The 41,868-nt window shown below is 64.0% G+C and carries 39 protein-coding genes; 22 read left to right on the forward strand and 17 right to left on the reverse strand.

Annotated features, from left to right (window positions below):
• From ABZE94_RS04150 to ABZE94_RS04190, 9 genes are all read left to right on the forward strand, one after another.
• On the forward strand, nucleotides 1-207 hold a 207-nt coding region (locus ABZE94_RS04150; protein ID WP_372874265.1), incomplete at its 5' end, for a FimV/HubP family polar landmark protein.
• Between the two features lie 3 nt (nucleotides 208-210).
• Entirely contained in the window at nucleotides 211-1,077 is an 867-nt protein-coding gene (truA, locus tag ABZE94_RS04155; RefSeq protein ID WP_372874266.1) for a tRNA pseudouridine(38-40) synthase TruA, read from the forward strand.
• A gap of 130 nt (nucleotides 1,078-1,207) precedes the next feature.
• Entirely contained in the window at nucleotides 1,208-1,828 is a 621-nt protein-coding gene (locus ABZE94_RS04160; RefSeq protein WP_372874267.1) for a phosphoribosylanthranilate isomerase, read from the forward strand.
• A 218-nt stretch (nucleotides 1,829-2,046) separates the two neighbouring features.
• Nucleotides 2,047-2,937 (forward strand): acetyl-CoA carboxylase, carboxyltransferase subunit beta, encoded by an 891-nt coding sequence (gene accD, locus ABZE94_RS04165; protein WP_372874268.1) that lies wholly within the window; start codon nucleotides 2,047-2,049, stop codon nucleotides 2,935-2,937.
• Nucleotides 2,934-4,241 carry a bifunctional tetrahydrofolate synthase/dihydrofolate synthase gene (gene folC / locus ABZE94_RS04170; RefSeq protein WP_372874269.1) on the forward strand — a complete coding sequence of 436 codons (1,308 nt, stop codon included), beginning with the start codon at nucleotides 2,934-2,936 and terminating at the stop codon, nucleotides 4,239-4,241. Before accD ends, folC begins: the two co-directional genes overlap by 4 nt.
• Nucleotides 4,225-4,836 carry an SPOR domain-containing protein gene (locus ABZE94_RS04175; RefSeq protein WP_372874270.1) on the forward strand — a complete coding sequence of 204 codons (612 nt, stop codon included), beginning with the start codon at nucleotides 4,225-4,227 and terminating at the stop codon, nucleotides 4,834-4,836. Before folC ends, ABZE94_RS04175 begins: the two co-directional genes overlap by 17 nt.
• A 271-nt stretch (nucleotides 4,837-5,107) precedes the next feature.
• Nucleotides 5,108-5,662, forward strand: coding sequence for a CvpA family protein (locus tag ABZE94_RS04180; protein WP_372874271.1), 555 nt, complete (start codon nucleotides 5,108-5,110; stop codon nucleotides 5,660-5,662).
• A 46-nt stretch (nucleotides 5,663-5,708) separates the two neighbouring features.
• Nucleotides 5,709-7,214, forward strand: a complete 1,506-nt coding sequence (gene purF, locus ABZE94_RS04185; RefSeq protein ID WP_372874272.1) for an amidophosphoribosyltransferase — start codon at nucleotides 5,709-5,711, stop codon at nucleotides 7,212-7,214.
• Nucleotides 7,215-7,283: 69 nt separating this feature from the next.
• On the forward strand, nucleotides 7,284-8,495 hold the full coding sequence (locus ABZE94_RS04190; RefSeq protein WP_372874273.1) for an O-succinylhomoserine sulfhydrylase: 1,212 nt from the start codon (nucleotides 7,284-7,286) through the stop codon (nucleotides 8,493-8,495).
• A 267-nt stretch (nucleotides 8,496-8,762) separates the two neighbouring features.
• On the opposite strand, the gene ABZE94_RS04195 is transcribed toward ABZE94_RS04190, so the two are convergent.
• The 6 genes from ABZE94_RS04195 to ABZE94_RS04220 all read right to left on the reverse strand — a co-directional run bounded on the left by ABZE94_RS04195 (nucleotide 8,763) and on the right by ABZE94_RS04220 (nucleotide 14,087).
• Nucleotides 8,763-9,416 (reverse strand): HAD family hydrolase, encoded by a 654-nt coding sequence (locus ABZE94_RS04195; RefSeq protein WP_372874274.1) that lies wholly within the window; start codon nucleotides 9,414-9,416, stop codon nucleotides 8,763-8,765.
• Nucleotides 9,416-10,414, reverse strand: coding sequence for an ABC transporter ATP-binding protein (locus tag ABZE94_RS04200; protein ID WP_372874275.1), 999 nt, complete (start codon nucleotides 10,412-10,414; stop codon nucleotides 9,416-9,418). The genes ABZE94_RS04195 and ABZE94_RS04200 overlap by 1 nt, the downstream gene beginning before the upstream one ends.
• Nucleotides 10,411-11,208 carry an ABC transporter permease gene (locus tag ABZE94_RS04205; protein ID WP_372874276.1) on the reverse strand — a complete coding sequence of 266 codons (798 nt, stop codon included), beginning with the start codon at nucleotides 11,206-11,208 and terminating at the stop codon, nucleotides 10,411-10,413. Before ABZE94_RS04205 ends, ABZE94_RS04200 begins: the two co-directional genes overlap by 4 nt.
• A complete protein-coding gene (locus tag ABZE94_RS04210; RefSeq protein ID WP_372874277.1) occupies nucleotides 11,195-12,109 on the reverse strand; it encodes an ABC transporter permease in 915 nt (304 codons plus the stop codon). Before ABZE94_RS04210 ends, ABZE94_RS04205 begins: the two co-directional genes overlap by 14 nt.
• Nucleotides 12,106-12,909: an alkaline phosphatase family protein gene (locus ABZE94_RS04215; RefSeq protein WP_372874278.1), complete on the reverse strand. Its 804-nt coding sequence runs from the start codon at nucleotides 12,907-12,909 to the stop codon at nucleotides 12,106-12,108. Before ABZE94_RS04215 ends, ABZE94_RS04210 begins: the two co-directional genes overlap by 4 nt.
• A 119-nt stretch (nucleotides 12,910-13,028) precedes the next feature.
• Complete coding sequence (locus tag ABZE94_RS04220) at nucleotides 13,029-14,087, reverse strand: ABC transporter substrate-binding protein (RefSeq protein ID WP_372874279.1); 1,059 nt, start codon at nucleotides 14,085-14,087, stop codon at nucleotides 13,029-13,031.
• A 307-nt stretch (nucleotides 14,088-14,394) separates the two neighbouring features.
• On the opposite strand from ABZE94_RS04220, the gene ABZE94_RS04225 reads away from it, so the two are divergent.
• Complete coding sequence (locus ABZE94_RS04225) at nucleotides 14,395-15,111, forward strand: UTRA domain-containing protein (RefSeq protein WP_372874280.1); 717 nt, start codon at nucleotides 14,395-14,397, stop codon at nucleotides 15,109-15,111.
• A 5-nt stretch (nucleotides 15,112-15,116) separates the two neighbouring features.
• Here the strand turns inward: ABZE94_RS04225 and ABZE94_RS04230 are convergent, their stop codons facing one another.
• Complete coding sequence (locus ABZE94_RS04230) at nucleotides 15,117-15,902, reverse strand: MBL fold metallo-hydrolase (protein ID WP_372874281.1); 786 nt, start codon at nucleotides 15,900-15,902, stop codon at nucleotides 15,117-15,119.
• An 84-nt stretch (nucleotides 15,903-15,986) separates the two neighbouring features.
• Here ABZE94_RS04230 and ABZE94_RS04235 point away from each other — a divergent pair, with 84 nt between their 5' ends.
• Complete coding sequence (locus tag ABZE94_RS04235; protein WP_372874282.1) at nucleotides 15,987-16,949, forward strand: GlxA family transcriptional regulator; 963 nt, start codon at nucleotides 15,987-15,989, stop codon at nucleotides 16,947-16,949.
• A 20-nt stretch (nucleotides 16,950-16,969) separates the two neighbouring features.
• Here ABZE94_RS04235 and ABZE94_RS04240 read toward each other — a convergent pair whose 3' ends face one another.
• The 9 genes from ABZE94_RS04240 to ABZE94_RS04280 form a co-directional block, all read right to left on the reverse strand.
• Nucleotides 16,970-18,142 (reverse strand): DUF3322 domain-containing protein, encoded by a 1,173-nt coding sequence (locus ABZE94_RS04240; protein WP_372874283.1) that lies wholly within the window; start codon nucleotides 18,140-18,142, stop codon nucleotides 16,970-16,972.
• 123 nt (nucleotides 18,143-18,265) lie between these two features.
• Nucleotides 18,266-21,655 (reverse strand): ATP-binding protein, encoded by a 3,390-nt coding sequence (locus ABZE94_RS04245; RefSeq protein WP_372874284.1) that lies wholly within the window; start codon nucleotides 21,653-21,655, stop codon nucleotides 18,266-18,268.
• Complete coding sequence (locus ABZE94_RS04250) at nucleotides 21,652-22,284, reverse strand: DUF4194 domain-containing protein (RefSeq protein WP_372874285.1); 633 nt, start codon at nucleotides 22,282-22,284, stop codon at nucleotides 21,652-21,654. Before ABZE94_RS04250 ends, ABZE94_RS04245 begins: the two co-directional genes overlap by 4 nt.
• 76 nt (nucleotides 22,285-22,360) lie before the next feature.
• Nucleotides 22,361-23,422 carry a YhcG family protein gene (locus ABZE94_RS04255; RefSeq protein ID WP_372874286.1) on the reverse strand — a complete coding sequence of 354 codons (1,062 nt, stop codon included), beginning with the start codon at nucleotides 23,420-23,422 and terminating at the stop codon, nucleotides 22,361-22,363.
• A 58-nt stretch (nucleotides 23,423-23,480) separates the two neighbouring features.
• On the reverse strand, nucleotides 23,481-24,917 hold the full coding sequence (locus ABZE94_RS04260; RefSeq protein WP_372874287.1) for a DUF3375 domain-containing protein: 1,437 nt from the start codon (nucleotides 24,915-24,917) through the stop codon (nucleotides 23,481-23,483).
• On the reverse strand, nucleotides 24,917-26,206 hold the full coding sequence (locus ABZE94_RS04265; protein WP_372874288.1) for a M18 family aminopeptidase: 1,290 nt from the start codon (nucleotides 26,204-26,206) through the stop codon (nucleotides 24,917-24,919). The genes ABZE94_RS04260 and ABZE94_RS04265 overlap by 1 nt, the downstream gene beginning before the upstream one ends.
• Before the next feature lie 73 nt (nucleotides 26,207-26,279).
• Nucleotides 26,280-26,990 carry a 4'-phosphopantetheinyl transferase gene (locus ABZE94_RS04270; RefSeq protein WP_372874289.1) on the reverse strand — a complete coding sequence of 237 codons (711 nt, stop codon included), beginning with the start codon at nucleotides 26,988-26,990 and terminating at the stop codon, nucleotides 26,280-26,282.
• A gap of 436 nt (nucleotides 26,991-27,426) precedes the next feature.
• Nucleotides 27,427-28,464, reverse strand: a complete 1,038-nt coding sequence (locus tag ABZE94_RS04275) for an AraC family transcriptional regulator (RefSeq protein WP_372874291.1) — start codon at nucleotides 28,462-28,464, stop codon at nucleotides 27,427-27,429.
• Nucleotides 28,461-29,405, reverse strand: coding sequence for a hydrolase (locus tag ABZE94_RS04280; protein ID WP_372874292.1), 945 nt, complete (start codon nucleotides 29,403-29,405; stop codon nucleotides 28,461-28,463). The genes ABZE94_RS04275 and ABZE94_RS04280 overlap by 4 nt, the downstream gene beginning before the upstream one ends.
• 343 nt (nucleotides 29,406-29,748) lie before the next feature.
• Between ABZE94_RS04280 and ABZE94_RS04285 the strand changes: the two genes are divergently transcribed.
• The 5 genes from ABZE94_RS04285 (at nucleotide 29,749) to ABZE94_RS04305 (ending at nucleotide 35,960) form a co-directional block, all read left to right on the forward strand.
• A complete protein-coding gene (locus ABZE94_RS04285) occupies nucleotides 29,749-31,782 on the forward strand; it encodes an FAD-dependent oxidoreductase (protein ID WP_372874293.1) in 2,034 nt (677 codons plus the stop codon).
• 74 nt (nucleotides 31,783-31,856) lie between these two features.
• Nucleotides 31,857-32,228: a nuclear transport factor 2 family protein gene (locus tag ABZE94_RS04290; protein ID WP_372874304.1), complete on the forward strand. Its 372-nt coding sequence runs from the start codon at nucleotides 31,857-31,859 to the stop codon at nucleotides 32,226-32,228.
• 265 nt (nucleotides 32,229-32,493) lie between these two features.
• The gene (locus ABZE94_RS04295; RefSeq protein WP_372874294.1) at nucleotides 32,494-33,864 is read left to right on the forward strand and encodes a chromosome partitioning protein ParA; all 1,371 of its coding nucleotides are present in this window, start codon (nucleotides 32,494-32,496) and stop codon (nucleotides 33,862-33,864) included.
• A gap of 3 nt (nucleotides 33,865-33,867) precedes the next feature.
• Nucleotides 33,868-34,830, forward strand: coding sequence for a 1-aminocyclopropane-1-carboxylate deaminase/D-cysteine desulfhydrase (locus ABZE94_RS04300; RefSeq protein WP_372874295.1), 963 nt, complete (start codon nucleotides 33,868-33,870; stop codon nucleotides 34,828-34,830).
• Nucleotides 34,831-34,850: 20 nt separating this feature from the next.
• Nucleotides 34,851-35,960, forward strand: coding sequence for a cyclic nucleotide-binding domain-containing protein (locus ABZE94_RS04305; protein WP_372874296.1), 1,110 nt, complete (start codon nucleotides 34,851-34,853; stop codon nucleotides 35,958-35,960).
• 15 nt (nucleotides 35,961-35,975) lie between these two features.
• Here the strand turns inward: ABZE94_RS04305 and ABZE94_RS04310 are convergent, their stop codons facing one another.
• Nucleotides 35,976-36,935, reverse strand: coding sequence for a DUF1853 family protein (locus tag ABZE94_RS04310; protein ID WP_372874297.1), 960 nt, complete (start codon nucleotides 36,933-36,935; stop codon nucleotides 35,976-35,978).
• Between the two features lie 143 nt (nucleotides 36,936-37,078).
• On the opposite strand from ABZE94_RS04310, the gene ABZE94_RS04315 reads away from it, so the two are divergent.
• From ABZE94_RS04315 to ABZE94_RS04340, 6 genes are all read left to right on the forward strand, one after another.
• Complete coding sequence (locus ABZE94_RS04315) at nucleotides 37,079-37,969, forward strand: NAD(+) kinase (RefSeq protein WP_372874298.1); 891 nt, start codon at nucleotides 37,079-37,081, stop codon at nucleotides 37,967-37,969.
• Nucleotides 37,970-38,944 carry a metallophosphoesterase gene (locus ABZE94_RS04320; RefSeq protein ID WP_372874299.1) on the forward strand — a complete coding sequence of 325 codons (975 nt, stop codon included), beginning with the start codon at nucleotides 37,970-37,972 and terminating at the stop codon, nucleotides 38,942-38,944.
• Entirely contained in the window at nucleotides 38,941-39,801 is an 861-nt protein-coding gene (locus tag ABZE94_RS04325) for a rhomboid family intramembrane serine protease (protein ID WP_372874300.1), read from the forward strand. Before ABZE94_RS04320 ends, ABZE94_RS04325 begins: the two co-directional genes overlap by 4 nt.
• 76 nt (nucleotides 39,802-39,877) lie before the next feature.
• Nucleotides 39,878-40,150 carry a YeaC family protein gene (locus tag ABZE94_RS04330; RefSeq protein WP_372874301.1) on the forward strand — a complete coding sequence of 91 codons (273 nt, stop codon included), beginning with the start codon at nucleotides 39,878-39,880 and terminating at the stop codon, nucleotides 40,148-40,150.
• Entirely contained in the window at nucleotides 40,150-40,986 is an 837-nt protein-coding gene (locus ABZE94_RS04335; protein ID WP_372874302.1) for a DUF2797 domain-containing protein, read from the forward strand. The genes ABZE94_RS04330 and ABZE94_RS04335 overlap by 1 nt, the downstream gene beginning before the upstream one ends.
• Before the next feature lie 54 nt (nucleotides 40,987-41,040).
• Nucleotides 41,041-41,868 (forward strand): M1 family aminopeptidase (locus ABZE94_RS04340; protein ID WP_372874303.1); only part of this gene is annotated, 828 nt, incomplete at its 3' end.

Below are 41,868 nucleotides of genomic sequence, written 5' to 3' on the forward strand. Positions count from 1 at the left end.
ACGCCGCAAGGGGCGGATCTGGATGGCGACGATGATTTCGACTTCCTTGCTGGGACCGATGAATCCGCGACCAAGCTTGATTTGGCACGCGCCTATATCGATATGGGCGATACAGAGGGGGCGCGTGACATCCTCGATGAAGTGATCGCCGAAGGTAACGATGGTCAGCAACAGGAAGCGCGTGAGCTGATCGCTAACTTGGTTTGATACATGTCTGATGTATTACCCACAACGGCAGCCGACTCGGCTGCCGTTGGCATTTACAGAATCGCCCTCGGTGTCGAATACCAAGGCTCGCGTTACCACGGCTTTCAGCGTCAGCGTGGCGGCGTGCCGACCATCCAGGGATCCCTGGAAAAAGCCCTGTCGAAAGTCGCGGGTGGCGCGCCGGTCACCTTGAGCTGTGCCGGGCGTACCGATGCGCTGGTGCACGCCAGCGCTCAGGTGGTGCATTTCGATACGCCGGTCGAGCGCTCGATGCTCGCCTGGGTCATGGGGGCCAACCGGAACCTGCCGACCGACATCAGTGTGGTATGGGCCAAGCTGATGCCGGCGCACTTCGATGCGCGCTTCTGTGCCATGGCCAGGCGGTATCGCTATGTGATCTACAATGATCAGATTCGTCCGGCGCACATGGCCAAGGAAGTGACCTGGAATCATCGGCCGCTGGATGTCGAGCGCATGCGCGAAGCGGCGCAAGCCTTTGTCGGCACGCACGATTTCAGTGCCTTTCGGGCGCGCCAATGCCAGGCCAAGTCGCCGATCAAGACGGTGCATCACCTGAAGTTGATCGAACATGGCCGCTTCATCGTTCTGGATATTCGTGCCAATGCGTTCCTCCACCATATGGTGCGTAACATTGCCGGGGTGCTGATGACCATTGGCGCTGGCGAGCAACCGGTGGAGTGGGCGCGTGTGGTGCTGGAAACCGGGGTGCGGCGCACGGGAGGGGTGACTGCGCACCCCTACGGCTTGTACCTGGTGCAGGTCGACTACCCGCAGGAATTCGATTTGCCCACACGTTATCTCGGGCCGCACTTTCTCTCGGGATTGCCGGATGTGGCGGCAGACGCCTAGCAGGTGGTGGAAAACTAACTGCGTTGCCGATTTGTCGTTGAAACAGGCTCGGCTGCCTCGCCTACGTTTTTTAGCGGCCTGGTAGGCATTCCTTTGCTACCATCGGCCCTTTACTGGAGGTGCCTGCCCGTTGTCAGTCGTTCGTAGCAAGATTTGTGGAATTACCCGCCTGGAAGACGCATTGGCTGCTGTTGACGCCGGTGCCGATGCGATTGGTCTGGTGTTTTATGCCAAGAGTCCGCGCGCCGTAACCGTGCAGCAGGCGCAGGCAATTGTGGCGGCGTTGCCGCCGTTCGTGACCACTGTGGGGCTTTTCGTCGATTGCCAGCGCAGCGAGTTGAACGCCATCCTCGATGCCGTGCCACTCGATCTGCTGCAGTTCCATGGCGATGAGTCTCCGGCTGCCTGTGAGGGCTTTCACCGGCCTTATATCAAAGCCTTGCGGGTCAGGCCTGGCGACGATATCGCCGCCCGGATCGGCTTGTATGGCTCCGCCGCCGGCGTACTGCTGGATACCTTTGTGCCGGGCGTGCCGGGGGGGACCGGCGAGGCATTCGACTGGTCGTTGGTGCCGCAGGGCTTGACTGTGCCTATCATCCTGGCCGGAGGCTTGACGCCCGAGAATGTGCGCGCCGCTATCGAGCAGGTGCGACCCTATGCCGTGGATGTCAGCGGTGGCGTCGAGGCCAGCAAGGGCGTGAAGGACAGTGACAAGATTCATGCGTTCGTGCGTGCGGTGAGGCGTGCTTGAGTCAATGGTCGGGCGATGTGACGGCGCTGCAGGCTTGGCCGTCCATAACCCTGATGCAGTGCAGTGACCGCCTTTGGCAGTCGAGGTCGAGGTGGCGGGCTTTCTGGCGTGCCGATGCCGGCCCCTATTGAGACTGCCCTCGTGAATTTGCTTGGATGCGCCGACAAGGCCCTGTGCCAGACGCTTGTTCGAGCCCACAGTTTTGGAGAATCAAGAGCATGAGCAACTGGTTGGTAGACAAACTGATCCCATCGATCATGCGGTCCGAAGTCAAGAAGAGTTCGGTGCCCGAAGGCCTCTGGCACAAATGCCCGTCCTGCGATGCGGTGCTGTACAAGCCCGAGCTGGAGAAGACGCTGGATGTCTGCCCCAAGTGCAACCACCACATGCGCATCAACGCACGTGCGCGCCTGGACATCTTCCTCGATGCCGAAGGCCGCGAAGAAATCGGCGCGGAGCTGGAGCCGGTCGATCGCCTGAAATTCCGCGACAGCAAGAAGTACAAGGACCGCCTGATTGGTGCGCAGAAGCAGACCGGCGAGAAAGACGCGCTGATCGCCATGCGCGGCACGCTTGAGTCGATGCCGGTGGTGGCGTGCGCGTTCGAGTTCTCCTTCATGGGGGGGTCGATGGGGGCGATCGTTGGCGAGCGTTTCGTGCGTGCGGCCAACGTGGCACTGGAGCAGCGTTGTCCGTTCGTGTGCTTCTCCGCTTCGGGCGGTGCGCGTATGCAGGAAGCGCTGATTTCCCTGATGCAGATGGCCAAGACGTCTGCGGTGCTGGCGCGTCTGCGCGAAGAAGGTATCCCGTTTGTCTCGGTGTTGACCGATCCGGTTTACGGCGGCGTTTCCGCCAGCCTGGCCATGCTCGGCGATGTCATCGTCGCCGAGCCCAAGGCGCTGATCGGTTTTGCCGGTCCGCGGGTAATCGAGCAAACGGTACGTGAAAAACTGCCGGAAGGGTTCCAGCGCAGCGAGTTCCTGATCGAGCACGGTGCCATCGATATGATCATTCATCGCGAAGAGTTGCGTGCCCGTCTGGCCAGGCTGCTGGCTCAGTTCATGGGGCTGCCGTCGCCTGTTGTCGCTGCGTTGCCGGTCACGGCATGACCGAACGCTCCCTGGCCGACTGGCTGGCGTACCTGGAGCAATTGCATCCCAGCGCCATTGAAATGGGCCTGGAACGCTCCAGGGCCGTGGCGCAGCGCCTGGGCTTGTCCAGGCCTGCGCCACGGGTGATCACGGTCACCGGCACCAATGGCAAGGGCTCGACCTGTGCGTTTCTCGCCGCCTTGCTGCAAGAGCAGGGCCTCAAGGTCGGGGTGTACAGCTCGCCCCACCTGTCGCGTTACAACGAGCGTGTGCAGATTGCCGGTGTCGAGGCCTGCGATGCCGAGCTTTGCCTGGCGTTCGCCGCGGTAGAGGCCGCGCGTGGCGAGATTTCCCTGACGTATTTCGAGATGGGCACCCTGGCGGCCTTCTGGCTGTTTCAGCGCGCCGCGCTGGACGCGGTGGTGCTGGAGGTCGGGCTGGGTGGGCGGCTGGATGCGGTCAATCTGATCGACGCCGACCTGGCCCTGGTGACCAGTATCGGCATCGATCACGCGGAATGGCTGGGCGATAACCGTGAGTCGGTGGCCTTCGAGAAGGCCGGTATCTTTCGCGCGGGCAAGCCGGCGTTGTGCGGAGATCTCGACCCGCCGCAGACGTTGCTGCAACAGGTGGCTCTGCTGGATACGCCGTTTTTTCTGCGCGGCCGCGATTACGACCTGAGTATCGAAGGGCAGAGCTGGTCCTGGTTCGGCTTGAATGGCGAGGGCGAGGTCATGCGTCTGCAGCGCTTGCCGTTGCTCGACCTGCCGATGGAGAATGCCGCGCTGGCCTTGCAGGCTTATGCGTTGCTCGATCTGCCCTGGCAGCCCGAGCGAATCGCCAGCGCCTTGTCGCGCACCCGGGTCACCGGTCGCCTGGATCGGCGGATGCTCAATTGGCAGGGCAAGCCACTCACGTTACTGCTGGATGTTGGGCATAATCCCCACGCGGCCGAGTACTTGGCGCAGCGTTTGTCCGGCAGGCCGTTGTCGGGCAAGCGCTTCGCGGTGTTCGGCCTGCTCGCCGACAAGGACTTGGAAGGAGTGGTAGCGCCCTTGCTCGATGAGGTCGGGGATTGGGCCGTGGCGCCGCTACCGACCAGTCGCACGCGTCCCGCCGGCGAGTTGCAGGCGTATCTGCACAATCGTGGGGCGCAGGTGACGGCCCATGTCGATGTGCAGACGGCGTTGCAGGCGCAATGTGCGCGGGCGGCGGCTGGTGATGAAATACTGCTGTTCGGGTCTTTTTACTGCGTGGCCGAGGCCTTGGACTGGCTGGCCCGCCAAGCCAAGGGGGATGTGCAGGATGGCTTTGCTGGATAAAGGATTGAAGCAGCGCATTGTCGGCGCATTGGTGTTGCTGGCCTTGGCGGTGATTTTTCTGCCCATGCTGCTGTCGCGTCAAGACGAGTTGCAGCCTGTGCGGGTCGATGCTCCGGCGATGCCGCGGACGCCGGCCATGCCGCAGATTGAAGTGCAGCCGGTGAGCGTGCCTGAACCGGTGATCGTGGCGGAACCTCAGTCGTTGCCCGAGGAGTTGCAGGCCATTGCCGAGGCCCCGCCCACGCTGGAAGTTGTGCCCGCGCCCGCCCCAGAAGAACCTGAGCCGGTGGTAGCGGCCCCTGCGCCAGACAGTGCCCCGACACAGGCTCCCGTCAGTCGTCTGGATGCCAACAGCTTGCCGATCAGTTGGTCGGTGCAGTTGGCCAGTCTGTCCAGCCGCGCGGGGGCGCAGACGCTGCAGAAAACCCTGCGCAGTCAGGGTTACAACGCCTATATCCGTCACGTGGACGGGATGAATCGAGTGTTCGTCGGTCCGGTGATCGAGCGAGCCGAAGCCAATCGTTTGCGTGAGCAGTTGAACCGTCAGCACAAGCTCAGCGGCTTTGTCGTGCGCTTTCAGCCGGAGCGTAGTTAGCCGCTTGTCGCGGCATCCTGCGACCCGCGTCGTGCGCAGGGCGCCCCGCGCACGCGCTGAAAACGGTCGACGCCGTCGTGGTAAGCGGGATCATCCCGCGCGCGCTCGGAGGTTATGAAAATATCGAGCGGCGCGGTGAGAGTTTTTTCACAAGCTCTTAGCCCTGGCGTCAGTGCACAGGGTAATTTTCCGGCGGCCTGGTAATCCTTTGCTTACCCCATGCGGGGGGCTCTGTTAAAATGCAGCGCCTTTTCCGTCGGTAACCTGCATCGTGGCATTCACTTGGGTCGATTGGGCGATTATCGCCATCATCGCCGTATCGAGCTTGATCAGTTTGAGCCGTGGCTTCGTCAAGGAAGCCTTGTCCTTGCTCACCTGGATCATTGCCGGTGTGGTTGCCTGGCTGTTCGGTGGCGCGCTGTCCGAGCACCTCAGCGGCTGGATCGAAACCCCTTCGGCGCGGGTGATAGCAGCCTGCACCTTACTCTTCATCGTCACCTTGCTGGTTGGCGCGCTGGTCAATTACCTGATCGGTGAGCTGATCCGGGTCACCGGGCTTTCCGGCACCGATCGTTTGCTCGGTATGGTTTTCGGTGCCGCCCGTGGTGGCTTGCTGGTCGTGGTGCTGGTCGGGCTGCTCAGCCTGGCGCCGGTGCAGCAGGATCCGTGGTGGCGGCAGTCGACGCTGTTGCCGCATTTTTTAATGGTTGCCGACTGGTCGAAGAACCTCATTCTGGGGGTGTCCAGCCAGTGGCTTGCCAGCGGCATCAGCGCACCTGCTGAGTTGCCGTTCAAAGACGCGCTGATGCAGCATAAACTGCCTTAAACGCATTCAGAATTAGCCTGTTTCACTTCAGTAGGGGTTGCGTCACATGTGTGGCATTGTCGGTATCGTCGGTAAATCGAACGTCAATCAGGCGCTGTATGACGGCTTGACCGTCCTCCAGCACCGCGGCCAGGATGCTGCCGGTATTGTAACCAGTCACGATGGGCGGCTGTTTCTGCGCAAGGACAATGGCCTGGTGCGCGATGTCTTCCATCAGCGCCACATGCAGCGCCTGGTCGGCCATATGGGCATCGGTCATGTGCGCTATCCCACCGCTGGCAGTTCCAGTTCGGCCGAGGCGCAACCCTTCTACGTCAACTCGCCCTACGGCATCACCCTGGCGCACAACGGCAACCTGACCAACGTCGAACAGTTGGCCAAGGAAATCTACGAATCCGACCTGCGTCACGTCAACACCAACTCCGACTCGGAAGTGTTGCTCAACGTCTTCGCCCATGAACTGGCCCAGCGCGGCAAGTTGCAGCCGACCGAGGAAGACGTCTTCGCCGCGGTCAGCCAGGTGCATGAGCGCTGCATCGGCGGTTACGCGGTGGTGGCGATGATCACCGGTTACGGCATCGTCGGTTTTCGCGATCCCAATGGCATTCGTCCGATCGTCTTCGGCCAGCGTCACACCGATGAAGGCGTGGAATACATGATCGCCTCGGAAAGCGTGTCGCTGGACGTACTCGGCTTCACCCTGATTCGCGATCTGGCGCCGGGCGAGGCGGTGTACATCACCGAGGACGGCAAGTTGTCGACCCGCCAGTGCGCGAGCAATCCGCATCTCTCGCCGTGCATCTTCGAACATGTCTACCTGGCGCGTCCGGATTCGATCATGGACGGTGTCTCGGTGTACAAAGCGCGTTTGCGCATGGGCGAGAAGCTGGCCGACAAGATCCTCCGTGAGCGGCCGAACCACGATATCGACGTGGTCATTCCGATTCCCGATACCAGCCGCACCTCGGCGCTGGAGCTGGCCAATCACCTGGGCGTGAAGTTCCGCGAAGGCTTCGTCAAGAACCGCTACATCGGTCGTACCTTCATCATGCCGGGCCAGGCGGCACGCAAGAAATCGGTACGGCAGAAGCTCAACGCCATCGAGCTGGAGTTCCGCGGCAAGAACGTGATGCTGGTGGACGATTCCATCGTGCGCGGCACCACCTGCAAGCAGATCATCCAGATGGCGCGCGAAGCCGGGGCGAAGAACGTCTATTTCTGCTCGGCCGCGCCCGCAGTGCGTTTCCCCAACGTCTACGGCATCGACATGCCGAGCGCCCACGAGCTGATCGCGCATAACCGCAGCACCGAGGAGGTCGCCGAGCTGATCGGCGCCGATTGGCTGGTGTACCAGGAGCTCTCCGATCTGATCGAGGCGGTTGGTGGCGGCAAGATCAAGATCGAGCACTTCGACTGCGCGGTATTCGACGGCCAGTACATCACCGGCGATGTCGACGAGGTTTACCTGAACAAGATCGAGCAGGCGCGCAATGATGGCACCAAGGTCAAGTCCCAGGTTGGGAGCGCGATCATCGACCTGTATAACAATTGAGCTGCAAGTCACAAGCTGCAAGCGAGCAATCCGGATGTCATCCGGGCTACGGACGCGACGAGGTAGGGTATGAGCAAAGAGTGGGAAGCAGGGCGCCTGGATAGCGACCTCGATGGGGTCGGTTTCGACACCCTGGCGGTGCGCGCCGGTCAGCACCGCTCGCCTGAGGGCGAGCACAGCGAGGCGATTTACCCGACCTCCAGCTATGTGTTCCGCACCGCTGCCGATGCCGCCGCACGCTTTGCCGGTGAAGTGCCGGGGAACGTCTATTCGCGCTACACCAACCCGACGGTGCGTGCCTTCGAGGAACGCATCGCGGCGCTGGAAGGTGCCGAGCAAGCCGTCGCGACTTCGTCCGGCATGTCGGCGATCCTGGCCATGGTCATGAGCCTGTGCAGTGGCGGCGACCATGTACTGGTATCGCGCAGCGTGTTCGGCTCGACCATCAGCCTGTTCGAGAAGTACCTCAAGCGTTTCGGCGTGCAGGTCGATTATGTGCCGCTGGCCGATCTACAGGCCTGGAGCGCTGCGTTCAAGCCCAACACCAAGCTGCTGTTCGTCGAGTCGCCGTCCAATCCGCTGGCCGAACTGGTGGACATCGCGGCGCTGGCGGAAATAGCCCACGGTAAAGGCGCGCTGCTGGCGGTGGATAACTGTTTCTGCACGCCAGCACTGCAACAGCCGCTCAAGCTGGGGGCGGATATCGTCATGCATTCGGCGACCAAGTACATCGACGGTCAGGGTCGCAGCATGGGCGGGGTGGTCGCCGGCAAGGCGGAGCTGATGAAGGAGGTGGTCGGTTTTCTGCGTACCGCCGGACCGACCCTCAGTCCGTTCAATGCCTGGATCTTCCTCAAGGGCCTGGAAACCCTGCGTGTGCGCATGCAGGCGCATTGCGCCAGTTCCCAGCAGTTGGCCGAGTGGCTGGAGCAGCAGCCGGGTATCGAGCATGTCTACTATTCGGGGCTGCCCAGCCACCCGCAGCATGCGTTGGCCAAGCGTCAGCAGAGCGGCTTCGGCGCGGTGGTCAGTTTCGAAGTCAAGGGCGGCAAGGACGCGGCCTGGCGCTTTATCGACGCGACCCGGGTGATTTCGATCACCACCAACCTGGGCGATACCAAAACCACCATCGCTCATCCCGCGACCACGTCCCACGGTCGATTGACGCCGGCCGAGCGCGCCAGCGCCGGTATCCGCGACAATCTGATTCGGGTGGCCGTGGGCCTGGAGGACATCGTCGACCTCAAGGCCGATCTGGCGCGCGGGTTGGCGGCGCTCTGACAGACCGCTGCAAAAGCCGCTTTTAGCTCGTTGCCCAACCCAATGGCGCCTTCTGGCGCCATTGGGTTATCGCATTATCCGGTTGCGCCTCCGAGGTTGTCGATTTACCGCAGTTATTTATGATGGATATCGCTGCGCTCAAGCCTACGCGGCCCGCACCATCCTGCAAAAACGCTGCGGTCACCAACCCGTAGATGGCGTTGAGCGAAGCGATACCCATCAGTTTGCTGTGTTGGGAACGGCTTGGTCGCCGGCCACGGCAGGTCGTCAGCGCCAGCTGAGAATCGGCCAGCCGGCCTGTTCGGCATGCCGGCGCAGCACCGGGTCGGGGTTGACGGCATGGGGTTTGCTGACCAGTTGCAGCAGCGGCAGGTCGTTGCGCGAGTCGGAGTAGAAGTAGGCGCCATCGAGACTTTCGCCCTGTTCTTCGAGCCAGGCCTGCAGGCGCGTGACCTTGCCTTCGCGGTAGGTCAGCACACCTTGGGTGCGGCCGCTGTAAGTGCCGTGTTGCTCTTCGATGTCGATGGCCAGTACATCTTCGACTTTCAGGCGCGCGGCGATGGCGCTGACCAGGAAATGCGCCGAGGCGGAGATGATCAGAATGCGGTCGCCGGCGGCGCGGTGGTTGGCCAGGCAGCGGATGGCGTCGCTGTAGAGCAACGGCTCGATTACATCCTCGACATAGGGCTCGACAACGAAGGCGACTTCCTCGGCGCTGCGCCCGACCAGCGGCGAGAGGCTGAAGGTCATATAGTCCTCCATGGCCAGTTTGCCCTCGGCGTAGAGCGCCATCAGCTCCTGGTCTTTCTCGATAAAGCTTTCGCCGTCGACCCAGCCGAGCTTGGCCATTTCCTCGCTCCACAGGCTGGCGCAGTCGCCGTGGATCAGGGTTTCGTCGAGGTCGAAAATTGCCAGGGCCATCACGCCACCTCGCGGATCGCGGCGGCATCGATGGTCAGCGCAATGCGCTGGCCACTGCCGTGCATGTCGGTCGCCGAGCGGTTCAGTACGTCGACCAGCAACTCGACGCCGCGGGCTTCGACGCGGTAGCGGATGACGTTGCCGAGCAGGCTGTGGCTGCGGATTTGCCCCTCTATTCCGTTTGCGCCGCTTTCGCCGCCGAGTTGGATGGCCTCGGGGCGAATGGCGATGCGGCTGCCGATCGGCCGGCCGAGCAGGCGGCTGGCGGTGTCGGCGTCGAGCAGGTTGTAGTTGCCGATGAAACCGGCGGCGAAGGCATCGACAGGCGCGGTGTAGAGGGTCTCGGCGTCGCCGCTCTGGACGATCCTGCCGGCGTTCATCAGGAAGATGCGGTCGGACATCACCAGGGCTTCTTCCTGATCGTGGGTGACGAAGATGGTGGTCAGGCCGAGGTCTTGCTGGATGCTGCGGATCTGCTCGCGCAGGTGCTTGCGAATCCGTGCATCCAGCGCCGACAGCGGTTCGTCGAGCAGCAGCAGGCGTGGGCGGGTGACCAGTGAGCGGGCCAGGGCCACGCGCTGGCATTGGCCGCCGGAAAGCTGGTGCGGGTAGCGCGCGGCGAAGTCGCCGAGTTCGACCATGGCCAGGGCTTCGCACACACGTTCGGCGCTCTCTTCCTTGGCGACCTTCTGCATGCGCAGGCCGAAGGCGACGTTCTGTTGCACGGTCATATTCGGGAACAGCGCGTAGCTCTGGAACACCATGCCGATGCCACGCTTTTGCGGCGCCTGCGGCACCAGGTCTTCGCCGTCCAGCAAAATTTGCCCACCGCCCACTTCGGTCAGCCCGGCGATGCAGCGCAGCAGCGTGGATTTGCCGCAGCCCGAGGGGCCGAGCAGGGTGACGAATTCGCCTTTGCCGATCTCGCAGTGGATATCGCTGAAGATCGAGGTGGCGCCGTAGCTCTTGTGCAGGCCGCGGATGCTCAGATAACTCATGACTTGTCCTTGTTCAGGCGGTTGGCGGCCCAGGTGAAGACCAGCACGAAGAAGAAGTAGGAAATCACCAGGGCGCTGTTGAAGTGGCCGCTGCTGTTTTTCATGTTGTTGAGGTAGACCTGCAGGGTCTCGTAACGGGTGCCGACCAGCATGTTGGCGAACACGAACTCGCCGAACAGGAAGCTGAAGGAGAGGAACAGCGACACCATCAGGCCCTTGCGCAGGTTCGGCAGCACCACCAGAAACGCCGCCTTCCAGGTGCTGGCACCGAGCAGGTGGGCGGCGTCCATCAGATCGGGCAGGTTAATCGCCTGCAGGTTGTTGGTGATGGCGCGGTACATGAAGGGCAGGGCGATGGTGAAGTAGCAGCCGATCAGAATCCACGGCGTGCCGGTCATCGCCAGCGGCCCCGAGCCATACAGCTGCAACAGACCCACCGAGGACACCACCGGCGGCACGGCGAACGGCAGCAGGATCAGGATGTTCATCAGCCCGTCGAGCCTGGGGAAATGGTAATGCACGACGAACAGCAGCGGCAGGATCAACACTACCGACAGCGCCAGGGCGCCGAAGCACACCAGCAGCGACTGGCCGAAGGCATTGAGGAAGCGCTGATCGCTCCATAGCGCCAGGTACCACTTGAGGGTCAGACCGTCCGGCAGGATGCTCGCCGACCAGCTGGTCGACAGCGAATAGAGCAGGGTGCCGGCCAGCGGCGTCAGCAATATCAGAAACAGCAGCCAGACCACGATGCGGTGGTACAGCGCTGCCGGTACGCGGTCAGCGTGAGACATGGTTGCCCCTCTTCAGCAGCAGTTGATGGGCCACGGTGATCACCGCCATCAGGCCGACCAGGATCATCGCCAGGGCGCTGGCCAGGTTCGGGTCGAGGGAAATATCGCCCGAGACCAGCCCGGCGATGCGGATCGGCATCACGTTGAAGTTGCCGGTGGTCAGGTAGTACACGGTGGCGTAGGCACCGAGGGCGTTGGCCAGGAGGATGACGAAGGTGCCGAGCAGCGCCGGGGTCAGCACCGGCAGGCCGATATGCCGCCAGAAGTCCCAGGTATTGGCGCCGAGCAACGCGGCGGATTCGCGCCAATCCTCACGCAGGGCGTCGAAGGCCGGGTAGAGCAGCAGCACGCCGAGGGGGATCTGGAAGTAGGTGTAGAGCACGATCAGGCCGTTTTTCGAATAGAGGTTGAAACTCTCGATCAGGCCGACCTTGATCAGCAGCAGGGTCAGCGCGCCGTTGAAACCGAGCAGGATGATAAAGGCGAAGGCCAGCGGCACCCCGGCGAAGTTGCTGGTCATGTTGGAGAAGGCCATGACGAAATCGCGCAGTTTGGAATCGACCTGATGCAGCGAATAGCTGCCGAGAATCGCGATGCTCATGCCGAACAGGCTCGACCAGAAGGCAATCTGCAGGCTGTGCTTGATCGCCTGCAGGTAGAACTTGGAGCCGAATATCTTGGCGAAATTGGCCAGGCCCCAACCCTCGGCGCTGTTCAGGCTGTTGATCGCCACCCACACCAGCGGCGCGATCTGGAACAGCACGAAGAACAGGGCGAAGGGCAGCAGGCACAGCGCCGCCAGCCATTTACCCTTGAGCTGCGGCGACAGCCGTGCCCGTGGCGTGGCTATCGGTTGCGCGTCGCCGGGTAGCTTGGCGCTTTGTTCGAGTGGCGCGCTCATTTCAGTAGTTCTCTGCAAACGGGTTTGTCGTGGGGCACGCCGAGCAACTCGCAGACGGTGCCGCACAGCTCGGTCTGCCTGGGCTGGGCATCACCGCTCAGGCTGAAGGCCGAGCCCAGCACGAACAGCGGCACTTCACGCTCCTCACGCAGCAGGCCGTTGTGCGAGCGGTCGTTGTTCATGCCGTGGTCGGCGGTGACCAGCACCTGGTAGCCGGCATCCAGCCAGCCTTGCAGGTAGTCGGCGAGCAGCACGTCGGCACCACGCGCGCTGTTGCGATATTGCGCGCTGTCGAGGCCGTGCTTGTGGCCGGCGTCGTCGATGTTCATCGGGTGAACCAGCAGGAAATTCGGGCTGTGGCGCAGGCGCAGACTTTCCGCGTCGGCGAACAGGTGGGAGTCGGGGTAGTGATCGGCGTAGTAGAAATGCCCATGCTGGATCGGCAGTTCGCGGTCATCGGTATGGCGGTCGCGGGCGGCCTCGAAAGGCGCGCGGTTATACAGCTCGCTGACCCAGTGATAGGCTGCGGCGGCAGTGCAGAGGCCGGCGTCGCGGGCGTAATGAAAGATGCTGCGCTGGTTGGACAGGCGCACCACCTGGTTATGCACCACACCGCTGTCTATGGGCCGGGTGCCGGTGAGGATGCATTCGTACAGCGGACGGGACAGCGACGGCAGCTCGCATTCGAGCTTGTACAGCGCCGCGCGCTCGGCGCCGCAGTAGGCCTGCAGATGCCCCAGCGCATGCCGGGCCACCTCGTAGTTCAGGCCATCCAGTACCACCAGGATGACGTTGTGCATGCGCTACATGTTCCTTGCATTGCGAAATAGCGGGGGGTAGCCCGGATAAGCCTTGGCGCAATCCGGGAAGGCTGCAAGAGCCCCCCGGATTGCATCCAGGCTACGGGTGGATCTCGCTGTTACTCCATATTGATGATGACGTTCTCCTGCCATTGCTGCGGCAGGGCCTTGGAGGTGGCTTCCCAGGCGGCGGCGTCCTTGATCGGCTGGACCTTGGCGTACTGCGCGTTGGGCAGCAGCTTGGCCTGCACCTCGGCCGGCAGGGTCAGGTGCTCGGCGCGGATCGGTCGGGCGTTGCCCTTGGCCAGGTTGATCTGTCCGGCGTCGCTGAAGATGTACTCGCGCGCCAGTTTGGCGGCGTTGGGGTTCTTCGCGTACTTGTTGATGATGGTGGTGTAGCCGGAGATCACCGAACCGTCGGAGGGGATCAGCACTTCGAAGCGGTTCGGATCGATCTGGTCGCGGTAGCTGAGGCCGTTGAAGTCCCAGACCACGCCGACTTCCACTTCGCCTTTTTCCAGGGTCTGGATGGTCGGGTTGGCCAGCGACAGGCGGCCCTGTTCGGCGATAGCGGCGAAGTAGTCCAGGCCCGGCTGGATATTCGTCTCGTCGCCGCCGTTGGCGATGGCCGCCGCCAGTACGCCGTTGACCGCCTGCGCCGCGGCGCTGACATCGCCGATGGCGACGCGGTACTTGCCGGTTTTCAGGTCGGCCCAGCTTTTGGGCACATCCTTGACCAGCTGCTTGTTGACAATAAAGGCGATGGAGCCGGTGTAGGCGAGCATCCAGTGGCCGTCGGCGTCCTTGGCCCAACTCGGGATCTGCTCCCAGGTGCTTGGTTTGTAGGCCTGGGTCACACCCTGCTGCACGGCGATAGGGCCGAAGGCGGCGCCGACGTCACCGATATCGGCGCTGGCATTGTCTTTCTCGGCGGCGAATTTGGCGATTTCCTGGGCCGAGCTCATGTCGGTGTCCATGTGCTTGAGGTCGTAGAGCTTCTCCAGATCGACCCAGGTGTCCTTCCAGTTGGCCCAGCTGTCCGGCATGCCCACGCTGTTCACCGCGCCTTCGGCCCGCGCGGCTTTTTCCAGCGCCGTTAAATCCATTGCGCCCGCCATGGCGGAAGCCGCCAGGGCGATGGTCGAACCTATCAATGAAGCCAGCAGTCGTCTTTTCATCGAAAACTCCGTTACGGTGAGGGTTGGTCTAGATCAGCAAGAGCCCGACCAATCTAAGCCATCGGCATGACGTTTTTATGTCGTCTCGCGCCTGCGCCTCGCTTTTGCGCCCGGGCAGACTGAACATACCCAGCGTAGACTACGGTTAGCGCCAAGCAACGCCGGAAAGGCCATGAAGCCAGTGGCTGCCTGTCGAGAACTGTCATCTGTCGGTCATCCAGATTGCTTAGGATCGCCACAAAGCGCGTGCTAGCGGCCTCGGTTGAGCATATTCATCAATGTGGACTAGTCCAGTAGAGGGTCACCAATGGGCGACACAGCGCCTCGGGCGGTAACTGCCATTTGCCGAGCTTTGCAAGAACAGATCGAGCACGGCTTATTGCCATCGGGCAGCCAACTGCCCGCCGAGCGCAAGCTCAGCGAAGTCTTCGATACCACCCGCATCACGTTGCGCGAGGCCCTCGGTCAGCTGGAGGCCCAGGGGCTGATCTACCGCGAGGAGCGCCGCGGCTGGTTCGTCTCACCGGCGCGGATCACCTACAACCCGCTGGTGCGCTCGCACTTCCATGCGATGGTCGGTGAACAGGGGCGGGTGCCGGCGACCGAAGTATTGAGCGCGCGGCTGATGCCGGCCAGCGCGGAAATCTGCCAGATACTGTCGCTGCCGGCGTTATCGAGCGTTTACCAGATCCGCCGTGCGCGACGCATCGACGGGCGCCTGGTGTTGTACGTCGAGCATTACCTGAATCCTGCCTACTTTCCCGGCATCCTCGATTTCGACCTGACCCTGTCGCTGACCGAGCTGTATGCCAGCGAATACGCCATCCATTACGGCCGCGTACGTTTCGATATGGTGCCTACCGCGCTGCACAACGAAGCGGCAGCGGCCCTGAAAGTCGCGGTCGGTAGCCCGGCGCTGCGCATCGTGCGGGTCAACCGCGACCAGCACGGCCGCATCATCGATTGTGACCTGGAGTTCTGGCGCCACGACGCCCTGCACGTCAGCGTCGAGGTGCCGGAGTGATCCGGTTATACCGCAACCCGCTGTTGCACCTGCACCGAGAACTCCAGGGTCTGCCCATCCAGCGGCACCCGTAACTGCTTGCCAAGGCCCTGTTTCTCGGCCGCTTGCAACAGCCCGGCGCGGGTTGTCGGGCAATGGTCGAGGGCTTCCAGGTGGTTGGCGATGACGATGCCCTTGCTCAGTTGCAGCGCCGCGAGGATGTCCGCCTGGCCCATGATGATCTCGCCGCCGAGATCAAAACACGCCCCGCCTGCCGGCAGCACGCTGACCGCCGGTGCCAGTTCGGTCAGGCATTGGCGCACCTTGGCGGTGAGCAGGGTGTCGCCGGCCAGATAGAGGCTGGGTTCCCCGGGGATCTGGATGAAGTAACCGTATCCGTGGGCCATCAGACGGCCGATCCAGCCCTCGCCATGCAGGCAGGGGATCGCCTGGATGCTGCCGTTGAAGAAGGCGCCAGGCAGTACCTGCACATTCAGCCGGCGTTTGCGCAGGTAGTCCGCATCCTCGGCCATGCACAGCACGGGGATATCGCCGGCACGTAGCCAGTGAATGGCGGCGCGGTCGAGGTGGTCGAAATGGCCTTTCTGACAATGGGTGATCAGGCAGTGGGTCACGCCTTGCAGGTGTTCGTTGCTATTGTCCGGCAGTTCGACCAGCGGGTTGCGCCGACGCCGGGCGAGGTACTTGAGCGTTGGCAGTTGGCCCTTGGCGGCCAGCATGGGGTCGACCAGCAGGCGCACCTCGCCGAACTCGATGATCAGGGTGGCATTACGCAGTTGAGTGATTTTCATGGTGACCTCCGGCATAGGAGTGGCCATTGTAAAAATCGCGGCGCGAGATAAAGATGGCGAGGATTGCCATAAAGCGGACATTTCATGCCTATTCAGAAGATCGGCCTGTTGCTGTACCCCGGTTGCATGCCTGCGGGCCTGTTCGCCTTCGCCGACCTGCTGGTGGCCGCCAATCGGCGCGTTGGCCAGACGCGTTTTCAACTGTGCTGGGTGGGGCTCGATAGCCAGCCGGTGGATTGCGCCCAGGGCATGCGCTTGCAGCCGCAAAGCAACCTGGCAGAGGCGGCTTGCTCTGCGGTACTGATCCCCGGGCTCTGGGCGGATTCGCAGGCCAGGATCGTGCGGACGCTGGAAGCCAATAGCGGCTTGATTCGCGCCCTCGCTCAGTTACCGCGCACCACACAACTGTGGAGCTACTGCACCGGCGTATGCCTGTTGGCGCAAAGCGGGCGCTTGAATGGCGAACCCGCGACTGCCACCTGGTGGCTAGCGCCGAGCCTGCAACAGCAGTTTCCCAAAGTGGCGTGGCAGTTCGAGCGGTCCCAGGTCGTCAATCGCCTGAGCATCACGGCATCCGGCGTCAGCGGTTACTTGCCGATTGCCCGCGCGCTGATAGAGCAGCAGATGGGCGAGGCGATCTATCGCGATATCGCCAGGCTGATGGTGTTGCCGCGCCCCGAGCCCGCCACCTCGGTGTTGCGCAGCGTCGATTTGATGGAGAACGCCGACCCCTTGTTACGCCGGTTGCACCTGTTGGTGGAGCGCTTGCCGGCGCAGCAGCTGAGCGTGCAGCGGCTCGCCGACGAACTCACGGTTTCCGCACGCACGCTGGCGCGCAAAGTCCAGACGCTGACGGGCAATGCGGTGTCGGATCAGGTGCGCCTGATCAAGCTTAATCAGGCTGGGGAGCGGCTGATCGTGACGAGCGAGTCGATCAGCCGCATCAGCGATGAACTGGGCTACAGCGATGAATCCAGTTTCCGCCGGACCTTCAAACAGGTCACCGGGATGACCCCGGCGGCCTATCGGCAGCAGTTCAAACACTAGGCGCAGGCGGGTCTACAAATTCAGAGCCTGTTCAGCGCCTGCCGCAGCCAGCCGAAGCGTACATGTTCCTGCTCGAGGCGCAGGCGTTCGCCGAGGCGGTCTTCGCGCAGTTCGCGGTAGAGCGCCTGCTCGGCATCGGTCAGGCGGCCGAGGTTGGCGTTACAGCGCTTGTCGGCCGGTTCCTGGCCCCAGAGCGTCTGGTGTTCCAGCAGGGTGTCGCGATCCATCAACAGCGAGTTGGCCTGCGGCAGGTGCGCGCGCAGGCGGTCGAGGATGGCGAAACCGTGGGTGTCGATATCGCCCCAGTAATGCAGCGGCTGCTGGTGCAGCCAGGGGATTTCGCCGAGGCGTTCCAGGGCGTAGCCCTGACCGAGAATCACCAGCGCCCGTTCGTGGGCGGGAAAGGCCAGGGCGTTGGTTTCGTTCTCGGTGACGAACACCCGCGCAAGATCCAGCTCGAGCCAGGCGATCTGCTCGACCGGCGCGCTGAGATCCTGCAGGCCGCTGATTGCAAGACCCGGATCGAGAATGCGCAGGCGCACCAGCAGCGGCTTGTCGCGCAGCCCGTAGCGCCGGGAAAAACCGCGCACGCCGCGGGCCTCGGCATCCAGCACCTCGGCCTGCAATACCATGTCGAGCAACTCGCCGAGCAGACCGCGGCGCTGCTCGATAAATTTGCTGTCCACCCCGGCGATATCCAGCTGGCGCAGGTAAATACCGGAATGCGGATGCGCGCGGAACCAGTCCAGCACCGCTAGCACCTTGGCCCAGTGCTCGGCCTGTTCCAGGGCGCGCAGCGGATAGCGCGCCAGCCAGTCGTGCAGCTCGGGGAAACCGGCCAGGGTCTGCCGGCTCAACTGGGCGAAGCGCTCGGCCTCGCGGCGCTTGCCGAGCAGCGCCAGGGCGGCGTCCAGGCTATCGAGGTGGGCACCGCCGGGCACCTGGTTGCGACCGAGCTGGCGATGGTTGATTTCCAGCCAATCCAGACGGTAATGGCCTTCGCCCTCCTGCAACTGACGAATCCACTGGCGCACCTCGTCGAAACGCTCGGCCAGCGCCTTGCTGTCCGGGCGCTTGAAGCGCAGGGCCAGGGGGAACAGCGGCTCGCCGACCAGTTGCGCGCGCAGCAGCACGCCCTGATCCCACAGGCGTTGCACTTGGGCACGGAGGTCGGCGGGGCTGGTCCAGGTCATGGCTGCAGGCGGCATCCGCTATTTGTAGGAGCCAGCTTGCTGCGGTTCGGCGTCCCGGCGATCGGTGGATCAAAAACATCGCCAGCAAGGACTAGGCGTCCCCCATGGCTCCTACAGGGCGACTCACTGTCCAGTTTCATTGCTGCGCTGCTCCTTCTCCCGCCGATATTCCTCGATGCTCAGGCAGCGCAGCATGGATTCGCGGCCCTGATCGTTGTGCACGAAGCCGACGCTGGCGACATAGGGTTCGATGATGTGGATCTTCTGCAACGGGGTGACGATCAGCAGTTGCAGGTTGAGCTTCTTGAACAGTTCCAGGCCGTAGCGGGCGGATTCGTCGGAGCCGCGGCCGAAGGCTTCGTCGATGACCACGAAGCGGAACGAGCGCGAGCGGGTGGCGCCCCATTCCAGGCCGAACTGGTAGGCCAGGCTGGCGGCCAGTACGGTGTAGGCGAGTTTTTCCTTCTGCCCGCCGGATTTGCCGCCCGAGTCGCTGTAGTGCTCGTGCTCGCTGTTGTCCTCGCGCCAGCGCTCGGATGCGGAGAAAACGAACCAGTTGCGTACATCGCAAACCTTGGCGGTCCAGCGTTTGTCCAAGTCGCTTGAGCCCTCGCGGCCACGGAAGCGTTCGATGATGCGGCGTACTTCGAGAAACTTGCTCTCGGCGTACTGCTCGTCCTCGCTGCCGCTCAAGCTGCCCTCGGTGCAGGCGCGCAGGCTGGTGCGGAATTCGTTGATCTCGGGGTCGCCGTTGTTTTCCGCTTCCAACTGGATCAGCCGGCCGGGGTTGTAGTCGATCTCGCGCAGGGACAGGTTGATGCTGTCGATGCGCTCGCGGATGTCGTGCTGTTCGCGGCCCAGCTGGTTCTGGAAGTTGGCCACCTCGCGGATGGTGTTCTCGTTGAGCAGGGCCTTGAAGCGTTGTTCATACTGCGGCAGGCCGTCCTGCTCGAGGCTGTCGAGCATGGCCCGGTAGTCGTTAGCGGCGGCCACGCTGGCGTCGACTTCGCGGGTTTCCAGGGGGTAGGCGTTGCGGTAGTCGCTCATCGCCTGGGTGATCTTCTCGACCAGACGCTTGAGTTTTTTGTCTTCGGCGTCGAAGCGTGCCTGCAGCCACTTGCGCATCTCTGTTTCGCGGTTGTCGCAGGCTTCCACCGTCAGGCTGTGTTCGCCCAGGGCCTCGTCGCGCAGCTCGGACAATTGCGCGAACAAGGCGAGCTGGCCGGGTTCGGCGGCGTCCAGACGCTGGCGGCATTCGTCGAGCTGGGTCTGGGCGGTTTCGCGTTTCTGCTCGCAGCGGGCCAGTTCGCGATTCTTCTCGTCGTACTGTTCCAGCCATTGCCGCAGTTCGCTTTCCAGGGCGCGCAACTGTTGTTGCAGGGTGCGCAGGGTATCGGATTCGGCCTCGAGCTGGCGGCGCTCCTGCTCCAGACGTTCGATCTCCAGCAGCAGCGGGCGCCAGTCGAGTTCCTGGAAGTGCTGGAAGGTGGAGAGCTTGTCGAGGTTGCCGATGCGGCCATCCAGAACCTTTTGCTGGCCCTGCAGGCGGGCGATTTCGGCACCTATGTCCTGCAGGCGGCTCTGTAGATCGCTGGCCTGCTTGTCCAGGGCGGCGATCTTCTCCTGGTTGCTCCAGCCGAGCACGTAGCGGCTGCGGTCGTCGAGGCGAGTGCGGTCGTCCTTTTCGTGGCGTTCCTGGCCGGCCTTGATCTGGCCGTTGCGGCTAACGGCTTTTTCTTCGCGGCGGAATTGCTCCAGGGAGTCACAGCAGGCGTAGTCGAAGCGCCGCGCCAGCTCGCCTTCGAGCCAGTCGTAGAACGGCGAGTCAGGGCGTAGCGAGAGCTTGCGCACCAGCGAATCGGGGTGCAGTTCGGGCAGGTCCTGGGCGCGCCGCTGGCGCACGCGGAAATACACCAGGCGCTGGCCCAGATGGGTGTCTTCCACCCATTGCGCGACCTGGGCGTAGTGGCTGTCGGGCACCAGCAGCGACAGGCCGAAGTTGTGCAGCAGGCGTTCGGCCACGCCCTGCCAGTCGCGTGCGTCTTCGTGAACCTGGATCAGCTCGCCGGCGAACGGCAGCTCGTCCTCGTCCAGGTGCAGCGCCGCGCACAGGCGCTGGCGGATTTCCAGGATGCGCGCCGGGATGTTCGAGCGGCGGCCGCGCAGCGAGGCCAGTTCCTCGTGCAGTTCCTGGTGCTGCTGGCGCAGGCGGTGGAACTGCACCGAACTTTCGGTCTCGCCGTTCTTCGCCTGGTCGCGCGCTTGCAGGCTGTCTTCGCGGGCGCCAGGCAGAGCCTGCAGGTTAGCCAGAAAGGGCTCGGCCGACAGCGCCTGCGGCATCTCCAGGGCACGGGCCAATTGGTCGTACTGCTCGGCGCGGCTCTGCCGGCGTTGTTGCTCGGCGCTCTTGGTGTGGATCTCGGTCTTGATCGCGGCCAGGCGGTCGCCGCCGTTCTGGGCAATGGCGCGGTTCAGCTCGTCGCGCCGCGCCTGGCCCTGTTCGCGGCGCTCGCTGAGGGCGCGGCGTTGCTCGCCGAGGCGGGCGCCGTCCTGCTCCAGGTTGCTCAGGCGCTTGCCGAGCAACTCGCCCTTGAGCTGGGCGAACCAGGGCGACAGCGCCTCGCGACAGGCGGTGAAGTGCTCGGCCTCGGCAACGATCGTGGCGTGGCGCTTGCAGTCCTCGTGCAGCGGGCGTAGCCGGGCGATCTGATCCTTGGCCTTGAGCACCGCCTCGTGGGCGCGGTTGAGGTCGTCGAAGTGGTTGATCAGCGCGCCGATGCGCGCCTGCATCGGCAGCTCTTCGAGCATGTGCTCGCGGACGAAATCGGTCAGGTTGCCCACCGATTTCATCGACACGGTCTGGCTGAACAGCTCCAGGGCCTGCTCGTTGTCGATGCCGAAGCGGCGGCGGAAGGCCGCGCCATAGGCGGAAAAACTTTCCTCGAGAAGCACATTGGGCAACTCGCGCAGGCGCTTGCGCAGGGCCGAGAGGTCACTGCCGAAGTTGGCGAAATGCTCGGTGATCGACAGCGCGCGGTCGGCCACCAGATAGAAGCGCGCCGGTTGGCCGCGGTTCTCGGTCAGCCAGAACACCTGGGCCAGGGTCACATGCTGGTCGAAGCCCTCGTTGTAGAAGTGGCCGAGGATCACCGAGTAGCTGTTGTGGTCGCGCAACGCCACCGGCTTGGCACTGAGGCCGCTGTCGCTGCGTTCCGATTTGTAGTGGCCGAGCACATAGGAACGCAGGCTGCGTTCCTTGGCCTCTGCGCCGGCGGCCTTGTTGTAGGCGATCTTCTGCGCCGGCACCAGCAGGGTGGTGACGGCGTCGACCAGGGTCGATTTGCCGGAGCCGATGTCGCCGGTCAGCAGGGCGTTGTCGCCGCCGGCCGGGAAGCGCCAGACGCGCTGGTGGAAGGTGCCCCAGTTGTAGACCTCGAAGGAATGCAGGCGAAAGCCGGCGCGTTCGTCGCTGCTGGAAAAATCCAGCAGTTGCAGGGTTTCCGGGGTGGTCATGGGTTCACCTGGTCGGCGGCCGGTGCGGCGCCGTTTTGCGTGGCATTGGTTTGCTCGGAGTAATCGCGCAGGCGCTGGTCGAATTCGTTTAGCCATTGGGCGTCGACATAGGCTTTGAGGATGCGCCGCACCTCGAACTGCTCGTCCTTGCCGCGCAGGCGTCGCAGGAAGCCGAATTCCACCACCTTGGCGATATGCGTGTCTATGCGGTCGGCCAGTTTGGCCTCGTTGCTGCCTTCGACGAGGAACAGCCGCAGCAGGTCGGCAATCTGCTCGCGGGAAAGAATCAAGCGGGCCTCGCCACTGCTGGCGTCGAATTCGGCCAGACGCTTGCGCAGCAGGGCCAGCAGCAGGCTCACCGGATAGCTGAGCTGGCGGCGGGCGATCAGCCGTGGCAGGGCGACCTGGCCCGGCACTGCTTCGTCCTCTTCCTGGTGCTGGCGCAGGTAGGCATAGCCTTCGGCCTCGTCGAGGATCAGTTGCAGGCCGAGCACGCCGAGGTAGTCGCGCACCCGGCTCTGCAGGTCGAGCAGGCTCTGCCACAGGGCCGGATCGTCTTCCTGGTAGAGCACGCCCTTGAACAGGGCGATCAGCGGCAGGGACAGGGCGGAATCGGGGGCGTCGGACATGGGCTTCTCTAGCTAACGGCTGTGCTGTTCAAGGGGCAGAGCTCTGCGGTCTTCCTGCAGAGGGGCGGGTTGGTCATTAGGAGTCATCCTCCATGGACGTACCATCATTCCCTGCCAACTCGCGCTCGATCTGCTCGATGCTGGGCAAGCTGGTTTGCAATTCAGCAGGCAGGGATTCGACCAATTGATATTCGGCTACGCCGATGGGTCTGGCGTTATCGCGCAGGGCGTATTCGGCCACCACCTTGTTTTTGCTCTTGCACAGCAGCAGGCCGATGGTCGGGCCGTCTTGCGGATGCTTGAACTGGGCATCCATTGCGGTGAGGTAAAAACTCAACTGGCCCAAGTGCTCGGGCTTGAACTTGCCAGTCTTGAGTTCGATCACCACGTAACAGCGCAACTTGAGGTGATAGAACAGCAGGTCGATAAAGAACTCGTCGCCACCTACATCCAGCAGCACCTGCCGTCCAACGAACGCAAAGCCTGCGCCCAACTCCAACAGAAACTCGGTGACGTGTTTGACCAGGGCGTGCTCGATCTCACGCTCCTGCGCCTCATCGCTAAGGCCTAGGAAGTCGAAGCGGTAAGGGTCTTTCAGCGACTCGCGGGCCAGGTCGGACTGGGGTTTCGGCAAGTTGACATCGAAGTTAGTGACTGCCGTGCCACTTCGCTCAAGCAGGCGGGTTTCAATGTGGATATTCAGCACATTGCGCGACCAGTTGTGCTCGATGGCCTTGGCGGCATACCAGCGGCGCTCTATCGCGGTGTTTAACCTGTCCAGCAAGACCAGATTGTGCCCCCAGGGCAATTGTGCAACAGCCTGTTGCACAAATTCGGCCTCCGGCCAGGCTTCGGCGAAGGCACGCATATATTTAAGGTTGCGCGGGGAAAATCCTTTCATATCGGGAAACGCGGCACGCAAGTCATGGGCCAGCCGTTCGATCACCTTGGCGCCCCAGCCCTGTTGTGCCTGCCGGGTCAAAATATCCTTGCCGATCTGCCAGTAGAGCAGCACCAGTTCGCGGTTCACCGCCAGCGTGGCGCGCTGCTGAGCATTGTGGATGCGGCCTTTAAGGTCGGCCAGCCAATCGCCGTAGCCTTCGGGTGGCGCGGTCAGGCTAACAGGGGGGGCGCTCATGGCTTTTCCTTCGTGGTGTTTTCGGCGGCTCTAATCAGGGACATTCCGGCAGTCCAAACTAACGGCTGAAGACGATCAGGGGAATGGCGGCGCGGCGCTGGATGCCCTGGGCGTCGCGCCAGGTGATCAGTTGCGTCTGGCCATCATCGAAGGCGCTGTGTTTGTCGTTGGCTGCCAGTTCCAGGTAGGCGACCAGCTCGGTCAGGCCCTGTTGCAGCGGGTGGCGTTGCAGCAGTTCGCCGAGGTTGATCCGCGTCTCGCTCTGCAAGGCGCGGCGGATCTGCCCGAGTAGGCGCGCCTTGTCGATCTGCACCTGGTCGAACAGGGCGTCGTGGTCGCCTTCGGGTTCGCCTTCGAGGAGTATCTGTTGCTCGATCCGCGGCTTCAGCGGCGGGCTGTACAGCGGCCGGTCCAGGGCCAGATTGAGTTCGGGAACGGCGGCGTCAAGGCTCAACGGCAGCTCGCTCGGCGGGCGTTCGCGCAGTTGCAGGGCCTGGCCTTCGATGTCGCGCAGCAGGCGCATGATCCGCCGGTTTTCCAGCCAGGCCTGGTCGTCCAGGTAGCGGCGCAGCTGCTCGGACAGGCGCGCCACTGTGCGCTGCGCGGTTTCCCCGGCTTCCAGCCAGTCGTAGTGCATGCGCAGCAAGCGCCGATCCGGCTCCAGGCTCTGCACCGGGGCCAGGGCGAAGACCTGCTGCAGCAGCTCGGAGAGTTCCTCCTGGCGCGCCGGCGACATCAAAAAATCCCAGAAGGCGCGGAAACTGCGGCCCTGGTCGGAGTCGGCGATGGCCTCGTGTTCGCCGAAGATTTCGCCGATCAGCTCGCCCTTGCTGCCTTCCCAGGTGGCGATGCGTTCGCGCACGGCGCGGTCGAGGTCGCGGAAGTTCTGCTCCACCTCGCGAAAGTCCGCCAGCAGGCTGCGGGCGCTGGCGGCGACTTCGAGAAAGCGTTCCTTGACCCGGGTCTCGTCCATCAGCTCGAGCTGGCCGGCACGGATCTGGGCGATCTCCCGGTCGATGCCGGCCTTGCGCTTTTCCAGCTCATGGATGCGTGTTTCGGGGTCGGTTTCGCTGCCCTCGACCATCTGCTTGAGCAGCTCGAAGATGGTCAGCAGGCGCGATTCGGTGCCGACGAACTGGCGCTTGCTCAGGCTGGCCAGCCATTCGATGGCCTTCTCGCTGGCGGCGCTCAGTTCGAAGTGCGCCTCGTCGCCGCTGGCCGGGTAGTACTTGCGCAGCCAGCCGTTGGCATTGTCCGCCCACTCATCGAGATAGGCCGCAGCCGCCCGCGGAAAGGCCTCCTCGCCCTGGGTCTGGCGCAGGGCATAGAGGTGATCCTCCAGGCGTGAGGCCAGGCTGTGCTGATCGAGGCTGCGCAGGTTGGGCACGCGGAAGGTGCGCTCGAGGAAACTGACGATCAGCGGCGCATGGGGCGAACAGAGCAGGCGCCAGGCCGGGTGGTGCTGGCGCAGGCTGGCGAGCTGCTGGTAGTCCATCAGGGCAACTCGGCGCTGGCATAAAACGCGCTCAACACCTTGACCAGATGCGCCAGATCGTGGCTGCCGGCCAGTTCGCGGATCGAGTGCATGGCGAAGGTCGGCAGGCCGATATCCACGGTGCGCACGCCGAGCTGGCTGGCGGTGATCGGGCCGATGGTCGAGCCGCACCCCATGTCGCTGCGGGTGACGAAGCTCTGCACCGGCACCTCGTTTTCCAGGCACAGGTGGCGGAAGAAGCCGGCGGTTTCGCTGCTGGTGGCGTAGCGCTGGTTGCTGTTGATCTTGATCACCGGGCCGGCGTTGAGCTTGGGGCCGTGGTTGTCGTCGTGCTTGTCCGGGTAGTTGGGGTGCACGGCGTGGGCGTTGTCGGCGGAGACCAGCAGCGAGCGTTGGATGGTCCGCACGAAACCGTCGCCTTCCGGCAGCACGCGGCGCAGCACCTGTTCGAGCATCGGCCCGTCGGCGCCACAGGCCGAGCTGGAGCCGACTTCCTCGTGGTCGTTGCACACCAGTACGCAGCTTTCCGCGTCCGGCGCGGCGAGCAGCGCCTGCAGCCCGGCGTAACAGGACAGCAGGTTATCCAGGCGCGCGCCGGCGATGAAGTCGCCGTTCAGGCCGATCACCGCCGCGGCCTGGGTGTCGTAGAAACTCAGCTCGAAGTCGAGCACCGCGTCGGCATTGAAGTCGTGTTCGCGGGCCAGTTGCTCGGCCAGCAGCGCGCGGAAATCGGCGGCCTCGCTGCCGGCGAGCTGGGCGAGGATCGGCGGCAGTTCGTTCTGCGCATTGATCGGCCAGCCCTGATTGGCCTCGCGGTTGAGGTGAATCGCCAGGTTGGGGATCACCGCGATCGGCAGCTGGAAATCGATCAGCTGGCTTTCCACCTTGGCGTCACGGCGGTAGGTCACCCGTCCGGCCAGCGACAGGTCGCGGTCGAACCAGGGGGTGAACAGGGCGCCGCCGTAGACTTCCACGCCGAGCTGGAAGAAGCCCTGGCGCTGCAGCTCCGGCTGCGGCTTGACCCGCAGGCAGGGACTGTCGGTATGGGCTCCGACCAGGCGCAGGCCACCTTCCAGCGGCGAACGCTGGCCCAGCTTGAAGGCGATCAGCGAGGAGTCGTTACGGGTCACGTAGTAACGGCCGCCGACGGCGGTATGCCAGGGCGCGCGCTCGTCGAGCTGTTGAAAACCGGCGGCTTCGAGGCGCTGGGCCAGGCTGGCGGTGGCATGGAAGGGGGTGGGCGAGGCCTTGAGAAAATCGATCAGGCCTTGGTTGAGTTCTTCGCGCATGGGGCACTCCTGGCGGCAATGCCCGGAGTTTATCGGAATTGGCCGGCGCATTGGGCGCAGGCCGCGTAACGGATCAGGCCGGGATGGCGACCAGGCTGAGCAGGTGACCGTCGAACTCGACGAACTGGCCATCCAGTTCGCTGCCCGCCGGCCAGTCGCCGCTCAGCTCGATCAGCAGGCGCAGGCGCGCGCTGCCATCGGCGTGGCAGCTCAGCAGTTCGGCGTCCTGGAAGTAAAAACGGCGCAGGACCTGGGGGTAGAGCGCCTTGAACAGGCTTTCCTTGAACGAGAAGCTCAGGCTGATGCGCCAGGCCCGTTGCTCGGCTCTCAGACCCTGCAACTGCTGCAATTCGCCGGGGGTGAGGATTTCTCCGGCCAGGCGTTCGGCGCGCGCTGGCGCCAGCCTGCGCTCCACATCGAGGCCGAGGCCGCGCCAGGCGCTGGCGTGCGCCACCATGGCCCCGGCCCAGCCGCTGCCGTGGGTGATCGAGCCGCTGACCTCGGCGGGCCACTGTGGCGCACGGTCGGCACCGATCGCCGGCACCGCGGCCGTGCCGGTCACCCGGCGCAGGGCTTCGCGCGCACACAGGCGGCCGGCGAGGTATTCGGTCTGGCGTTTGGCCACGCCGTTGACGACGGTGATGCCGCAGCGCTCGAAGTCCCCGGTGGCGAGTCGTGCGGGGTCGAACTGGGTGCTGATCAGTTGCGTGCCGGGCAGCGCCCGGGGCAGCGGCCAGTGATCGCTCAGTGCGGTGCAGCAGGGGGGCAGGTAGAGGTCGCTCATCCCGGCATTCTGCCGCTTGCCGTGGCGGCCTGCCAGCAGCAGGTGCGGTTACATTTCTTTGCACAGCGACAACAAAGCTAAACCCATGGGCCTGTGGATTCTTGTCAGACTGGCGGCTGCGTTGCTTCGGGAGCGCAGGTGAGGTGGTTGTTGCACGTGGTGCGAGCCGGGTGCGACTTTTCTCTGAGAATGAGTACGGGAGCCCGATTGGGCTCCCGTTTTTTTTAGTGCCCGCGACAAACTGTCATCTTGTGTTCATCTGTCCTCTTTAGCTTGATTGGCATGTGCATTTGTCGGCCACAGCATCAAGCGGGAGGAACCAGTAATGGATGACTATCAAGAAGAGCTGCTCGAATCGCGCGCCTTTGATCAGGACGACGCCGAACCGGTTGAAGACGCCACCGAGATTTGAATCGCGCTCGCCTGTCACCGGCCGTTAGCCGGCCTGGCGCTGGGCGCGGCGGAATTCGCCCGGGGTCTGCTGGTTCCAGCGTTTGAAGGCGCGCTGGAAGGCCTCGGCCGAAGCGAAGCCGAGCAGGTAGGCGATTTCGCCGAAGGCCAGTTCGGTGTCGCGGATATAGGCCATGGCCAGGTCGCGGCGGGTTTCGTTGAGGATGCTGCGGAACTGCGTGCCTTCCTCGGCCAGCTTGCGCCGCAGGGTCCAGGTCGGCAGCTGCAGGCGCGCGGCGACTTCCTGCAGGTCGGGCTCGCGGCCGTGCAGCAGCGGCCCGAGCATGCGGGTGATGCGCTCGCGCAGGCTGCGGGTGCGGGTCAGCAGCTCGAGTTCACGTTCGCAGATTGCCAGCAGCTGGTGCCAGGTGCTCGGGCAGTGTTCGGGGTTGCGCAGGTTGAGCGTGCTCTGCTGCAGGCGCAGTTGATTGTGTTTGGCAGCAAATTCCACGGGGCAGTCGAACAGCTCGCCGTACTGCGCGCCGTAAGCGGGCGCGGGAAACTCGATCTGGATTTTTTCCACGCTCAGGCGTTGCCTGGCCAGGTTGCCCAGTTGCTGGGCCCAGCCGGCCAGCACCGAGTCGACCACGAAGCGGTTGTAGGCGTTGTACGGGCTGATCGAATAGAAGCGCAGCCAGGCGCCGCGGGCATCTTCGTGCAGGCTGGCCTGGCCGCGGTAGTTGGCGGCATACAGCGGCTCGAAGCGGATCAAGGCGCGGGCCGCTTCGCGCACGGTAGGCGCCTGGGCCGCGGTGACGCCGGCCAGGCCGACCTGGCTGAGGCGGCTCAGGCGGCCCATCAGCAGGCCGATGCCGGGCTCACCGGTCAGTTGGATCGCGGCGTGACCCAGGCGCATGTAGCGCGGGATCGACAGGCGCGCGCCAGGTTCGGCCAGGCGTGCGGCATCCAGGCCGAACTGCTCGAGCAGCGGTAACGGATCCTGTCCCAGCTGCTGCACGGCGTCGGCCAGGCTGTGAATGAAGCCGACCGAGAGGTCGCCGAGGCGCACCCGCTGCGGTTTCACTCGGCGTCGATCCACAGGTTCAGCAAATGGCTGCCCGGCGCCGGGCTGGCTTGCTCGACCTCGCGGGGGATCAGCTGAATGTCCCGCGAGGCGCCGCCAATCGGCCAGTCCAGCTTGCCGCGCAGGAACAGCGCCGGGCTGCTCAGGTCGCCGTCGACCAGGTGCAGGCTGCTCTGCGGATAGCCGGGGCGCCAGTCGCGCTCGACCCGGTAAGCCACTGCGCCGACGCTGAGGCGTTGCGCCGGGGTGGCGTCGGCTCGCCAAGGCCAGGGCTCGAGGTGCGGGCTGCCCTGGATAGTGCCTTGCGGGGAAAATACCAGGCTGAGGTTGCGCAGCGGGCCTGCGCCGCTGTGCAGGCGACCGTCTTCCACGCGTGGCTCGGGCAGCAGGATGGAGCCCGCCAGCAGGGTGACCTGGTAGTCGCGGGCGAGGCCGCCGAACAGTTGCTGGTAGTCCTCGGCCATCTGCTCGGCTTTCATCCGCAGCAGGGCTTCGTCCAGGCGTTCGGCATCCAGATTCAGCAGCAGCGCCTCGATGGCCAGCAGCGGGTTGCCGAGCAGCAGCCAGTCGCGCACTTCCTGACGGCTGCGGGCCTGATAGAACTCGACCTTCTCGCCACGTGCCAGCAGCCAGGTGCCGATATGCTCGGGCAGCGCCACCAGGGTGTCGGGGCCGAGCAGGCCGGCATCCCGGGCGTTATCCAGGGCGGCGGCGAGCTTCAGGCGCAGGTGGGCCGGGCTCTGGTAATCCATGGGATAGAGTTGCGGGCGGATCAGCAGCAGGTTGCCACGCGTCTGCGCCGGCGCCGGCTCGCTGCTGATCGAGCTGCGCAGATCGGACAGGTAGTGGGCGGCCGGGCGCCGTTCGGCCCAGATCAGGAAGGCGGCCAGGCAGCTGCCGACGATCAGTGCGATCAGGAGTAGCGAGAGTTTGCGTTTCATGGCTGCAGGGTAGGTCGCTGGGCGGGTGCTTGCCAAGGGCTGGCGTTCATTTTGATCATCAAGTTGTAATTTTGAGTCATTGAGGGGCCTGCTCCGGCTCTTTATTGTCTAGGAGCCTGTCGGGCTTGACCGTCCGTAGCGAGGGAAGGTCCGGTTTGATTCAGTTTTGTTGTTCTTTCGAGGCGAATAGCTGGCTATTTAACGAGAAAGAACAACAAAACTGGGCAAAGCCGGCCTTTCCGCAGTAGGACAGCGTCAAGCCCGACAGGCTCCCAATACCGACCGTGGTCCCGTTGAGACCGCGGCATTCCGTGAAATGCACCCGCTCGATGTGGAGATATCCATGACTGCTCGCTACCCGCACCTGCTCGCCCCGCTGGATCTGGGCTTCACCACCTTGCGCAACCGCACCCTGATGGGCTCGATGCACACGGGTCTGGAGGAGAAACCGGGTGGCTTCGAGCGCATGGCGGCCTATTTTGCCGAGCGCGCCCGTGGCGGCGTCGGCCTGATGGTGACCGGCGGTATAGGCCCGAACGAGGAGGGCGGCGTGTACTCGGGGGCGGCCAAGCTGACCACCGCGGAAGAGGCGGAGAAACACCAGGTCGTCACCCAGGCGGTGCACGAAGCGGGTGGCAAGATCTGCATGCAGATCCTGCATGCCGGGCGCTATGCCTACAGCCCCAAGTCGGTGGCACCGAGCGCGATCCAGGCGCCGATCAACCCGTTCAAACCCAAGGAACTGGACGAGGACGGCATCGAGAAGCAGATCCAGGACTTCGTCAATTGCTCGCTGCTGGCCCAGCAGGCCGAGTACGACGGCGTCGAGATCATGGGTTCGGAAGGCTACTTCATCAACCAGTTCCTGGTCGCCCACACCAACCACCGCAGCGACCGCTGGGGCGGCAGCTACGAAAACCGCATGCGCCTGCCGGTGGAAATCGTCCGCCGGGTGCGTGAGGCGGTGGGGCCGAACTTCATCATCATCTATCGCCTGTCGATGCTCGATCTGGTCGAAGGCGGCAGCAGCTGGGACGAGGTGGTGCTGCTGGCCAAGGCCATCGAGGCGGCCGGCGCGACCCTGATCAACACCGGCATCGGCTGGCATGAGGCGCGCATTCCGACCATCGCCACCAAGGTGCCGCGCGCGGCTTTCACCAAGGTCACCGCCAAGTTGCGCGGCGCAGTGCAGATCCCGCTGATCACCACCAACCGCATCAACACCCCGGAAATCGCCGAGCAGGTGCTGGCCGAAGGCGATGCCGACATGGTCTCCATGGCCCGTCCGTTTCTCGCCGACCCGGAGTTCGTCAACAAGGCCGCCGAGGGCCGCGCGGACGAGATCAACACCTGCATCGGCTGCAACCAGGCCTGCCTGGATCACACCTTCGGCGGCAAGCTGACCAGTTGCCTGGTCAACCCGCGCGCCTGTCACGAGACCGAACTCAATTACATTCCCACCACCCAGGTGAAGAAGATCGCCGTGGTCGGTGCCGGCCCGGCGGGTTTGGCGGCGGCCACCGTGGCGGCCGAGCGTGGCCACAGCGTGACCCTGTTCGACGCAGGCAGCGAGATCGGCGGTCAGTTCAACGTGGCCAAGCGGGTGCCGGGCAAGGAAGAATTCTTCGAAACCCTGCGCTATTTCAAGCGCAAGCTGCAGACCACCGGCGTCGATCTGCACCTGAACACCCGGGTCTCGGTCTCCGAATTGGCCAAGGGCGGCTTCGACGAGGTGATCCTGGCCACCGGCATAGCCCCGCGCACCCCGGCGATCAGCGGTGTGGATCACCCCAAGGTGATCGGCTACCTGGATGCCATTCTCGAGCGCAAGCCGGTCGGTCAGCGGGTCGCGGTGATCGGCGCCGGCGGCATCGGCTTCGACGTCTGCGAATTCATCACCCACCAGGGCGAGCTCAGCAGCCTCGACCGCGAGGCGTTCTGGAAGGAGTGGGGCATCGACACTCGGCTGGAGGCCCGCGGCGGCGTCGCCGGGATCCAGGCCCAGCCCCATGCCCCGGCGCGCCAGGTATTCCTGCTGCAGCGCAAGAAATCCAAGGTCGGCGACGGCCTGGGCAAGACCACCGGCTGGATTCATCGCGCCGGCCTGAAGACCAAGAACGTGCAGATGCTCAATGCGGTCGAGTACCTCAAGGTAGACGATCAGGGGCTGCACATCCGTATCGGCGAGGGTGAGCCGCAGGTGCTGGCGGTGGACAGCGTGATCCTCTGCGCCGGCCAGGATCCGCTGCGCGAGTTGCAGGACGGGCTGCTCGCGAACGGGCAGAGCGTGCACCTGATCGGCGGCGCCGATGTGGCGAGCGAGCTGGATGCCAAGCGGGCGATCGATCAGGGTTCGCGGTTGGCGGCGCAACTATGACGGGCGTGCCGAGCACTGCTGCAGCGCTGGCGGTGCAGCCAGCGGTGGCCGAGGCACTGGGTAAGTGGCACGCAATGATTGCCGCCGGCGATCTCAGTGGGTTGCCGGCGCTGCTGCATCCGCAGGTGGTATTCCGCTCGCCCATGGCCTTCAAGCCCTATCTGGGCGCGCCGCTGGTGAGCGTGATTCTCGGCACGGTAGTCAAGGTCTTCGAAGACTTTCATTACCATCGCCAACTGGTCGGCGCCGATGGCCTCGATGTGGTACTGGAGTTCGCCGCCAAGGTGGCTGGACGCGAGCTCAAGGGTATCGATATGATCCGCTTCGATGAGCAGGGGAAGATTGTCGAGTTCGAGGTGATGATCCGGCCAATGAGCGGCTTGCAAGTGTTGGGCGATGAAATGGCCAGACGTTTGGCGCCGTTGCTGTCCGGTCAAGCGTCTTGATCTATTGCACCAAACCCATCACAGTTTCGCTCGGTCGCCGGCTCATTCGAGCATGACGGCCGGGCGACTGCCAACCCAGTCACATTGCCGCTATCGGCTTTTCCCCTAGACTTGCCTGAACAAAGGAATGGCGGCTGTAGTGCGGGTGTTTTCTTCGCTGTCGGGCATCTCGCTGAACCGTGCAAACGGTTATAAGCAGAGCGTTCGTGTGATCGCTCGTTACCTGCGTTAGCTGATTCCACCGTATTGGCCTAGAGGGAAACCGATGAGCATGCAGAACAAGCCGCAGATGGTTGAGGCCGTGATGTTCTTCAGTGAGCGCGGTGGTGTCTGCAAGCAGATGTTGTTTGCCGAGTTCGAGGCCTTGCTCGACGGCGTGGTCAACATGCCGGAGTTTGCCGATCAGCAGATGCGCATTGCCTATGTGGCGATCAATCCGCGCCTGTTGATCCGGGCGGCGGTGTTCTTCTATCTGGACTTCGACGAGCGAGGCGCGCCGGACTCGGGCTGGAATATTCCCCTGCAGCACCTGTCCGAGCGTGCCGGCCGTGGCCCCGACCTCGGTGCCGGACCGATTCGGCTGGCCTGCCGCAGTCAGTGCCCGGTGTCCTGGCACCAGATGCACCTGTGGGATCCGAACCTGGCCCCCGGCCACAATGACCTGGTGTTGCTGCGCGATGCCGTCAAGCGCAACAACCTGGGCCTGCTGGTCGAGGAGGACAACAGCCAGGCGGTTGCTCCCGAGCGCTTGCACATGGCCTCGGAAGACAAGTGGTATGCGCCCGATGCGGCCGCGGAGGTGGCCGGTAAAGTCGCCGAGAGCATGGATCAGGAGCACCGCCTGAAGACCGCGCAACTGATCAAGCAGCAGCGCTTGCGCATCAGCAGCCTGAGCCAGCAACACGAAGAGGAAGTGGCCAAGCTCAAGTTGGCCCATGAACAGCAGAATACGAGTATGCAGGCGCAGGCGAGCGAGCTGCGCCAGGCGTTGCGCCAGCAACAGGAGTTGAACGCCACGCTCAAGGCGCAATTGGCCGCTCAGGCGGCCGGCATGCAGTCGTTCCGCGAGGAGATGACCGAGCAGATGCGCGAGTTGGAGCGTCACGACCGGAGCGAAAGCGAGATTCTGCGAGTCCAGTTCGAGAATGAGCTGCAAGCCAAGATCGCCTCGGCGGTGGCCGAGTACAAGGAGCAGGTCGCCATTCGCGATGTCGAACTCGCCTACCGCAATGAGCAGGACGCGCAGTTGCATGAGGACGTCGAGCGGCTCAAGCGCGAGCGCGACGAGCTGGTCGGCCAGGGCGGCGAGCAGATTCTCGAGCGCTTGGCCACGCTCGGCGTGGTCTTCGTGGTCTATCACCCCGGCGCCGGGCACCTGACCATTCCCTTGCAGGACATCGGCAGCTATCGGGCCAATCCCATGGCCTATGCGGCGGCCAAGTGTTTCGTTTCCGAAGTGCAGTACCGCCAGTGGCTGGCGCACTACCAGCAACCGAGTTGCGAGACGGCGTTGCCCAGCGGCCAGCGCTGCGCCATCCCGATCGACCGGGTCGACACCCCGAGCCGTTTCACCGTCGGCAAGTCCAACTGCTGCGAGCGGCACAAGGCCAGTAGCCACTTGCGCACAGTCGGTTAAGGCTTGCTGCCCGTTGATTGGAGCCCCAGGGCGCCGCTCGAGCCCCTGCGCCTGGATTGGCTGGCGGCGGCCGAGGTCGAACTGGCGGTGTTGCGCCTGGATCTGATCGACCCGCTGATCAGCGGCAACAAATGGTTCAAGCTGGCGCCTTACCTGCAAGCGGCCAGGGCGGTCGGCGCCGAGGGGCTGATCAGTCTTGGCGGCGCCCATTCCAATCATCTGCATGCGCTGGCCGCTGCGGGCCAACGCTTCGACTTCCCCACGGTTGGTTTGCTCCGCGGCACGCCGCAGGACACGCCTACCGTGCGCGATCTGCAGCGTTTCGGCATGCAGCTGCACTGGCTCGGCTATGGCGGCTACCGTGCCCGCCATCGGCCGGATTTCTGGGCGCCGTGGCGTCAGCGCTACCGCCACCTGCATCCGGTGCCCGAGGGCGGTGGTGGTTTGCCGGGCGCCATGGGCTGTAGCGGGCTGGTGAGTCAGCTGCAGGAACAGCTGAGCACGCTCGGTTGGGCCGACTATCACGGCTGGTGGCTGGCGGCGGGCACGGGAACGACCCTGGCGGGGCTGGTGTTGGGCGAAGCGGGTGCGCATCCGGTCTATGGCGCGCTGGCGGTGCCTGACGATCATGGCGTGGCGCAACAGGTGCGAGCGATTCTCGTCGAGGCTGGGGCGACGGATTGCGCCTACCGGTTGCTGGATGCCAGCCGCGGCGGTTTTGCCAGGGGCGATGTGGCGCTGCTTGAGTTTCTTCGCGCCAGCGAAGCGGCCAGCGGGCTGCCGCTGGAGCCGCTGTATACCGCCAAGGCGCTAATGGCGTTGCGTCAGCGCGTCGAGGCCGGTTACTTTGAGTGCGGAAGTCGTCTGGTGTTCGTGCATACCGGCGGCCTGCAGGGACGCGCCGCGGCGATGCAGCAATATGAACGGTTGTGCACACGCGCCATTGGCGCGCCCTCCGAGTCTTGACCAGCGGAGCCTGGATACCCATGAGTGACGCCCTGAATCCCGAACAGTTGCGCAGTTTTACGCCGCTCAATGTGCTGTCCGAACAGCAGTGGCGAGAGCTGCGCCGTCAGTTGGTACCGCAGCCGCTACTGGCCGGGCAACTGCTCTTTCGCCGCGGCGACCAGGCGGGCCGGACCTATTACTTGCTCGCTGGCGAGTTGCTGCTGCAGACGGCCGATGGCCAGCAGCAGCGTCTGCTCGCCGGCAGCGCGGCCAGTTGCCACCCGCTGTCGCCCGGCTTGCCGCGTCTGCATGAAGTGCGTGCCGCCACCGATGCCAGCCTGCTGGTGGTAGACACGGCTACCCTCCACCGGCTGCTGACCTGGCGCCTGGCCTATCAGGATTTGCTCCTCGAGCTTGGCCATAACCATGCCGATGTGGAGTGGCTGGAGCGTCTTCTGCAGAATCCGCTATTCGCCAAGGTTCCGCCGAGCAATGTGCGCATCATGCTCGAGCGTCTGCAGCGCATCGAGCAGGCGGCGGGCACGACCCTGTTGCGTGAAGGTGAGTCCGGCGATTGCTGTTATTTCCTCGAAAGCGGCCGCGCCGAAGTGATCCGCGGCGCCGGTAGCGAGCAGCAGGTTCTGGCCGAGCTGGAGGTGGGCGCCTGTTTCGGTGAGGAGGCCTTGCTCGCCGACCGCCCGCGCAATGCCACGGTGACGCTGATCGAGGATGGCGTGGTGCTGCGCCTCGCTCGTCAGGATTTCTTCTCGTTGCTCAAGGCGCCGGTGGTCGACGATGTTGCCCTGGGCGAGGCGGCACGCCTGCTGGCGGCCGGCGCACAGTGGCTGGACGTGCGCCTGCAAGAGGAATACGAGCAGGCCCATGCCTTGGAGTCCCTGCATATGCCGTTGCAGCTGCTGCGCCTGAAGGCGCGGCTGCTGGATAAGGCGCGCACCTATCTGTGCTATTGCGACAGTGGCAAGCGCAGCGCCAGCGCGGTGTTCTTGCTTGCGCAGCTGGGCTTCACGGCCTATGTCCTGCGTGACGGTTTGGACGTGCTGCCGGCGGTGCAGCGCGATGCCCTGCTGTGCGAAAGCGGCTCGGGTTACCTGGCGCGGTCGGGCGGGCGTATCGAGCGCAGCGGCTGACGGTTGTCCTCGGCGCTATATCGCGGCGGGTTCGGGTATTGCTTCCGGCCAATCATCGCTAACCAGAAACAATCGTTCCACCTCCTGCCAGTCGCCCTGCGGACTGTGCTGCAGTCGCACCAGTAATTGCGCCTTGGCCTGCGGCTGCAGGGCGTGCAACCAGTTCTGCAGCCTCTCGGCCGACCACAGCTCGGCCCGGTCAATTCGCGCCGGCGCCAGCCAGGCCGCGCGAGGCAAGGGCTGCCAGTAGCCATCGTTGTTCTGGGCGGCGAAGGCCGGCCAGTCACGCCGGTACAGCCAGCGGCCGGTCAGGTGCTGCGGATTGGCGCCGGGAGGCGGCACGCAAGGTTGCGGCCAGGGGTAGAACAGGTAACCGCCGAGCCAGAGTGCCGCCTGTGCGGTGCCCAGATCGAGTTCGGCCAGCGCCGGGCGTGCCTCGCCGCGTGCCGACATGGGCAACTGGTGCTGACTGAGGTGGTCGAGCTTGATATCCAGGCGGTCATGGCAGCCGGGGCCGATCCAGTGGGCGAGTTCGGCACCGCTTCGCTGTTGCGGGCCGAGGTAGAGTTTGATCGCCAGTTCCAGGTGGTGCACGCCTTCCTCGTCGCGGAGCAACAAGTCGAGTTCGCCGAGGGTCTGGCCGTTTTGGCGGATCGGCAGGTTGGCCGCCAGCAGCTCGATTCCGGGAGCGGCGTGCAGGGCAAATTGCCAGAGACGTTCGTAATACAGGCCCAGGCGCCGCACCGAACTCTGTGCCAGCCAGCCCAGCAGACTGCTCGGGTCCTGATCGAGACGGCTCAGCCAGTCGGCCAGCAGGCCCGGCGCACGGCCCCATGGGCTGGCGCTGAGCGGGTGGCGTTGCGGCCACGGCAGGCTGCTCAGCAGCGGCGGCGAAAGCAGCACCCAGGCTAGATCCCGCACTGCGGGTTGGCGCAGTTGCTGCTGCAGGTCGGTAAGTGCGGGAAACGGTGTCATGGAGCGAGCATAGCGCCAAATCCGTGCGTAGCGCTCGTCGACCTTGTACGGTTCGGCTTGGCGGCAAATTCCGCGAGTTTGCCGCTGCCTGCGGCTTTCACCCATAATCGAGCCTGTCTAGATCCAGAGCCTGCGGGAGCACCATGGACCAATTTCGTAACATCGGCATCATCGGCCGTCTGGGTAGCACCCAGGTGCTGGAGACCATCCGCCGGCTGAAGCGGTTTCTGATCGACCGTCACCTGCATGTGATTCTCGAGGACACCATCGCCGAAGTGCTGCCGGGCCATGGCTTGCAAACCTCTTCGCGGAAAATTCTCGGCGAGGTCTGCGACCTGGTCATAGTCGTCGGCGGCGACGGCAGCATGCTCGGCGCGGCCCGCGCGCTGGCGCGGCACAAGGTGCCGGTGCTGGGGGTCAACCGCGGCAGCCTGGGCTTTCTCACCGATATCCGTCCGGATGAACTGGAGCTCAAGGTCGCCCAGGTCCTGGAAGGCAACTACCTGACCGAGAACCGTTTCCTGCTGGAGGCCGAAGTGCGTCGGCATGGCGAAGCGATCGGCCAGGGCGATGCCCTCAACGACGTGGTGCTGCACCCGGGCAAGTCGACGCGGATGATCGAATTCGAGTTGTTCATCGATGGCCAGTTCGTCTGCAGTCAGAAGTCCGATGGCCTGATCGTCGCCACGCCGACCGGGTCCACGGCCTATGCGCTGTCCGCCGGTGGGCCGATCATGCACCCCAAGCTGGATGCCATGGTCATCGTACCGATGTACCCGCACACCTTGTCCAGCCGGCCGATCGTGGTGGATGGCAACAGCGAGCTGAAAATCGTCGTGTCCAAGGATATGCAGATTTACCCGCAGGTTTCCTGCGATGGCCAGAATCACTTCACCTGCGCGCCCGGCGATACCGTCACGGTGAGCAAGAAGCCGCAGAAGCTGTGCCTGATCCATCCGCTCGATCACAACTACTACGAGGTCTGCCGCAACAAGCTGGGTTGGGGCAGTCGGCTCGGGGGCGGGGGCGGCTGAATGCACCTCGATCCCGCGCGTGGCTACGACCTGATTGGCGACATTCACGGTTGTGCACTGACCCTCGAACACTTGCTCGACACACTCGGCTATCGGCGCCAGGGCGGTGTCTGGCGCCATCCGCAGCGCATGGCGATTTTTCTCGGTGATCTGGTCGATCGCGGTCCGCGTATCCGTGAAGCCCTGCATCTGGTGCATGACATGGTCCAGGCCGGCGAGGCGCTGTGCATCATGGGCAATCACGAATTCTATGCCCTCGGCTGGAGCACCCTGGCCGCGCCCGGCAGCGCTCAGCACTATGTGCGCGAGCACACGCCGCGGCACGCCCGGCTGATCAAGGAGACCCTGGAGCAGTTCGCGGCCTATCCCGCGGAATGGTCCGACTTTCTCGCCTGGTTCTACGAGTTGCCGTTGTTCATCGATGCCGGCCATTTCCGCGTGGTGCATGCCTGCTGGGACGCCGGCCTGATCGAGCCATTGCGTGCGCAGTTTCCCGATGGCTGCATCGACGAGCATTTTCTCCAGGCCTCGGCGGTGCCGGGGAGCTTTGCCAATACCGCCCTGGATCGTCTGCTGCGCGGCACCGACATGCGCCTGCCGCACGGCTTGACCTTGACCAGTGGCGAGGGCTTCACCCGCGCGCATTTCCGCACCAAATTCTGGGAGGAAGACCCGCAGACCTACGGCGATATCGTCTTCCAGCCCGATGCCTTGCCGGAGCTGGTTGCCCAGACGCCGTTGAGCGAACTGCAAAAAAACGAGCTGCTGAAGTACGGCGCCGATCAGCCCCTGCTGTTCGTCGGCCACTATTGGCGCAGCGGCAAGCCGGCGCCGATCCGCCCCAACCTGGCCTGCCTGGATTACAGCGCGGTGCTCAACGGCAAGCTGGTGGCCTATCGGCTGGATCAGGAAACACGCCTGGATCCGCACAAGTTCGTTTGGGTCGACGTCCAGCGCGCGCAGGCTCCGCGATGAGCCCGGTTGCCGTTCTGCGTCTGCCGATCCAGGCCGATCTCAGCGGCTTCATCGTCCTGTTGCGGCGCTTGCAGGTGCCGCACCGGGTCTCCGAGGAAGCAGGCGAACAGGTGCTGTGGGTACCGGACGAATTGGCCGAGCAGGTGCGCGACCTGTATCTGCGCTACCCGCAGGGCGATGCGGCGCTGCAGCCGGCTACCCCGCCGCAGGCCGCGGCGGGATTTGGCCGGCAGCTGCGCGAAAGCCCGCTGACGGCCGGCATGCTCGGACTGACCCTGCTGGTGGCCGTGCTGACCGCGCTGGGCGACAACTTGGCGGCGATCCGCTGGTTGAGCTTCGTCGACTTCCGCATTCAGGGCGATTACATCTACTTCAGTTACCTGGCCGAAATGCTCGAAACGGGGCAGTGGTGGCGCCTGATCACGCCGATGCTGATCCATTTCGGCCTGCTGCACCTGACGATGAACGCACTCTGGTACTGGGTGCTGGGGCGGCGCATCGAGGCGCGCCAGGGGTCGTGGATGCTGCTCGGGCTGACGCTGCTGTTCAGTTTGGCCTCCAATCTGGCCCAGTACAGCTTTTCCGGGCCGGCCTTGTTTGGTGGCTTGTCCGGCGTGCTCTACGGCCTGCTGGGGCACTGCTGGCTGTTTCAGCGCCTGGCGCCCACTGCCGAATATCAGCTGCCGCGAGGCGTGCTGGTGATGATGCTGGCCTGGCTGCTGATCTGCATGACCGGCATCTTCGAGCTGCTGCAGTTCGGCGCGATTGCCAATGCCGCCCACGTCGGCGGATTGCTCGCCGGTTGCGCTACCGGTCTGCTGGGTGGGGCCCTGGCGCGCCAGCGTGGCGACAGATGATTGCGCGGGCTTGCGTCAAGCGCTCGCGAGCGCCTGGCGCAGCCGGTAAACTGCGGCTTCGTATTCGGAGGTATCCATGTCGTCCTTTCTTCAAGCCATTGCAAACATCACCCCGGAAATTCACCAGAGCCTGAAGTTGGCTCTGGAAATCGGCAAGTGGCCCGATGGCCGCAAGCTGACCCAGGAGCAGAAGGAGCTCACCCTGCAAGCGCTGATTGCCTGGGAAACCCACAATCTTCCCGAGGATCAACGCATCGGCTACATGGGTGAGCAGGCCTGTGGCTCCAAGTCCAAGTCCAAAGCCAACGCAGAGATCGTGCCGAATCCGCAGTTCAAGGCTCTGCACTGATGGCCGAGTTGGCCCGCGGTGCCCTGAGCAAGATGGCGGCGCGTCTGGATGCGCCCGTGCAGTACGCCTTTCGCCTGGACGATCAGGAGCTGGCGGTCAATCCGCTGATCGGCAAGACTCTGCGCCTCGAGTTCCTGGGCGCCATTCATTGCAGTCACTGCGGGCGCAAGACCAAGACCAGTTTCAGCCAAGGCTACTGCTACCCCTGCATGCAGAAGCTGGCGCAGTGCGATATCTGCATCATGAGCCCGGAGCGCTGCCACTACGACGCCGGCACCTGCCGCGAACCGAGCTGGGGCGAGCAGTTCTGCATGACCGACCATGTGGTCTACCTGGCCAACTCCTCGGGCGTGAAGGTCGGCATCACCCGCGCCACGCAAATTCCGACACGCTGGATGGACCAGGGCGCGAGCCAGGCCTTGCCGATTTTGCGCGTGGCAACCCGTCAGCAGTCGGGCTTCGTCGAAGATCTGCTGCGCACACAGGTCGCGGACAAGACCAACTGGCGCGCCTTGCTCAAGGGCGACGCGGCGCCGGTCGACCTGCCGGCGATTCGAGATCAGCTGTTCGCCAGTTGTGGCGCGGGGCTCACCGAGTTGCAGCAGCGCTTCGGCATTCAGGCGATCCAGCCGCTGAACGATCAGCAGCCGGTGGATATCCGCTACCCGATCGAGGCCTACCCGACCAAGATCAGCAGCTTCAACCTTGACAAGAACCCGCTTGCCGAAGGCACCCTGCTTGGCATCAAGGGCCAGTACCTGATGTTCGACACCGGCGTGATCAATATCCGCAAATACACCAGCTATCAGTTGGCCATCCACCAGATTGCCGCCTGACCACCACTTGCAGCCTGAAGCTTGCCGCTTGAAGCTGCCGCCAAGAGGCTCCCCATGCGCACCGAACAACCGAAGATGATCTACCTCAAGGACTATCAGGCCCCGGACTACCTGATCGACGAGACGCACCTGACCTTCGAGTTGTTCGAGGATCACACCCTGGTGCATGCGCAGCTGGTGATGCGGCGTAACCCGGCCTGTGTGGCCGGCGACCCGGGCCGCGACCTGCCGGTGCTGGTGCTGGACGGTCAGGAGCTGGAGCTGCTCAACCTGTCCCTCGATGGTGAGGAGCTGGCAGCCGGCGATTACCAGCTCGACGCCAGCCACCTGAGCCTGCAACCGAAGAGCGCCAGCTTCGTCATCGACAGCAGCGTGCGCATCCATCCGGAGCGCAATACCGCCCTGGAAGGCCTGTACAAGTCCGGCAGCATGTTCTGCACCCAGTGCGAGGCCGAGGGTTTCCGCAAGATCACCTATTACCTCGATCGCCCGGACGTGATGAGCAAGTTTACCACCACCCTGAGCGCCGAGCAGCACCGCTACCCGGTGCTGCTGTCCAACGGCAACCCGATCGCCAGCGGCCCGGAGGAAGGCGGCCGGCACTGGGCGACCTGGCAGGACCCGTTCATGAAGCCGGCCTACCTGTTCGCCCTGGTCGCCGGCGACCTCTGGTGCGTGGAAGACAGCTTCACCACCATGAGCGCGCGGGAAGTGGCGCTGCGCATCTATGTCGAGCCGGAAAACATCGACAAGTGCCAGCACGCCATGGACAGCCTGAAGAAGTCGATGAAGTGGGACGAGCAGGTCTATGGCCGCGAGTACGACCTGGACATCTTCATGATCGTCGCGGTCAACGACTTCAACATGGGCGCCATGGAGAAC

This window comes from Pseudomonas sp. (genome assembly GCF_041601375.1).
Lineage (GTDB): Bacteria > Pseudomonadota > Gammaproteobacteria > Pseudomonadales > Pseudomonadaceae > Aquipseudomonas.

Coding starts and splice junctions, on each gene's coding strand:
- ABZE94_RS04295 (WP_372874294.1), top strand. CDS start 32,494: ATGAGCATGCAGAACAAGCCGCAGATGGTTGAGGCCGTGATGTTCTTC.
- ABZE94_RS04175 (WP_372874270.1), top strand. CDS start 4,225: ATGGCTTTGCTGGATAAAGGATTGAAGCAGCGCATTGTCGGCGCATTG.
- ABZE94_RS04285 (WP_372874293.1), top strand. CDS start 29,749: ATGACTGCTCGCTACCCGCACCTGCTCGCCCCGCTGGATCTGGGCTTC.
- ABZE94_RS04225 (WP_372874280.1), top strand. CDS start 14,395: ATGGGCGACACAGCGCCTCGGGCGGTAACTGCCATTTGCCGAGCTTTG.
- purF (WP_372874272.1), top strand. CDS start 5,709: ATGTGTGGCATTGTCGGTATCGTCGGTAAATCGAACGTCAATCAGGCG.
- accD (WP_372874268.1), top strand. CDS start 2,047: ATGAGCAACTGGTTGGTAGACAAACTGATCCCATCGATCATGCGGTCC.
- ABZE94_RS04255 (WP_372874286.1), bottom strand. CDS start 23,422: ATGAGCGCCCCCCCTGTTAGCCTGACCGCGCCACCCGAAGGCTACGGC.
- ABZE94_RS04320 (WP_372874299.1), top strand. CDS start 37,970: ATGCACCTCGATCCCGCGCGTGGCTACGACCTGATTGGCGACATTCAC.
- ABZE94_RS04195 (WP_372874274.1), bottom strand. CDS start 9,416: ATGGCCCTGGCAATTTTCGACCTCGACGAAACCCTGATCCACGGCGAC.
- ABZE94_RS04235 (WP_372874282.1), top strand. CDS start 15,987: ATGCCTATTCAGAAGATCGGCCTGTTGCTGTACCCCGGTTGCATGCCT.
- ABZE94_RS04270 (WP_372874289.1), bottom strand. CDS start 26,990: ATGAGCGACCTCTACCTGCCCCCCTGCTGCACCGCACTGAGCGATCAC.
- ABZE94_RS04200 (WP_372874275.1), bottom strand. CDS start 10,414: ATGAGTTATCTGAGCATCCGCGGCCTGCACAAGAGCTACGGCGCCACC.
- folC (WP_372874269.1), top strand. CDS start 2,934: ATGACCGAACGCTCCCTGGCCGACTGGCTGGCGTACCTGGAGCAATTG.
- ABZE94_RS04250 (WP_372874285.1), bottom strand. CDS start 22,284: ATGTCCGACGCCCCCGATTCCGCCCTGTCCCTGCCGCTGATCGCCCTG.
- ABZE94_RS04230 (WP_372874281.1), bottom strand. CDS start 15,902: ATGAAAATCACTCAACTGCGTAATGCCACCCTGATCATCGAGTTCGGC.
- ABZE94_RS04245 (WP_372874284.1), bottom strand. CDS start 21,655: ATGACCACCCCGGAAACCCTGCAACTGCTGGATTTTTCCAGCAGCGAC.
- ABZE94_RS04220 (WP_372874279.1), bottom strand. CDS start 14,087: ATGAAAAGACGACTGCTGGCTTCATTGATAGGTTCGACCATCGCCCTG.
- ABZE94_RS04240 (WP_372874283.1), bottom strand. CDS start 18,142: ATGACCTGGACCAGCCCCGCCGACCTCCGTGCCCAAGTGCAACGCCTG.
- ABZE94_RS04215 (WP_372874278.1), bottom strand. CDS start 12,909: ATGCACAACGTCATCCTGGTGGTACTGGATGGCCTGAACTACGAGGTG.
- ABZE94_RS04205 (WP_372874276.1), bottom strand. CDS start 11,208: ATGTCTCACGCTGACCGCGTACCGGCAGCGCTGTACCACCGCATCGTG.
- ABZE94_RS04260 (WP_372874287.1), bottom strand. CDS start 24,917: ATGGACTACCAGCAGCTCGCCAGCCTGCGCCAGCACCACCCGGCCTGG.
- ABZE94_RS04325 (WP_372874300.1), top strand. CDS start 38,941: ATGAGCCCGGTTGCCGTTCTGCGTCTGCCGATCCAGGCCGATCTCAGC.
- ABZE94_RS04305 (WP_372874296.1), top strand. CDS start 34,851: ATGAGTGACGCCCTGAATCCCGAACAGTTGCGCAGTTTTACGCCGCTC.
- ABZE94_RS04280 (WP_372874292.1), bottom strand. CDS start 29,405: ATGAAACGCAAACTCTCGCTACTCCTGATCGCACTGATCGTCGGCAGC.
- ABZE94_RS04265 (WP_372874288.1), bottom strand. CDS start 26,206: ATGCGCGAAGAACTCAACCAAGGCCTGATCGATTTTCTCAAGGCCTCG.
- ABZE94_RS04190 (WP_372874273.1), top strand. CDS start 7,284: ATGAGCAAAGAGTGGGAAGCAGGGCGCCTGGATAGCGACCTCGATGGG.
- ABZE94_RS04290 (WP_372874304.1), top strand. CDS start 31,857: ATGATTGCCGCCGGCGATCTCAGTGGGTTGCCGGCGCTGCTGCATCCG.
- ABZE94_RS04210 (WP_372874277.1), bottom strand. CDS start 12,109: ATGAGCGCGCCACTCGAACAAAGCGCCAAGCTACCCGGCGACGCGCAA.
- ABZE94_RS04330 (WP_372874301.1), top strand. CDS start 39,878: ATGTCGTCCTTTCTTCAAGCCATTGCAAACATCACCCCGGAAATTCAC.
- truA (WP_372874266.1), top strand. CDS start 211: ATGTCTGATGTATTACCCACAACGGCAGCCGACTCGGCTGCCGTTGGC.
- ABZE94_RS04315 (WP_372874298.1), top strand. CDS start 37,079: ATGGACCAATTTCGTAACATCGGCATCATCGGCCGTCTGGGTAGCACC.
- ABZE94_RS04335 (WP_372874302.1), top strand. CDS start 40,150: ATGGCCGAGTTGGCCCGCGGTGCCCTGAGCAAGATGGCGGCGCGTCTG.
- ABZE94_RS04310 (WP_372874297.1), bottom strand. CDS start 36,935: ATGACACCGTTTCCCGCACTTACCGACCTGCAGCAGCAACTGCGCCAA.